This is a genomic window from Nocardiopsis sp. NPDC058789, from assembly GCF_042745575.1.
Taxonomy (GTDB): Bacteria; Actinomycetota; Actinomycetes; order Streptosporangiales; family Streptosporangiaceae; genus Nocardiopsis; species Nocardiopsis eucommiae.
In genome coordinates this window covers 56,556-111,977 of the sequence record NZ_JBHYOW010000003.1, presented here as the reverse complement: position 1 = coordinate 111,977, position 55,422 = coordinate 56,556, and the positions used below count along the sequence as shown (strand labels likewise).

Annotated in this window: 50 protein-coding genes (2 of these 50 running past the window's edge); 21 read left to right on the top strand and 29 right to left on the bottom strand. The window is 71.7% G+C overall.

From position 1 onward, the window contains the following. On the bottom strand, window positions 1–827 hold the 5' portion of the coding sequence (locus ACFW3L_RS04725) for an endo-1,4-beta-xylanase (RefSeq protein ID WP_378736930.1). Its footprint begins 265 nt before the window's first position; only the first 827 of its 1,092 coding nucleotides appear in the window; the start codon lies at window positions 825–827; its stop codon lies beyond the left edge, outside the window. 72 nt (window positions 828–899) lie between these two features. Continuing rightward, window positions 900–2,153 (bottom strand): cytochrome P450, encoded by a 1,254-nt coding sequence (locus ACFW3L_RS04720; protein WP_378736393.1) that lies wholly within the window; start codon window positions 2,151–2,153, stop codon window positions 900–902. 306 nt (window positions 2,154–2,459) lie between these two features. Between ACFW3L_RS04720 and ACFW3L_RS04715 the strand changes: the two genes are divergently transcribed. After that, window positions 2,460–4,262, top strand: a complete 1,803-nt coding sequence (locus ACFW3L_RS04715; RefSeq protein WP_378736391.1) for a serine/threonine protein kinase — start codon at window positions 2,460–2,462, stop codon at window positions 4,260–4,262. Between the two features lie 77 nt (window positions 4,263–4,339). On the opposite strand, the gene ACFW3L_RS04710 is transcribed toward ACFW3L_RS04715, so the two are convergent. The 5 genes from ACFW3L_RS04710 to ACFW3L_RS04690 all read right to left on the bottom strand — a co-directional run bounded on the left by ACFW3L_RS04710 (window position 4,340) and on the right by ACFW3L_RS04690 (window position 11,345). Beyond that, window positions 4,340–5,671: a transporter gene (locus ACFW3L_RS04710; RefSeq protein ID WP_378736389.1), complete on the bottom strand. Its 1,332-nt coding sequence runs from the start codon at window positions 5,669–5,671 to the stop codon at window positions 4,340–4,342. After that, the gene (locus ACFW3L_RS04705) at window positions 5,668–6,351 is read right to left on the bottom strand and encodes a hypothetical protein (protein ID WP_378736387.1); all 684 of its coding nucleotides are present in this window, start codon (window positions 6,349–6,351) and stop codon (window positions 5,668–5,670) included. Before ACFW3L_RS04705 ends, ACFW3L_RS04710 begins: the two co-directional genes overlap by 4 nt. Continuing rightward, window positions 6,348–8,528, bottom strand: coding sequence for a hydantoinase/oxoprolinase family protein (locus ACFW3L_RS04700; RefSeq protein ID WP_378736385.1), 2,181 nt, complete (start codon window positions 8,526–8,528; stop codon window positions 6,348–6,350). Before ACFW3L_RS04700 ends, ACFW3L_RS04705 begins: the two co-directional genes overlap by 4 nt. Before the next feature lie 104 nt (window positions 8,529–8,632). Next, complete coding sequence (locus tag ACFW3L_RS04695; RefSeq protein WP_378736383.1) at window positions 8,633–10,255, bottom strand: FAD-dependent oxidoreductase; 1,623 nt, start codon at window positions 10,253–10,255, stop codon at window positions 8,633–8,635. Between the two features lies 1 nt (window position 10,256). After that, the gene (locus ACFW3L_RS04690) at window positions 10,257–11,345 is read right to left on the bottom strand and encodes a LacI family DNA-binding transcriptional regulator (RefSeq protein WP_378736381.1); all 1,089 of its coding nucleotides are present in this window, start codon (window positions 11,343–11,345) and stop codon (window positions 10,257–10,259) included. Between the two features lie 209 nt (window positions 11,346–11,554). On the opposite strand from ACFW3L_RS04690, the gene ACFW3L_RS04685 reads away from it, so the two are divergent. After that, the gene (locus ACFW3L_RS04685; protein WP_378736379.1) at window positions 11,555–12,601 is read left to right on the top strand and encodes a hypothetical protein; all 1,047 of its coding nucleotides are present in this window, start codon (window positions 11,555–11,557) and stop codon (window positions 12,599–12,601) included. A gap of 76 nt (window positions 12,602–12,677) precedes the next feature. Here the strand turns inward: ACFW3L_RS04685 and ACFW3L_RS04680 are convergent, their stop codons facing one another. Next, on the bottom strand, window positions 12,678–13,619 hold the full coding sequence (locus ACFW3L_RS04680) for a sucrase ferredoxin (RefSeq protein WP_378736377.1): 942 nt from the start codon (window positions 13,617–13,619) through the stop codon (window positions 12,678–12,680). A 695-nt stretch (window positions 13,620–14,314) separates the two neighbouring features. Here ACFW3L_RS04680 and ACFW3L_RS04675 point away from each other — a divergent pair. Beyond that, window positions 14,315–15,775 (top strand): aldehyde dehydrogenase family protein, encoded by a 1,461-nt coding sequence (locus ACFW3L_RS04675; protein WP_378736375.1) that lies wholly within the window; start codon window positions 14,315–14,317, stop codon window positions 15,773–15,775. Here the strand turns inward: ACFW3L_RS04675 and ACFW3L_RS04670 are convergent. Beyond that, the gene (locus ACFW3L_RS04670; RefSeq protein ID WP_378736373.1) at window positions 15,772–16,557 is read right to left on the bottom strand and encodes an SDR family oxidoreductase; all 786 of its coding nucleotides are present in this window, start codon (window positions 16,555–16,557) and stop codon (window positions 15,772–15,774) included. The genes ACFW3L_RS04675 and ACFW3L_RS04670 overlap by 4 nt on opposite strands. 200 nt (window positions 16,558–16,757) lie before the next feature. Here ACFW3L_RS04670 and ACFW3L_RS04665 point away from each other — a divergent pair, with 200 nt between their 5' ends. Continuing rightward, the gene (locus tag ACFW3L_RS04665) at window positions 16,758–17,900 is read left to right on the top strand and encodes a hypothetical protein (protein ID WP_378736371.1); all 1,143 of its coding nucleotides are present in this window, start codon (window positions 16,758–16,760) and stop codon (window positions 17,898–17,900) included. Window positions 17,901–17,915: 15 nt separating this feature from the next. Here ACFW3L_RS04665 and ACFW3L_RS04660 read toward each other — a convergent pair whose 3' ends face one another. Further along, window positions 17,916–18,848, bottom strand: a complete 933-nt coding sequence (locus ACFW3L_RS04660; protein WP_378736369.1) for a LysR family transcriptional regulator — start codon at window positions 18,846–18,848, stop codon at window positions 17,916–17,918. 69 nt (window positions 18,849–18,917) lie between these two features. Between ACFW3L_RS04660 and ACFW3L_RS04655 the strand changes: the two genes are divergently transcribed. Then, the gene (locus ACFW3L_RS04655; RefSeq protein WP_378736367.1) at window positions 18,918–20,150 is read left to right on the top strand and encodes an MFS transporter; all 1,233 of its coding nucleotides are present in this window, start codon (window positions 18,918–18,920) and stop codon (window positions 20,148–20,150) included. A gap of 8 nt (window positions 20,151–20,158) precedes the next feature. Here ACFW3L_RS04655 and ACFW3L_RS04650 read toward each other — a convergent pair whose 3' ends face one another. After that, window positions 20,159–20,935, bottom strand: coding sequence for a thioesterase family protein (locus ACFW3L_RS04650; RefSeq protein ID WP_378736365.1), 777 nt, complete (start codon window positions 20,933–20,935; stop codon window positions 20,159–20,161). 203 nt (window positions 20,936–21,138) lie between these two features. Between ACFW3L_RS04650 and ACFW3L_RS04645 the strand changes: the two genes are divergently transcribed. Further along, on the top strand, window positions 21,139–21,636 hold the full coding sequence (locus ACFW3L_RS04645) for a hypothetical protein (protein WP_378736363.1): 498 nt from the start codon (window positions 21,139–21,141) through the stop codon (window positions 21,634–21,636). 132 nt (window positions 21,637–21,768) lie between these two features. On the opposite strand, the gene ACFW3L_RS04640 is transcribed toward ACFW3L_RS04645, so the two are convergent. Further along, entirely contained in the window at window positions 21,769–21,972 is a 204-nt protein-coding gene (locus ACFW3L_RS04640) for a hypothetical protein (protein WP_378736361.1), read from the bottom strand. Window positions 21,973–22,279: 307 nt separating this feature from the next. Between ACFW3L_RS04640 and ACFW3L_RS04635 the strand changes: the two genes are divergently transcribed. The 3 genes from ACFW3L_RS04635 to ACFW3L_RS04625 all read left to right on the top strand — a co-directional run bounded on the left by ACFW3L_RS04635 (window position 22,280) and on the right by ACFW3L_RS04625 (window position 24,879). Beyond that, window positions 22,280–23,230 (top strand): ring-cleaving dioxygenase, encoded by a 951-nt coding sequence (locus ACFW3L_RS04635; protein ID WP_378736359.1) that lies wholly within the window; start codon window positions 22,280–22,282, stop codon window positions 23,228–23,230. After that, on the top strand, window positions 23,227–23,871 hold the full coding sequence (locus tag ACFW3L_RS04630) for an alpha/beta hydrolase (protein ID WP_378736357.1): 645 nt from the start codon (window positions 23,227–23,229) through the stop codon (window positions 23,869–23,871). The genes ACFW3L_RS04635 and ACFW3L_RS04630 overlap by 4 nt, the downstream gene beginning before the upstream one ends. A gap of 240 nt (window positions 23,872–24,111) precedes the next feature. Continuing rightward, on the top strand, window positions 24,112–24,879 hold the full coding sequence (locus ACFW3L_RS04625; protein WP_378736355.1) for a sulfite exporter TauE/SafE family protein: 768 nt from the start codon (window positions 24,112–24,114) through the stop codon (window positions 24,877–24,879). 30 nt (window positions 24,880–24,909) lie between these two features. Here ACFW3L_RS04625 and ACFW3L_RS04620 read toward each other — a convergent pair whose 3' ends face one another. Next, entirely contained in the window at window positions 24,910–25,911 is a 1,002-nt protein-coding gene (locus ACFW3L_RS04620; protein WP_378736353.1) for an ABC transporter substrate-binding protein, read from the bottom strand. A 160-nt stretch (window positions 25,912–26,071) separates the two neighbouring features. Between ACFW3L_RS04620 and ACFW3L_RS04615 the strand changes: the two genes are divergently transcribed. From ACFW3L_RS04615 to ACFW3L_RS04605, 3 genes are all read left to right on the top strand, one after another. Continuing rightward, window positions 26,072–27,106: a FecCD family ABC transporter permease gene (locus tag ACFW3L_RS04615; protein ID WP_378736351.1), complete on the top strand. Its 1,035-nt coding sequence runs from the start codon at window positions 26,072–26,074 to the stop codon at window positions 27,104–27,106. Then, on the top strand, window positions 27,103–28,197 hold the full coding sequence (locus ACFW3L_RS04610) for a FecCD family ABC transporter permease (RefSeq protein WP_378736349.1): 1,095 nt from the start codon (window positions 27,103–27,105) through the stop codon (window positions 28,195–28,197). Before ACFW3L_RS04615 ends, ACFW3L_RS04610 begins: the two co-directional genes overlap by 4 nt. Window positions 28,198–28,258: 61 nt before the next feature. Further along, complete coding sequence (locus ACFW3L_RS04605) at window positions 28,259–29,077, top strand: ABC transporter ATP-binding protein (protein WP_378736347.1); 819 nt, start codon at window positions 28,259–28,261, stop codon at window positions 29,075–29,077. An 81-nt stretch (window positions 29,078–29,158) separates the two neighbouring features. Here ACFW3L_RS04605 and ACFW3L_RS04600 read toward each other — a convergent pair whose 3' ends face one another. Further along, window positions 29,159–30,037, bottom strand: coding sequence for an alpha/beta fold hydrolase (locus tag ACFW3L_RS04600; RefSeq protein ID WP_378736345.1), 879 nt, complete (start codon window positions 30,035–30,037; stop codon window positions 29,159–29,161). A gap of 231 nt (window positions 30,038–30,268) precedes the next feature. Between ACFW3L_RS04600 and ACFW3L_RS04595 the strand changes: the two genes are divergently transcribed. Beyond that, window positions 30,269–32,275 (top strand): BTAD domain-containing putative transcriptional regulator, encoded by a 2,007-nt coding sequence (locus tag ACFW3L_RS04595; protein ID WP_378736928.1) that lies wholly within the window; start codon window positions 30,269–30,271, stop codon window positions 32,273–32,275. Between the two features lie 153 nt (window positions 32,276–32,428). Here ACFW3L_RS04595 and ACFW3L_RS04590 read toward each other — a convergent pair whose 3' ends face one another. The 4 genes from ACFW3L_RS04590 to ACFW3L_RS04575 are packed head-to-tail and all read right to left on the bottom strand — an operon-like array spanning window position 32,429 to window position 36,246. Next, the gene (locus tag ACFW3L_RS04590) at window positions 32,429–33,010 is read right to left on the bottom strand and encodes an ATP/GTP-binding protein (RefSeq protein ID WP_378736926.1); all 582 of its coding nucleotides are present in this window, start codon (window positions 33,008–33,010) and stop codon (window positions 32,429–32,431) included. Window positions 33,011–33,017: 7 nt separating this feature from the next. Next, on the bottom strand, window positions 33,018–33,383 hold the full coding sequence (locus ACFW3L_RS04585; RefSeq protein ID WP_378736343.1) for a DUF742 domain-containing protein: 366 nt from the start codon (window positions 33,381–33,383) through the stop codon (window positions 33,018–33,020). After that, window positions 33,380–33,832, bottom strand: coding sequence for a roadblock/LC7 domain-containing protein (locus ACFW3L_RS04580; protein ID WP_378736341.1), 453 nt, complete (start codon window positions 33,830–33,832; stop codon window positions 33,380–33,382). Before ACFW3L_RS04580 ends, ACFW3L_RS04585 begins: the two co-directional genes overlap by 4 nt. Continuing rightward, complete coding sequence (locus ACFW3L_RS04575; protein WP_378736339.1) at window positions 33,832–36,246, bottom strand: nitrate- and nitrite sensing domain-containing protein; 2,415 nt, start codon at window positions 36,244–36,246, stop codon at window positions 33,832–33,834. Before ACFW3L_RS04575 ends, ACFW3L_RS04580 begins: the two co-directional genes overlap by 1 nt. Before the next feature lie 611 nt (window positions 36,247–36,857). On the opposite strand from ACFW3L_RS04575, the gene ACFW3L_RS04570 reads away from it, so the two are divergent. Then, a complete protein-coding gene (locus ACFW3L_RS04570) occupies window positions 36,858–37,166 on the top strand; it encodes a 4a-hydroxytetrahydrobiopterin dehydratase (protein WP_378736338.1) in 309 nt (102 codons plus the stop codon). A gap of 229 nt (window positions 37,167–37,395) precedes the next feature. Here ACFW3L_RS04570 and ACFW3L_RS04565 read toward each other — a convergent pair whose 3' ends face one another. After that, on the bottom strand, window positions 37,396–39,012 hold the full coding sequence (locus tag ACFW3L_RS04565) for an AMP-binding protein (protein ID WP_378736336.1): 1,617 nt from the start codon (window positions 39,010–39,012) through the stop codon (window positions 37,396–37,398). 191 nt (window positions 39,013–39,203) lie between these two features. On the opposite strand from ACFW3L_RS04565, the gene ACFW3L_RS04560 reads away from it, so the two are divergent. Together ACFW3L_RS04560 and ACFW3L_RS04555 are read left to right on the top strand one after the other, a co-directional pair. After that, window positions 39,204–40,229: an acyltransferase domain-containing protein gene (locus ACFW3L_RS04560; RefSeq protein ID WP_378736334.1), complete on the top strand. Its 1,026-nt coding sequence runs from the start codon at window positions 39,204–39,206 to the stop codon at window positions 40,227–40,229. A 115-nt stretch (window positions 40,230–40,344) separates the two neighbouring features. Next, window positions 40,345–40,689 (top strand): DUF3626 domain-containing protein, encoded by a 345-nt coding sequence (locus tag ACFW3L_RS04555; protein ID WP_378736332.1) that lies wholly within the window; start codon window positions 40,345–40,347, stop codon window positions 40,687–40,689. Window positions 40,690–40,928: 239 nt separating this feature from the next. Here the strand turns inward: ACFW3L_RS04555 and ACFW3L_RS04550 are convergent, their stop codons facing one another. The 6 genes from ACFW3L_RS04550 to ACFW3L_RS04525 form a co-directional block, all read right to left on the bottom strand. Further along, window positions 40,929–41,639: an ATP-binding cassette domain-containing protein gene (locus ACFW3L_RS04550; protein WP_378736330.1), complete on the bottom strand. Its 711-nt coding sequence runs from the start codon at window positions 41,637–41,639 to the stop codon at window positions 40,929–40,931. Continuing rightward, on the bottom strand, window positions 41,636–42,382 hold the full coding sequence (gene urtD / locus ACFW3L_RS04545) for an urea ABC transporter ATP-binding protein UrtD (protein ID WP_378736328.1): 747 nt from the start codon (window positions 42,380–42,382) through the stop codon (window positions 41,636–41,638). The genes ACFW3L_RS04550 and urtD overlap by 4 nt, the downstream gene beginning before the upstream one ends. Next, on the bottom strand, window positions 42,379–43,548 hold the full coding sequence (gene urtC / locus ACFW3L_RS04540; RefSeq protein WP_378736326.1) for an urea ABC transporter permease subunit UrtC: 1,170 nt from the start codon (window positions 43,546–43,548) through the stop codon (window positions 42,379–42,381). The genes urtD and urtC overlap by 4 nt, the downstream gene beginning before the upstream one ends. Continuing rightward, window positions 43,545–44,435 carry an urea ABC transporter permease subunit UrtB gene (gene urtB, locus ACFW3L_RS04535; protein WP_378736324.1) on the bottom strand — a complete coding sequence of 297 codons (891 nt, stop codon included), beginning with the start codon at window positions 44,433–44,435 and terminating at the stop codon, window positions 43,545–43,547. Before urtB ends, urtC begins: the two co-directional genes overlap by 4 nt. A gap of 59 nt (window positions 44,436–44,494) precedes the next feature. Beyond that, window positions 44,495–45,715 (bottom strand): urea ABC transporter substrate-binding protein, encoded by a 1,221-nt coding sequence (urtA, locus tag ACFW3L_RS04530; RefSeq protein WP_378736322.1) that lies wholly within the window; start codon window positions 45,713–45,715, stop codon window positions 44,495–44,497. Between the two features lie 310 nt (window positions 45,716–46,025). Then, complete coding sequence (locus ACFW3L_RS04525) at window positions 46,026–46,598, bottom strand: hypothetical protein (RefSeq protein ID WP_378736320.1); 573 nt, start codon at window positions 46,596–46,598, stop codon at window positions 46,026–46,028. Window positions 46,599–47,050: 452 nt separating this feature from the next. Here ACFW3L_RS04525 and ACFW3L_RS04520 point away from each other — a divergent pair, with 452 nt between their 5' ends. Further along, on the top strand, window positions 47,051–47,764 hold the full coding sequence (locus tag ACFW3L_RS04520) for a hypothetical protein (RefSeq protein ID WP_378736317.1): 714 nt from the start codon (window positions 47,051–47,053) through the stop codon (window positions 47,762–47,764). A gap of 1,610 nt (window positions 47,765–49,374) precedes the next feature. Further along, window positions 49,375–49,854, top strand: coding sequence for a hypothetical protein (locus ACFW3L_RS04515; RefSeq protein ID WP_378736315.1), 480 nt, complete (start codon window positions 49,375–49,377; stop codon window positions 49,852–49,854). Window positions 49,855–50,007: 153 nt separating this feature from the next. Here the strand turns inward: ACFW3L_RS04515 and ACFW3L_RS04510 are convergent, their stop codons facing one another. Next, window positions 50,008–50,823, bottom strand: a complete 816-nt coding sequence (locus tag ACFW3L_RS04510) for an SDR family oxidoreductase (RefSeq protein WP_378736313.1) — start codon at window positions 50,821–50,823, stop codon at window positions 50,008–50,010. A gap of 104 nt (window positions 50,824–50,927) precedes the next feature. Between ACFW3L_RS04510 and ACFW3L_RS04505 the strand changes: the two genes are divergently transcribed. The 3 genes from ACFW3L_RS04505 to ACFW3L_RS04495 are packed head-to-tail and all read left to right on the top strand — an operon-like array spanning window position 50,928 to window position 53,588. Then, entirely contained in the window at window positions 50,928–51,926 is a 999-nt protein-coding gene (locus ACFW3L_RS04505; RefSeq protein ID WP_378736924.1) for a tyrosine-type recombinase/integrase, read from the top strand. Between the two features lie 40 nt (window positions 51,927–51,966). Next, on the top strand, window positions 51,967–52,788 hold the full coding sequence (locus ACFW3L_RS04500; protein WP_378736311.1) for an exodeoxyribonuclease III: 822 nt from the start codon (window positions 51,967–51,969) through the stop codon (window positions 52,786–52,788). Window positions 52,789–52,796: 8 nt separating this feature from the next. Then, window positions 52,797–53,588 (top strand): alpha/beta fold hydrolase, encoded by a 792-nt coding sequence (locus ACFW3L_RS04495; RefSeq protein ID WP_378736309.1) that lies wholly within the window; start codon window positions 52,797–52,799, stop codon window positions 53,586–53,588. A gap of 75 nt (window positions 53,589–53,663) precedes the next feature. On the opposite strand, the gene ACFW3L_RS04490 is transcribed toward ACFW3L_RS04495, so the two are convergent. The 3 genes from ACFW3L_RS04490 to ACFW3L_RS04480 all read right to left on the bottom strand — a co-directional run. Further along, window positions 53,664–54,458: a class I SAM-dependent methyltransferase gene (locus tag ACFW3L_RS04490; protein WP_378736307.1), complete on the bottom strand. Its 795-nt coding sequence runs from the start codon at window positions 54,456–54,458 to the stop codon at window positions 53,664–53,666. A gap of 75 nt (window positions 54,459–54,533) precedes the next feature. Continuing rightward, the gene (locus tag ACFW3L_RS04485) at window positions 54,534–55,217 is read right to left on the bottom strand and encodes a response regulator (RefSeq protein WP_378736305.1); all 684 of its coding nucleotides are present in this window, start codon (window positions 55,215–55,217) and stop codon (window positions 54,534–54,536) included. Next, window positions 55,214–55,422 carry the 3' portion of a sensor histidine kinase gene (locus ACFW3L_RS04480; protein WP_378736303.1) on the bottom strand. It continues 1,045 nt past the right edge of the window, so 209 of the gene's 1,254 nt are visible here — the last part of the coding sequence; its start codon lies beyond the right edge, outside the window — the gene reads right to left on this strand; it ends in the stop codon at window positions 55,214–55,216. The genes ACFW3L_RS04485 and ACFW3L_RS04480 overlap by 4 nt, the downstream gene beginning before the upstream one ends.

Genomic DNA, 55,422 nt, shown 5'->3' with positions numbered 1-55,422 from the left:
GTGGTGGCTGGTTCGGGGACGCGCACGTCGAGTTCGCTGATCTCGACGTCCAGGCCCAGTTCCGCGAAGCGCCGCATGTTCTCGGCCAGGTCCTCGGGTACGGCGCCGTGCACGAAGTGCCCCTGGAAGCCGATGCCGTGCAGGGGTACCCCTTGGTCGAGCAGGTCCGAGGCGAGTTCGTAGAGGGCGTCGGCCTTCTCTCCGCTTCCCTCCACTCCGAACTCGTTGATGTACAGCCTCGCCTCGGGGTCGGTCTCGTGTGCCGTCCGCAGGGCCTCGGCGACGTAGTCCTCGCCCAGGGTCCGGTGCCAGAGGTTCTCGCGCAGGCGGGGGGAGTCGTCCTCGAAGGGTTCGTTGATCACGTCCCAGGAGGCGACCCGTCCCTGGTAGCGGCCCATCAGCGCGCCGAAGTGCTCCCGCATGACCGCCCGCAGCTCCTCGGCGTCGAAGGACCCCTGTGCGAGCCAGTCCGGCAGCTGGTTGTGCCAGAGCAGTGTGTGGCCCCGGACCGACAGCCCGTGGTCCCCGGCGTGGTTCACCACCGCGTCCGGGCCGCTCCAGTCGAACGTGCCGCGCTCGGGCTGGACGTACTGCCACTTCATGGTGTTCTCCGCCGTCACCGACGTGTAGTGGTCGGTGACCAGGTCGCGGTAACGGGAGTCGTGGGTGAGCGGGTTGACCGCCACGGCCACGCCCAGGTCGATCCCGTGCGAGCGGGCCAGGGCCGGGAGTTCGCTCGCCGGTTCCCGGTCCGGGTCGGGGAGGATGAGGGCCAGCGCCGCCACGACCAGGAACACGATCACGCACACCGCCCCGGCGGTCAGCAGGACGCCCTTCCCGCGCGTGGCCGAGCGCCAACCGTGCCGGACGGTTCCGCGTACCCCGTCGGCTCCCACCTCCTACCGGCTCCGGGTGGAGACGGGGAACGCGGAGAGGGACCGTACCGTGAGTGTGCCCCGTCGTGTGGGGGTCCCGGTGGGTCGCAGCGCGGGTGCCCGTTCGGCGAGCGCGCGCAGGGCGATCTCGCCCTCCAGTCGGGCCAGTGGTGCGCCCAGGCAGTAGTGGGCGCCTCCGGAGAAGGACAGGTGCTCGGCGGCGTCGGGCCGGGTGATGTCGAACCGGTCGGGGTCGGTGAAGTGGGCGGGGTCCCGGTTGGCGGAGCCGATGAGGCACATGAGCTGCTGGCCGGCTCGGATCGGGACTCCCTGGACGCGTGTGTCGGCCTGGGCCCAGCGCCCGGTGAGCTGTACCGGGGAGTCGAAGCGCAGGACCTCCTCGACGGCGCCGGTGGTCAGTGCGGGGTCGGCGGTGAGCCGTTCCCACTGTTCGCGGTGGCGCAGCAGGGCCATCACTCCGTTCCCGATCAGGTTCACCGTGGTCTCGAACCCGGCGACGAGCAGCAGGCGGCACATCGCGGTGAGTTCGTTGGCGGTCAGTTCCCCGTCGTCGGACTGTCTGACCAGGGTGGAGACCACGTCCTCACGTGGTTCGGCGCGGCGTTCGGCCATCAGGCGCCCGAACAACCGGTCCAATTCTGCCGTGGCGTCGCGGATCTCCCGCAGGTGACGCGCCGAGTTGGCGCCGTCGAGGGCGGCGCCGATCACGAAGCCGATCCGCACGAAGTCGGCGTCGTCGCGCTCGGGGACGCCCAGCAGGCGGCTGATCACGGCGATGGGCAGGGGCTGGGCGAAGTCGCGCATGAGGTCGACGTCGTCCCGGGCCAGGGCGGCGTCCAGGAGTTCGCCGGTGATCTTCTCGATCTCGGTGCGGTACTCGGTCATGCGGCGCGGGCTGAACGCGGGTCGGGCGAGTCGGCGGAGCCGGGTGTGGTCGGGTGGGTCGAGTTGGAGGAAGGACAGGTCCACGACGCGGTACTGGTCGGGGACCGTGGTCCCCTCGGGTGGTTCGACGCCGAAGTCGCGTGAGCGCAGGACCTCGTCGACGGCGGCGCGGGTGGTGGCGGCCTGGAAGCCGAGTCTGCTGGAGACCACCGGTCCCTGTTCGCGCATGCGGCGGTAGGTCGGGTAGGGGTTCTGTCGCCAGGGCCAGTGCAGGAGGCGGCTGGGGTGGTCTCCGCGCTGGGCGGTGAGCCACGACACGCCGTGGGCCAGGCGGAGGTGGGCGTCGGTGCGGAGGGTGTCGCGTGTCCGCATGCTGGGTGACTCCTCTCAGTGGGGCTTCGAGCCTAGGCGTCCGGGGCCTCGTGCCTGGGTGGAACGGGGGAGTTGGCCGTCAGTGGCCAGGGGGGAACCGTGTCGGGTGGGTGCGCGTTCGTGTCGGTTGCGCTTCGTCGCGGCGGCTCGCGCGGGGGGTGTGTCGGCCTCCTCCTGCGGGTTCGTGTGAACCCCGGGGCGCGGGTGCGGATCACACGTCGTGAGGGTGGTCCGGGGGGCGCGGCCAACGCCTAGACTGGGGCCCCGTTCGGTAGGAAGACGCCGCAGAGCCGGAGGTTGAGGACGTTGGGGCCGCTAGAGAACTCTGATCCGGAGCGGGTCGGTCGGTACCGGCTGATCGGGCGCCTGGGCGCCGGTGGCATGGGTCAGGTGTTCTTCGGGCGCTCGGCCGGTGGCCGCGCGGTCGCGATCAAGCGCATCCACCCGCATCTGGCCACGGATCCCTCGTTCAGGCAGAGGTTCGCGCGGGAGGTGACCGCGGCGCGTCAGGTGAGTGGGGCGTTCACGGCTCCGGTGATCGACGCCGGGCCGGATGACGAGGTGCCGTGGTTGGTCACCTCCTACGTGCCGTCGTTGCCGTTGGACGAGGCGGTGCAGGCGCATGGTCCGTTGCCGGAGGCGAGTGTGCGGGTCCTGGCGGCGGGTCTGGCCGAGGCGTTGGCCGAGATCCACCGGGTGGGGTTGATCCATCGTGACCTCAAGCCGGGCAACGTGCTCCTGGCGGAGGACGGGCCCCGGGTGATCGACTTCGGAATCGCGCGGGCGACCGACGGTACCGCGGCGACGCAGTCGGTGATCGGCACACCGGGGTTCATGAGTCCGGAGCAGGTGCAGGGTTCGGAGCTGACGCCCGCCAGTGACCTGTTCGCCTATGGCGCGGTGTTGGCCTTCGCTGCGGCGGGGACGGGGCCGTTCGGTGAGGGCAACATGCCCACTATGGTGATGCGCATCATCAGTCGGGAACCGGACCTGTCGGCGGTTCCGGAGTCGTTGCGGCACCTCATCGCGGCGTGTCTGTCCAAGGACGTGCGGGGGCGGCCCGCTCCGGGCGAGATCCTGGACTACCTGGGGGACGTGCACGCGGGGTCCTCGTGGTTGCCTCCGGCCGTGATGATGGGTGTGCAGGAGCAGGTGGCCAAGGTCAACAAGGCGTTGGCGACGTCGGCGGGGGACCCCGGTGCGACCGGTGGTCACCAGCGGACGGAGTTCCTGGGCGCGGGTGGTGCGGCGGCGCTCGGGGGTGCCGCCGGCGCGGTGGCCGGTGCGGCGGCCGCGGGTGCCTTCGGTGATGACCAGTCGACGCGGGTGGCGCCTTCGGGCGGGTACGGGACGCAGGATCCCTCCGCGGGGGCGACTTCGGTGTGGGGTGGCCAGCAGGGGGCGCCGCATCAGCCGACGGCGGCCTTCCCGGGCACGCAGGCTCCGGGCCAGCCCGGTCAGGTTCCGCCCACGGCGCAGTACCAGCCGACGCGGGACCAGTCCGGTCAGGGCGGGCCCGGTGCGGAGGACCCCTACGCGGACCTGTACGGCGGTCGTCGGGACCAGCGCGCCGACCCCCGCCAGGAGCAGGAGGGTCAGTACCGTCGTGCCGAGGAGCAGCGTCAGCGGCAGATGGAGCAGCAGCGTCAGCAGCGTCGGGCCCAGGAGCAGCAGGAGGAGCAGCGGCGTCGTCAGGAGGCCGAGCGGGCGCACCGGGACCGGTTGCGCGCCGAGCAGGACGCGGCCCGTCGGGCGCAGGCGGAGGCGCGCCGCGCGGACCAGCCGGGGCTGTGGGGTTTCGTCAAGCTGCTGCCGCTGATGATCATTCCGCTGATCCAGATCCCGTTGGGATACGGTGCGGCGTTGGGGTGGGCGTGGTTCACGGCTGAGGCGGACATGTGGACCGGGTCGGTCTTCTTCTTCGAGCCGTGGAGTGTGGACGGGTTCCTGCACGCGATGATGCTGGGCTACTTCCTGCTCAACAACATGGTGTCGTTGGAGTACCTGGTGCGTTCGCTGCGGACGTCGTTCGTGGTGGGTGTGGTGTTGGCGTTGGCGGCCATGGCGGCCACCAACTTCCTGTTGTTCAGTTTCGGTTTCTGGGGCTGACGGGAGGCGGACGTCGGCGTCCTGAGCGTGACGAGGGGGTGGGCCCGGCCGGGCCCACCCCCTCGTCGTTCGCGTGGTCACAGCAGGTGGAGGAACACGGTCAGGATGAGGCCTCCGATGGCGATCACCCAGGTGTAGGGCAGGGTGGAGAGCATGGAGCGTTCGGGGCGGATCCCGGCGTACTGGGAGGCCCACACGGTCTGGGTGCTCGTGGGGTCGGAGACGCCCAGTACCTGCCCGTAGGAGGCCATGAGGCCGAGGACCGCGGCGGCGGGGTAGATGTTGCCGGAGATGAGGACGCCCGCCACGCCCGCGCCGAGTCCGAAGATGTTCATCGGTCCGCGGTAGAGGCTGAGCGGCACCATCAGCGCGAAGACCAGGACGAACAGCCAGGGGTTGCTCGGGCTGATCGCGGTGACGACGGGGCTGAGCGCGGTGACGGCGCCGGGCAGGCCGACCGCCGCCAGGAGCATGCCGATCGCGATGAACAGCACGATGGGTGGGGCCGCGACGTCGAAGGCCTGGTAGAGGGTGCGCAGGGCCGTGGTGGTCATCTCCCGCCAGGCGACGGCGGTGATCAGGGCGAAGACCACGCCGGCCAGCAAGGACGGGATGATGGGGATCTCGAATCCCAGTGCGAGCACGATCGGTACGAGCGGGGTGACCAGCGCGTACCAGGGGGCGTCTCCGCGTCGGCGTCGGCGCTCGGCGGCCTTCTCCCGTCGGCTGGGGGGCTGGTTCGTGCCGCCGCCTCCGGCGGTGGCGGGGACGCGTACGGCCCAGGTGTGCCGGGCGCCCTTGCGGCGCGTCTCGATCAGGATGTAGGCGAGGCCTCCGGCCAGGGCGATCGGGAACAGGCGCAGTTGGAAGTACTGGACGGTGGAGACGGGGACGCCGATGGCGTCGGACAGGAACTGCCAGTTGATCAGTTCCAGGGGCACGCCCGCGGTGATGCCCACGAGTACGGTTCCGGCGGCGACGGTGGGGGTGACCCCGACGGCGATCATCGCCGGGATGCCGACCACTCCGGCGAGCATCGCTGCGGGGGCGGAGCCGGTGATGCTGCCGCAGAGGATGGCGATGAGGAACACCCCGACGGCCACGATCGAGGGGCGTTCGCCGCCGAACTCCACGATCTTGCGCACGAGGGTGGAGGCGATGCCGGTCTCGGACATCAGGGTGCCGAGCCAGCTGCCCAGGAGGATGGCGATCATGGTCGCCGACAGTCGTGGGGCGCCTTCCTGGAGGACGGTCCCGACGACGCTGTCCTGCTCGCCGGTGAGTGGGGCTCCGGCGATGAGTGCGATGGCCACGGACAGCAGGACGAGGGCGAAGGCGGTGGGCAGGCGGCGGGTCAGCATCAGGCCGACGCCCACCGCCATGGCGAGCAGGATTCCGAAGGCGGTCACGGGCGGTCTCCGGGGGTGGTGCGGGGGCCCGGCCCTGGTGGGTGCGGGTTCCGGTGGGTGAGGGCGGCGGCGATGGCGGCGGTGAGCGCCAGCGGGCTGCGGCGTAGTGAGCAGCGGTGGTGGGCGTAGGCGTGCGCGGCGATCTCGTCGGCGCCGACCACGTGGCCGCGCAGGCGTAGTGGGCCGAGGCGCAGGGCGGTGTGGTCGATTCGGCGGCGCAGTTCCCGGCCGGGTTCGCCGTGCAGGATGCGGTGGGCCTCCTCGTGGGCGAGTGCGGCCTGTCGTAGGGCGTCGGGGGTGTAGTCCTGGCTCCATCCGGCGGCGCGGGCGACGCGTTGGGCGAAGGTGAGGGCGTCGCCGTAGACGACCACCTGGGAGCGGGCTCCGCGGTGGAGGTACTCGGCGAGGAGGATCTCGTGGGGGCTGACCCCGCCCCGTTCCCTCTCGGTGATCGGTGGTTCCGGCGGGGTGGGGGTGTCCGTGCGGGAGTCGGCCATCGCGCGGCCGAATTCCAGGGCGGTGGCGGCCCAGTGGCGGAGCTGTGCGCGGTCTCGTCCGCCGTGGGTGGGGGTGAGGGCGAGCAGGTCGGCGGCCAGCTCCTCCTCGCTCTGGTCGGCGATGCGGGCGTAGCGTTCGCGCAGACTGACCGTGGGCGCTGGTGTGGGCGGTGTCGGGTTCATCGGCGGCGCTCCATGAGGACGACGACCTTCTCCTGGGGGCCGCGTCGGGCGATCTCCGTCCCGGCCAGGGCCAGCAGGTGTCCGGAGTCCATGACTCCGGACAGGTCGGCCAGCTTGGGGCCGAGCAGCAGCCACACCGCGGGTGGTACGGCGCCGCCGTCGCCGTAGACGGTGCGTTCGGCCACCAGGTCCTTGAGTGCGCCCTCGGCCTCACCGGCGACGAGGGTGTCCACTTCGGCGTCGGAGCTGTGCAAGCGCACCACCCCTTCGGAGTCGACGACGCGCACGTGGGTGCGTTCCCGGGTGAAGCGGCCGAGGGGGCCGCCGGGGCGGCGGACCAGGCCCAGGACCCGGTACTGGTCGGTGGCGGCGTATTCGGTGAGTTCCTCGGGGCGCGCGTCCAGGCTGGTGGCGACGGCGGCGCGGGTGGCGGCCTCGTCCGCCACCGAGGAGCGGTCCTTGGTGCGTAGTTCGGTGGCTCCGGTGGCCACGGCGGTGACCAGGTTGCGTTGGGGGTCGACGGTGACGTCCACCTCGACGGCGCTCGGGTCGGCGCCCTGGTCGAGGACGGCCTGCTCCGCCTCGGCCCGTACGGCCAGGACGTCGGCGTGGGTGGCGGCGGGGATGATGCGTTCCACCGATTCGCGGACCAGTGCCAGGGCGACCCCCAGCGGGCTGATGACCTCGCTGTGTGCGGCGATGCGTGCGTCCAGTCCCATGCGTTGGCCCAGGTAGGGGGTGACGGTGGCGGCGCCTCCGCCGCCGCCGACCAGGGAGCACACGTCGCGGTCCAGGCCGTAGTCGTCCACGAGGGCGTCCACGACCTGGGAGACACGGTCGGTCGCCCGGTGCAGGACCTGGCGGGCCGCGTCCTCGACGTCGGTGCCCAGGGCCTCGGCGAGCGGTTCCAGGGCGGTGCGGGCGGTGGCGGGGTCGGCGCGCGCGTAGTCGCCCTCGGGGACCAGACCGGCGGCGTTGGCGGCGCAGGTGACGGTGAGCGCGAACCGGCCGGCGTCGCTCTCCAGGACCGCGTAGTCGGCGGGGTCGCCCTCCAGGGGCCTGAGCGTGACGAGGCGGGCGCCCTCCAGTCTGGCGGGGTCGGTGAAGCACGCGTAGGGCAGGCCGGCGATGTGGGCGCTGCGCGGGCCGACGTCGGTCAGGGAGGAGCGGCGGGGCGCGGTGCCGGTGACCCGGATCAGGGAGCCGCCGCCGATGCCGATGGTGCGCACGTCCAGGGCGGAGAGGTAGGTCTCCTTGCCGCCCAGTTCGGTGTGGCGGATCTGGACGCGGCCGCGCCGGATGACGCTGACGTCGGTGGAGGTGCCGCCGGTCTCCAGGAAGACGCCCTCGCTGACCTTCTCGCCCATGAGTGCTCCGGCGACCCCGGCGGCGGGGCCGGACAGGACCGTGAGGAGGGGGCGGTGGCGCATCTCCGGGAGCGACATCACGCCGCCGTCGCACCGCATCACCATGAGGGGGGCGCGCACCCCTGCTTTGAGGATGCTGCTCTCGACGAGGTCGGCGGTCTGGAGCATGCGGGGCATCACTCCGGCGTTGAGCGCCGCGGTGCGGGCGCGTTTGCCGAGGCCGTAGAGCTGGGTGATCTCGTGGGTGGCGGTGGCGGGGACGTCTCGTGTGGCGGCGGCGTCCAGGACGGTGCGTTCGCCCCGGGGGTCGTCGACGCTGAAGGGTTCGACCGCGACGACCACCTCGGCGCCCTCGGCGATGACCGCGTCGACGCTGGCCAGGGCGGCCTCGGGGCTCTCCGGTTCGCGCAGGGCGGCGTAGCGGACCGGGAGGGCGTGGCCGGAGTCGAGTCGTAGTTTGCCGAGGGAGCGCAGACGCCTTGTGGCCAGGGCGTCGAAGCCGGTGCCCACTCCCACGATCCCGATGGTGGCGACGTCGCCCTCCAGCAGGGCGTTGGTGGCCTGGGTGGTGCCGTGCGCGAGGAAGCCGACGTCGTCGGCGCCCACGCCGATGCTGTCGAGCAGTCGTCGCAGGGCGGTCATGATGCCGTGGGCGACGCCGTCGGCGTGGTCGTGGCTGGTGGGGACCTTGACCTGGCCCAGGAGGGCGTAGGTGGTGGTGCTGACGGCGACGGCGTCGGTGAAGGTTCCGCCGACGTCGATGCCGACGCGTACGGGGTCGCGGGCCGGGGGTGGGGTCGGGTCGCTCATGGGGGGCCTGTCTGTGCGGTGGTGCCGGGGGGTGTGCCGGGGCGGGGCCGGTGCCCGGTGGGCTCCGCCCCGGCGGTGGTCGCGCTGGTCGGTGGTCCTCGGGGTCAGTAGCCGCGGACGTCGGGCCAGTGGCGCTCGACGCCGGTGCGCTCCAGGAGCGCGGTGAAGTCCTGGAGGAGCTCGTCCTTCTCGTGTACGGCGTGCGGGGTGGTGTCGCGGTCCAGGGCGAAGGCGGCCAGTCGTCCGGCGGCCTCGCCGATGTTCCACTCCACGGGGTGCAGTCGGAAGCAGCCGTTGGTGATGTGGGTGGTGCCGATGTTCTTGGCGGCGGGCAGGAGGTTGGTCGCGCGTGCGGGGAGGAGCGATCCCAGGGGGATCTCGAAGGGCACGCTGGCGATGTCGACGTAGTTGTCGCCGCCGGTGGAGGGGTGCAGGTCGATGCGGTAGTTGCCGACACCGACCGAGTCGTGGCGGCGCACGATGCCGTAGGGGCCGACGATGTCCATGGACACGTCGTGCTCGGTGACGGTGGTGACCGCCCTGATCCGGCGGGACTCGCGCACGTAGGCGGCCTTGGCCAGGCCGTGGGCGCCTCCGGTGACGTCGGGGCGCGGTTTGAGGCCCGGGAAGCCCCGGCCGCCGTCGGCACGGGGGGCTTCGGTCTGTAGCCAGTACATGACCGAGAGGGACAGTTGGCGCGCCTCCTCGTGTGCCCGCTCGACCGTTTCGGCGTCCACGTGGCCCTCGATCTCCAGGGCCGGGGTGAGCCAGTAGTCGTTCAGTGGCCAGTTGGCGAGGGTGATGTCGGAGTCGAAGGCGCCTTCGGTGTGCAGTTTGCGGGCCAGGATGCGGCGGAACCCCCACAGTTCCTTGTCGCCGGCGTCGGCGCTCTGGTCGGCGTCGACGTCCAGCGGGTCCACGTCCGGGTTGGGCACGAAGGTGCGGGGGACCGGCTCCAGTGAGCGGGGGTCGGGCGCGGAGAAGCCGAGCAGGGGGCCGGGCCAGAAGTCGGGCTGGTAGGAGCGCCAGAAGTCGTACATGTACGGGCGCTCGATGGTGTGGTCCTCACCCTCGTGGTGGGACATCGCGAAACAGTAGGTGATTCCTTGGAGGTTGGTGGGGTCGGCGGTCTCGGGGGCGTGGGGTTCGTCGTGTTCGGAGCGGGCCTCGGCGCCGGTGACGTGCGCGATCCCGGCCATGGGCAGCAGGTCGCCGTCCTCGGTGGCGTCCAGGACGTAGGTAGCGGTGACCGTGTGGCGGTCGCCCTCGTGGTCCTCGAAGACCACCGCGGTGACCTGGTCGCCGTCGGTGTGGGCCTGGACGGGCCGGTGGCGCGGCAGGAGGGTGACGCGCTGCGCCGATCGGTGCGGGGCGAGCATCTCCTCCAGCACGGCCAGGGCCACCCGGGGCTCGTGGCAGAGTTTGCTGACCCGGCCCGCGCCGGGGTTGAGCTCGCGTACGCGGGCGGCTTCGGCGCGCAGCGGGTAGACGCGCCGGTAGTGGTCGCGGATGCCCTCGCGCAGCCTGCGGTAGGAGGCGGTGGCGCCGAACTGCTCGATCCACGGGTTCTCGTCGGGTGGGACGGCCTGGGAGGTGAGCTGGCCCCCGATCCAGTCGGTCGGCTCGGTGAGGACGACGCGGCGGCCGGAGTCGGCGGCGGCCAGGGCGGCGGCGACCCCGCCCAGTCCGGCGCCGACGACGAGGATCTCGGTACTGATCTGGGTCATGTCAGTCCTTTCGGGGGTGGTGTGTCGGGGACGGCGCGGGGGCGAGGGTGCCGCCCTCGACCGGTTCGCAGGGCAGGAGCCTGCGGGTGGGTTCGGATCGGTCGCCGCCGATCAGGCGCAGGAGCAGGCGGACCGCGTCGCGGCCCATCGCGCGCATCGGTACGACGAATCCGCCGAAGTCCGCCCCGCCGCCCGGGGCGGTTCCGCGGGTGCCGGTGGGGGCGCCGAGCAGGGCCAGGGAGAGGTCCTCGGGGCAGCGCAGGCCCGCTGCGTCGACGGCGGCGCCCAGCCCGTCCAGGGCGGCGCCGGTGTCGGTCTGTTCGACCACGACCGCGGTGACGCCCGCCGCGCGCCAGTCCCTCAACCGGGTGTCCAGGTCGCGGCCGTCGGTGCGCACCACCAGGTCGGCGGTGTCGAGTCCGGCCTCCCGGGCGCCCCGCAGGACTCCTTCCTCGCGGTCCGACGACGCCGGGGCCTGGTCGTGTTCGCGCAGGTAGCGCAGGGTGCGGTGGCCCAGGGCGGCGAGGCGGGCCACCACCTCGGCCGAGGCGGAGACGTAGTCGGCGCCCACGTAGGGCACACCGGGTTCGTCCCGGCGGCCGATGTAGACGAAGGGGAAGCCGTCCTCGGCCAGCCGCCGGACGGGTTCCTCGGGCACGTGCCGTCCGAAGAACAGGCATCCGTCGGCCACGCGGACGCGGCGGACGGCGGCCGGGTCGTCGGCGCGCCCGGCGGTGCGGGCCGAGCCGGTGAACAGGATCAGGTCCTGTCCCTGGGCGGCGGCCTCCTCCTCCACTCCGACCAGGATCGGGTAGTAGGAGTGCGCCACGTCCGTGGGGAAGGTGGCGCTGAAGGTGTACAGGCCGAGCATGGCGTTGGTGGCCGAGGCCAGTCGGGTGGCGACCGGGTCGGGGACGTACCCGAGCTCCTCGGCGGCGTCCAGGACGCTCTGCCGGGTCCGTTTGGCCAGCGCCATCCCGGCCGGTGTGCCGCGCAGAACCAGGGAGACGGTGGCCTGGGAGACCCCCGCGAGCCGGGCGATGTCGGACTGGCGGGGTCTGCGCCGTCCGGTCGGCCTGGGTTGGTTCACCTGTCACTCCTCCGAGGGGGCGTGCTAATGCGCATTAGTCCAGACTGTGAGCTGGCTCATGCGCGGTGTCAAGGGGAGGAACGGGGATTTCCCCGTGGAGAACGGAGTGTTTCGCTAATACGTATTAGACCCTTGACCAGCGCATCGGCGCCGGTGAGACTCGGTGCCCTGGAGTGCGTCCCCCGACCCCGCTCCGGAAGGGATCCGCCATGCCCGACCACCGCGCGAACCCGGAGAACCAGCCCCCACCGTCCCCGTCACCCGTCGGCGGTGTCGATCGCCGTACCGCGCTGCTCGGCACCGGCGCCGCCGCCCTGCTCGCCACGGGCGCGGTCCCGGCCGCCGCCCATGCCGGGACTGCCACCACCACGGCCGACGTGCTTCCCGCGTTCACCTACCTGCGCGAGGCGCTGGACACCTCGTCGCTGGCCTACAACCCGACCGGGGAGCTGATCTTCCCCTGCATCCGGGGGACCGGTGGACGTCTGCCCGACGCCCCCGGCCGCTTCCTGCTCTACTACGCCCCGCACGAGGACCCCGGGGGTCTCTGCCTGGCCTACGGCGACAGCCTGGAGGGCCCCTTCACCGAGCACCCCGGCAACCCCGTCGTCGCCAACGTGTGGGAGCCCCACTACCGGGTCAGCCACGTGTCCTCACCGCACGCGCTGTGGAACGCCGAGCACCGGGAGATGTGGCTGTACTTCCACGGGGAGAACCACACGACGCGGCTGGCGCGTTCGCGCGACGGCGTGAACTTCACCTACGCGGGCGAGGTGCTGACCACGGCCATGGTGCCGGGCACCACCGAGACCTCCTACGCGCGCGTCTTCGAGCACCCCCTGCCCGACCGGGGAGCGCGGTACGTCATGGTGTTCATGCGCAACGGCCCGGGGAACAACCGCTCCATCGGGTGGGGGTGGTCCGCCGACGGCATCACCTTCGACTTCGACCCGGACCCGCTGGTCGGCCACGCCGACGTGGGGGTGTCCGACCTGTCCGGGCCGCACCTGGTGATCCGGGGCGGCAGCACCTACGTCGTCTACCACACCGACCGGGGCGACATCCGGATGACCGAGGTGGGTCGGGACTTCGGGACGCGCCGCCACATGGGGGTGGTGCACACCCCGATGGGCGGGCCGCCGGACGGGGGCCGTTCGGCCGCGCCGTCCTACGCGGTGGACGGTGGCCGGGAGTACATGTTCTACGAGGCGGGGCACCGGCTCGGGGCGACCATCGCCATCGCGCGCTCCGGGTGAGTCGGCGCATGTGAGGGGGACCGGCCCCGCGCCACGGGGCCGGTCCCCTGTTCGTGGCCCGGCTCGTGTCCCGGGCTCAGGCGGAGGCGCCGCTGCGCTCCGTGCTGATGGTGCGTACCCGGTGGAAGACCGGGCGTGTGGGGGAGAGCGCCGAGCACGTGCTGGGGCACTCCGTGCCCTCCTCGGTCTCGACCTCCACCGAGTAGAGTCCGCCGTCGTGGCCGAGCGTGACACGGGCGCCCTTCGCGGTCTCCTCCTCGGCCAGGTGGGTGAGGGCGTCGACGCCCACCGGTACGCCGAGCCGGGCGCGCAGTGCGGCCTCGGCGGCCTGCGCGGGGGAGGAGTCGGTGCAGCGGCCCCGGTAGTTCTCGGGCAGGACGAGGCCGCGCTCGAAGGCGGCGACGGTGTCCTGGGCCGACTCCGGGGTCAGCCGACCGAAGTACACGCCCTGGGGCAGGGCCACGAGGTTGGCGGCGAAGCGGTCTCCGCCCACGTGGGTGGTCTCCCAGACCTCGGCTTCCCCGCCGGACAGGGCCGCGGCGACCGGGCGGCCCAGCATCGCGCAGCAGGGGTCCTTCTTGGCGTGGGTGCAGACCAGGTAGAGGGTGTGGTCCACGGGGTGGCCGAACTCGGGCGGTTCGGGGTGTTCGGCGGCGGTGACGTCGATGTCCAGGAGTTCCGCGAGGTCGTGGAAGTCCACGCGGCGGGCCCAGGGGCGGGTGCGGCTGGTGTGGACGAGGTAGGCGCGCGATGGGCGGGCGGTGCGGGTGCGGTCCCTGGCGCCGGGGCGTTTGATGAGCTGGGGGCGGACGTCGTGACCGGCGATGCGTCGGGTCAGCTCGGAGACGACGGCCCGGTCCAGGCCCTCGCTGGCGAGGGCCGGGTGGCGCCAGGGGCCGTCGTGCTCGATCAGCAGCCATCCGCCGGTGCGGCCGGCGGTTCCCGCGATCTGCTCGTCGGTGTAGCGGGCCAGGGCCGAACAGCCTCGTCGGCCGTCCGGGGCGGTGGGTAGCCGCACGGGTCCACGTCCAATCGGATGGTGCTCACTGCTGTCGCGCACACGGGGGCGTCGGCGGGGGAGGACGCCCCACCCGTGTGTCTGTTTGGTTAGGCTACCCTATCCTGCCCTGTCCTCGCGGGTGGGAGCGGGTGTCGGGGCTCGTGGGGGGCGCTTTCCTTCGGGTTCCCGGTCTCTCCGCTTCGTCCGTGGCCGCCGAGTCCCTCGGTGTGGGCCCCTGGGTCCGTGCGGCCGCGGGGTCGAGACCCCGAGGCGGCCCCGACCAGGCCCGGTCGTCCGGGCACGTGGGGTTCGCGTGCCCCGCGCGCCCCGGTGCGCCTTGACCCCGGTGTCGTGGATCACCTAGGTTCACTCGCAGAACACGTGTTCGGCAGGCGTACGATCCTGGTCGGTCCGCGCCCCACCCCTCACCGCCGGAGCCGCGATTGCCCCACCCCGTCCTCGCCGGACACGGGCCGGGACGCTACCGCTCGGCGTCCGCCGACTCCCCGCCCCGGTCCCCGAGCGCACCCGGCGCCCGCCCGCGTCGCCGCCCGGCTCCGTCGTCGCCCTCCGGCCGCGAGGCCGCGGCCCGTGAGAGAGCGTGCCCGCCGACCTCACCCCCCTGGAGAGGGCGCCACTCGGGGCCGGATCCGGCGTCACCGAGCATCCACCCCACCACCGCCCGCACCCCCTCATCCGCAAGGAGTTCCACCGTGAGCCTGCTCGCCGCCGAGGAGTACACGTCCGCCCTCTTCACCGGAGCGTGGACCCCGGCCCGGGGCGGGGACGCCGAGGTCGTCTCCCCCTCCTCCGGCACGGTCCTGGGCCGCGTCGGCCTCGCCGGGGCCCAGGACGTCCACGACGCCGCCGCCCGCGCGGCCAGGGCTCAGACCGCCTGGGCCGCCGCCTTCTACGAACGGCGCGCCGCCGTGCTGCGCAGCGCCGGGGACCTCCTGGAGGAGCACGAGGAGGAGATCATCGGCTGGCTGCGCAGGGAGGGCGGGGCCGCCGCCGGGATGGCCGGGTTCCAGGTGCACGTCGCCTCCGGAGAGTGCTTCGAGGCCGCCGCCCTGGCCTCCCAGCCGCACGGCGAGGTCCTGCGCACCGCCCAACCCCGCCTCAGCCTCTCCCGCCAGGTCCCGGCGGGCGTGGTCGGCGTCATCGCGCCCTTCAACGTCCCGCTCATCCTGGGCATCCGCTCGGTCGCGCCCGCGCTCGCCCTGGGCAACGCCGTCATCCTCAAGCCCGACCCGCGCACCGCCGTGTGCGGGGGCGCGGTCCTCGCGGAGGTGTTCCGCCGCGCGGGCGTCCCCGAGGGCGTCCTCCAGGTCCTGCCCGGCGGGGTCGAGGCCGGGGAGGCGCTGGTCGCCGCGCCCCAGGTGCGGGTCATCTCCTTCACCGGCTCCACCCCGGCCGGACGCAGGGTGGGCGAGGCCGCCGCCCGCCATCTCAAGCGCGCCCACCTGGAGTTGGGCGGCAACTCGCCGCTGGTCGTCCTGGAGGACGCGGCCGTGGAGCAGGCCGCGTCCATCGGCGCGTGGGGGTCCTTCCTGCACCAGGGGCAGATCTGTATGACCACCGGCCGCCACCTGGTGCACGAGTCGATCGCGGACGCCTACGTGGAACGCCTCGCCGCCAAGGCCGACGCCCTGGTGGTGGGCAGTACCGAGGAGGACGGCGCGGAGCTCGGCCCGATCATCGACGCCGCCCAGCGCGACCGGATCCACCACCTGGTCACCAGCAGCGTCGAGGCCGGGGCCCGGCTGCGCGCGGGCGGCACCTACCAGGACCTGTTCTACCGGCCCACCGTCCTTGACCGGGTGCGTCCGGACACCCCCGCCCTCGCGGAGGAGGTGTTCGGCCCGGTCGCGCCGGTGGTGCGCTTCTCCACGGTGGACGAACTGGTGGAGCTGGCCAACTCCACCGAGTACGGCCTCTCGTTGGGGGTGGTCACCACCAACCCGATGCGCGGGATGGAGATCGCGGACCGGGTCCCCAGCGGGATCGTGCACATCAACGACCAGACCGTCGACGACGAGGCCGTGGCCCCCTTCGGCGGGGTCGGGTTCTCCGGCACGGGCGCGCGCTTCGGCGGAACCCGCGCCAACCTGGAGGCCTTCACCGAGACCCAGTGGATCACCATGCGGACCGAGCCCGCCCGCCACCCGTTCTAGGCGGAGATCCCGCCGTCGCTGTTCAGGAGTTGGCCGTTGATCCAGCCGCCCTGCGGTGAGCACAGGAAGTCGACCAGGTGCGCGGTGTCGCGCGGGGTGCCCAGACGGCCCAGCGGGGTGTGCGCGGTGCACGCGTCGCGCACCTGGTCGGGCATCCACCCGGTGTCCACCGGGCCCGGGTTGACCACGTTCGCGGTCACGCCCAGGTGCGCGAGTTCGCGCGCCGAGGCCAGCACGATCCGGTCCAGGGCGCCCTTGCTCGCCCCGTAGGGGAGGTTGTGTACCACGTGGTCGCTGGTCAGGGCGATGATCCGGCCGCTGCCGTGCTCGCCGTGGAAACGCCGTGCGAACTCACGCACCAGCAGCCAGGAGGCGCGGGCGTTCACCGCGAAGTGGCGGTCGAAGCTCGCCACCGTGGTGTCCAGCAGCCCCGAGTCCACCGACTCGCAGTGGCACATCACCAGGGCACGGACCGGCCCCAGGCGCTGTTCGACCTCGTCGAGGACGCGCGTCGGTGTCCCGGGGTCGGCCAGGTCGGCCTCGACCGCGACCGTGGCCGCGCCGAGCCCGGTGAGTTCGGCGCCCACGGTGTCGGTGGCGCCGTGTTCCACGCCCCAGGGCATGCGGTCGTCGTAGGGGGTCCACTGGGTGCGGGCCACGTCCCAGCCGGAGGCGGCCAACCGGCGGGCGATCGCCGCGCCGATGCCGACGGTGCGGCCCACCCCGGTGACCAGGGCGACGGGGCGGGCGGAGGTCTCGGAGGGGCGTGGGTGAGCGTTCATGGTGCCCATCCTGCTCACCGGAGGCGGCCCCCACAAAGGGTTTTGGTCTCCGAGGTGTCCTCCGCGCAGGCCATGGTGCGGACCTTCCGCCGTCCGTCACCTCCGGAGTCCGGTACCGGCCAACGACCGCCGCGTCCCCGACTCCGGAACTACCTTGGCCTCACGTGTTCGCCGGAACGCGACGGCGTGAGGAGACCCCCGTGAGTCAGCGTGAGGAAGGGCAGCACCCCGAGGACGACCGGGCCGTGCCCGGCCCCTCCGCCCGGCCGTCCCCCAGACGGCTGTTACCCGGGGTCCTCCGGTGGGCGCGGACCCTGCGGACACGACTGGGGAGGCGGGCCCGCGCTCGGTCGCGGACCGACGGGCCCTCGGTCTCCGGAGTCCTCCGGGAGCGCTACTTCCCTGAGGGGCGGGGCGCTCCGTGGCACGTGCGCGCGCGGGCCTGGGCGGTCTACGTCGTGCTGACCCTGCTCGCGGGCCTGGCCGGGTTCGCGGGGACCTACGTCTACGACCTGTGGTCCACGGAGGCGCGGCTCCGTGAGCAGAGGGAGGCGGAGCGGGCCCTGGACGGGGAGGGCGAGCCCTTCACCAGCGACGTCACCTACGACACCACGTCCTTCGACTCCTTCAGCGTCGTCCTGGACCGCCCGCTGACGGCGGAGGAAGGCCGCACGCTCCAGGCCACCCCCGCCTCGGAAGTGTGGGAGTTCCTCCGTCCCCTGGGCGGGCGGATGATCCCCCTCCCCGCCGGGCCCGGGTCCGCCCCGACCCGGGAGGGGTGGACGGGTGGAACGGGAGGGCACGGCACGGCCGTGTTCACCCTGAACCTCATGTCCGCGCGCACCTCCCAGCTCAGCATCGTGGACATGAACCCGGTGAACGTGTCCTGCGCGGACCCCACCGCCGTCACCGTCGTCCACCAGCCACCGTCCGGCGCCGCCTCCTACCCGGGCGTGGTCGTGGACCTGAACCACCACGACCCGATGCTGTACATCTCCGACGAGGGCCCCGACCAGGGGGAGCCCTTCTTCAACCGCAGGCGGATCGACCTCGGGGGCGGACTGGAACCCGGTGGTCTCCGGGTGGAGGCACAGGTGACGGGCCGGTCCTGCGAGTGGGAGATCGAGGCGCGCTACCTCGACGCCCGGCAGAACACGGGGGAGGTCATCCTGCGCGACGACGACCGGCCCTTCGTCGTCGACGTCCCGCCGCGCCGGCCGGCGCAGTACTGGCTGGCGGGCTACGCCTTCCCCGACGCGGGGGGCCGGACCTTCGTCCCGTGCCACGAGACACCGGAAGAGTTCAGCTGCGCGCCCGGGCTGGGGATCGGGGAGGCGGACTGACCCGCAGGGGAGCGTTCACCCCGTGAGGTCGGGGATGACCCTGGGCCCCACCCGGCGCACGTAGTCGCGGAACGACGCCACCGCGGGGGGTTCGTAACCGCCGCCCGACCCCTGCTCGGGCCAGACCACCCCCACGGGCCGCTCCGCCCGCCCGTCCCGGATCGTCAGTTCCACCGTCCCCGCCAGCGCTCCCTTCGGGCGCGCGGGCAGCACCGACACCCCCAGGCCCGCCGCCACCAGCCCCCTGGCCGTCGCGATGTCGTCGGCCTCGAACGCCACCCTGGGCGTGAACCCCGCCTGGTCGCTGAGCCGGTCCGTCAGGTGCCGGACCCCTCGACCGGGCTTGAGCAGGATGAACTCGTCGTGGACGGCGGCCAGTGACACGGCGCCCCCACCCGCCAACGGATGGTGTTCGGGCACCACCAGCCGCAGGTACTGCGTGTGCAGGACCGCCGAGACCAGCCCCGACCCGGACGGCAGCGGGGAGGTCAGCGCCAGGTCCGCGCCGCCCGAGGCCACCCGGCGCAACGACTCCGCCCACGCCTCCTGGGTCAGGGTGAACCGCACCTTCGGATGTTCGGCGCGGAACCCCCGCAGCAGCACCGGCACCACCTCCACCCCCAGCGTGGGCAGGAACGTCAGTGCCACCCGCCCCTCCTCCGCGCCCGTGAGTTCGGCCACTCCCTGCCGCAGGTCGTCCAGGGCGCGCTCCACGTGCGGCAGGAGCAGCCGCCCGGCGCGCGTCAGCCGCACACCCCGCCCCGTGCGCTCCACCAGCGCCATCCCCAGTTCCTCCTGCAAGCGGGCCAAGGCCCTGCTCAGCGTGGGCTGGGGCATGTCCAGCGCCTCGGCCGCGTGGGTGACGTGCTCGGTGCGGGCGACCGCCGAGATCATCCGCAACCGGGGTGCCAGCGTGCGGGTCAACGCCTCCACATCAGGATCATTCATACGGATCAGTATGCAACAACGTGAATCCATGCATTGGACGTATGAAAGCGGTCTTCCTAGCGTTGGGGCATGACCGTGACCAGCAGTTCCCCCACGCACCTCGACCCGCGCCCCCGCGCGGGCACGGCCGATTACCGGCGCACGGTCATCGCCCTGGTGGCGGCCGCCGTGGCCACCTTCGCCCAGCTGTGGTCCGTCCAGCCGATCCTGCCCGCCATCGCGGACGGCTTCGACGCCTCCGCCGGGCAGGCCGCCCTCGCCGTCTCCCTGGCCACCGGGGGGCTGGCCGGGTTCACCCTGATCTGGAGCGGCGCCGCCGACCGTGTCGGCCGCGCCCGCGTCATCGCGCTCTCCCTGCTGCTGGCCACCCTCCTGGGCGCCGCCGTGCCCTTCTCCACCGACCTGTGGACGCTCCTGCTCCTGCGCACCCTCCAGGGCGCCGCCCTCGGCGGTGTCTCCGCCGCGGCCGTGGCCTACCTGGCGGAGGAGATCCATCCCCGCGACGCACCCAAGGCCACCGGCCTGTACATCGCCGGGAACCCGCTCGGCGGTATGGGCGGGCGCCTCCTCGCCGGGTTCGCCGCCGACCTCGGGGGATGGCAGTGGGGGGTCGCAGCCAACACCCTCCTCGGCCTGGTCGCCCTCCTGGTGTTCGTCCTGGTGCTGCCGCGGCGGAAGTCCGGGGCGCCCACCCGGGCCAGCGCGACCGGCGACCGGTTGGGGGCCCGGCTCAGGGCGGCCCTGACCACGCGGGGGCTCCTCCCCATGTACGCCCAGGCCCTGCTGCTCATGGGCGCGTTCATGGCCGTGTACAACGTGCTCGGCTTCCGCCTCACCGACCAGCCCTTCGGCCTGTCGCAGGCGGTCGCGTCCCTGCTCTTCCTGTCCTACACGGCGGGGATGCTCGGCTCGGGCCTGGCGGGCTCGGCCACCCAGCGCTGGGGCAGGTACGGGGTCCTCACCACCGCCACCCTGCTCCTGCTCCTGGGCCTGGGCGGGCTGTTCACCACCTCGGTGCTCCTGCTCCTGCTGGCCCTGCTCCTGCTGACCTTCGCCTTCTTCTGCGCCCACGCCACCGCCTCGGCCTGGGTGGGTTCCCACGCGCACCGGGGTCGCGCGCAGGCGACGGCCGTCTACACGCTCGCCTACTACCTGGGCGCCAGCCTCTTCGGCTGGCTCGGCGGTGTGGTCTACGACGCGGTGGGCTGGAACGGCACCGTGGTCCTCGCGCTGTCCCTCACCGCGCTGGCGGGCCTCATCGCGCTGCGCCTGCGCCGCCTCCCGGCCCCCGACCTCGTCTGAGGCCCGCCTCAGGTCAGGGGGCGCACCGTGAGGCACTGTTCGGCGGTCCCGACCTCACCGAGCCGGTCGTGCAGGACCGTGCTGGTCAGACCCAGACCGGTGGGCCCGAACACCACCCGGGTGTCCAGCCCCACCCAGGGGCCCTCGGGCTTGCGGTGCAGGTGCACGGTGAGGTCCACGTTGGGGAACATCCACTCCGTGGGCGCCTGCCGTACGGCGACGCCGTTCGCGGTGTCCACCAGGGTCACGTAGGAGGCGACCGGACCGGCCTTCTCACCCTCGACCAGCTCCACGTCGGTGGTGAGCCAGGCGGTCCCGCGGCCACGCTCGGGTTCCCCGACCGGCCGGACGTCCAACGAGGCGATGTAGCCGCCCGGCCAGAGCGAGCTCATCCGCCTCTGCTGGAGGCCCTCCGGGGCGGGCAGCGGCGCGGCGGCCCCGCCCGCGACCTCCCGGGTGTCCCCGGGGGCGAGGAGCCAGGCCCGGGCCCGCACCAGCACGCGGTCCTCGGCGTACACGCGGGCCTCCACCAGTTCGATGGTGCGCCCCGGCCGGAGCGTCTCGACCTCCGTACGGCACTCGACCATCGGGAGTCTGCCCAGGATGTCGAAGGAGATCCGGGAGAGCAGCAGCCCCCTCCCGGCCGAGTGGGACTCGATCACGTGGGTGACCAGCCCTCCCAGGGGGCTGAAGTGTTGTTCGGAGGTGTTCCAGGCGCCACTGACGTGCGCGGTGGGCAGGTAGCGGTCCGTGCCCACCCGGACGAAGTACGCGTTCCGGCCCAAGGTGCTCTCCTGTACGACGGGTTCGTGCCTCCAGCATCATCCACCACCGCCCCCACCCGCCCCGTCACGGGAGGCGCCTTGCGGGCGTCCCCGGGGTGCGGGCCGACGGTCTCCGCGAAGGTGAGAACTTGGGCAAGCGCCTGCGAGCGGGGATCTGAGTGGTTACTGTGGCCCCACTCGTCCCTGCGATCGTGAGGTAGCCGATGGTTCACGAGTCGTTGTTCGGTCTCCCCGAGCTCTCCCCGGTGCCGGTGGTGATGAGCCTCGACGCCCAGTGGTACGAGCGGATGTGGAGCGGTGGGAAGACCCACGAGTTCCGGCGCCGGTTCCCCACCGGCGCGCCGGCCCAGTGGTTCGTCTACCTCACCGGGCCCGAGTCCCGGCTGTGCGCGGTGATCGACCTGGGGACGCCGATCGAGGGATCGCCCCGGGAACTCGCGCGGATCGCCGAGCGTGCGAGTCCGGGCGAGGGAACCCTGGTGGAGGAGTACCTGGCCAGGGGCGGGCGCGAGGTGGGGTACGCGATGCCCATCCTGCGGGTGCGGGAGTTCGCGGGCTTCACCGACACGGACCTGGATCGGATGCTCGACGGCTTCCGGCCACCCGAGGGGCACGTGCTGGTCAAGGGCCACGTCGGCTGGCGGGCCGTCTGCGACAGGCTGCTGTCCGGCGCGGTGGTGCGGGAGACCACCGCGTACTGACGCCCCCCCGGTCGGGGTAGGTCCTCCCGGGAGACGAGGAGGATCCATGCCGAGGTGCGATCACGACTGGACTTCGGGGCCCAACGGTGGGACCGAGCAGTGCTCGAACTGCGGAGCCATCCGGACCCGGAACTACTGAGCTCCCACCGCCGGGACCGCGACGCGCTCGCAGTCCGTGCAGTCGGCCCGGCACGGGGCACCGAAGTTGTTCATGCTCATGGACTTGCAGCGGGCGCACACCAGACGCCTGCCCCCCGGTGGGTCGTGACGCCACTCGTGATGTCCGCGGCGGCAGATCCCCGAGGGGAGGATGCGGGTGGGGTCGCTCGTGCTCATGAGGACACCGTAACCGTGGAGCACACGGACGGGAAGGGCCGCTCCGGAACGTCACGGAATGCGCCGCATTCGAGGGTTGGGGAGGTCTGCCCGACCGTCGGACCCGTTCCCGGGGGGAATTCCCGAACCCGTTCCGCCTGGTCGCGGCCCCGGGCCCGAGGGGACCGCTCCCCGGCCCCGAACGTTCCTTTGCCCGGCGATGGAGGGGCGGGCCGCCCTTCCGGGGAACGGATAGGGGAGACAGCCGCGCGGAGATAGTTTAAGATTCAACTTGTTGTGGCCAGCCGGACGAGAAAGGGTGAGGGACATGGACGTGCGCCCCTCGGGGATCCACCACGTGACCGCCATCGCGAGCGACCCCCAGGCCAACGCCGACTTCTACCTGAACGCGCTGGGCATGCGCATGGTCAAGAGGACGGTCAACTTCGACGCTCCCGAGACCTACCACTTCTACTACGGTGACCGCGCGGGCAACCCGGGCACCATCATGACCTTCTTCCCCTGGCCCGACGCGCCCAAGGGAAGGATCGGGGCCGGTCAGGCCACCACCACGACCTTCTCCGTGCCCGAGGGCTCACTGGGCTGGTGGGCCGACCACCTGGCCGCGCTGAACGTCCCCACCTCCCGCCCGAGTGAACGCGACGAGGAGGACGTCCTCACCCTGCGTGACCCGGACGGCCTCCTCATCGAACTGGCGGCCAGTGCCGACCACCACGACACCGACCCCTGGGACGGGGGAGCGGTCCCCGTCGACCACGCCATCCGGGGCATCCGCGCCGTCACCCTGACCGAACACGACGCGGACGCCACCGCCCTGATGCTCGGTGACCAGCTCGGTTTCCACCTGCACAGCGAGAACGGCGACCGGATGCGGTTCCGGACCAACGACACCGGCGAGGGCGTCGGCACCATCGTGGACGTCCTGGCCGACCCCAGGGCCGAACGCGGCATGGTCGCCGCCGGAACCGTCCACCATGTGGCCTACCGCGCCCCGGACACCCCCGTCCAGGAGTCCTGGCGCCAACGTCTGGAGGACGACGGCGTCGGGGTCACCGAGATCCGCGACCGCACGTACTTCACCTCGATCTACTTCCGTGAGCCCGGCGGCGTGCTCCTGGAGATCGCCACCGACGGACCCGGATTCGACTACGACGAACCGCTCCTGGAACTGGGCCGCTCGCTGAAGCTGCCGCCGTGGCTGGAACCCAACCACGAGCAGATCGCCGCCCGCCTGCCGCGCGTGGAGGTCGACCAGTGACCACCCCCGCGACCTCGGTCGAGGACTTCGTCCACGTCTTCGAGCCCGCGACCGCGCCGGACCGGCCGACCCTGCTGCTCCTGCACGGGACCGGCGCCGACGAACACGACCTGCTGCCCCTGGGCCGCGCCCTGGCGCCCGGCGCCGCGCTGCTCTCCCCGCGCGGCAAGGTCGACGAGAACGGCATGAACCGCTGGTTCCGGCGGTTGCGGGAGGGCGTCTTCGACGTCGAGGACCTCATCGAGCGCACCGCCGAGCTGGCCGGCTTCGTCAGGGCCGCCACCGCCGCCTACGACCTGGATCCCGGGCGGATCGTGGTGAGCGGTTTCTCGAACGGGGCCAACACAGGTGCGGGTCTGCTGCTGCTCCACCCCGGGCTGTTCGCGGGCGCGGCGCTGTTCGCGGGCGGCGCCCCCCTTCAGGGACGTGAGCCCGGTCCGGTGGACCTGTCGGGCACGCGCGTGTTCCTCGGCAACGGAGTGGCCGACCCCATCACCACCGTCGACCAGTCCCGGCTGCTCGCCTCCCAGCTGGAGGAGCGGGGCGCGCGGGTCCTGGTCCGGGAGCACCCCGGGGGACACCAGCTCCCCGCCCAGGTGCTGGCCGACGCCGGGGACTGGTTCGCCCGCGCGGGGTTCTGAACCCGGGGACCCGCCCCCCGGGTCCCCGCCGCGCGGCGGTGGCGCTCCCTGAACCCGGGCGTCACCGCTTCCCTCCACACCACGGTGGATCCACGCCCAGCAGTCGTTTCTCCATGTAAGGGGATCAACGCTCCGGGTACGTGACAAAGCGGTACACATCGGTGGCTAGATTGGCTCGCGCCCCGTTCCTCGTCACGGAAGACCACCGATGATCCTCTCTCACACCGCGCAGATCCGGTGATGGACCCCGAGATCCTCGGGCTGCTGTTGCTCGCCGCCGTCGCCGCGGGGTGGATCGACGCCGTCGTCGGGGGCGGCGGCCTGCTCCTGCTCCCCGCCCTCATGGTCGCCGCCCCCAACACGCCCCTGGCCACGCTGCTGGGCACCAACAAGCTCGGCGCGGTCTTCGGCACGACCTCCGCCGCCATCGCCTACGCCCGCAAGGTGCGCATCGACCGCCGGGTCGTGGTCCCCACCGCGGGGCTCGCCCTGCTGGGTTCGGGGCTGGGCGCCGCCCTGGCCACCGCGCTCACCGCCGACGTGCTCAAACCGATCATCATGGTCGTGCTGGCCGGGGTGGCCCTGATGGTGGTCTTCCGACCCGCCATGGGCACCTCACCCGACCCGGCGCTGCGCACCCGCAACCGGATCCTGGCCGTCCTGGCGCTGGCCGGGCTCGGCGTGAGCTTCTACGACGGCATCATCGGTCCCGGTACGGGCGTGTTCCTGATCATCGCCTTCACCGCGGTACTCGGCCTGGACTTCCTCCAGGCCTCCGCCTCGGCCAAGATCGTCAACGTGTGCACGAACCTCGGCGCCCTGGTGGTCTTCGGGCTCGGCGGCCACGTGGACTGGCTGCTCGGCCTGGGGCTGGCGGTCTGCACGATCCTGGGCGCCCAGGTCGGCGCCCGCATGGCCCTCCAGCGGGGGTCGGGGTTCGTCCGCGCGGTGCTGCTCGTCGTGGTGCTCGCCCTGCTCGCCCGGATGGCCTGGGACGTCTTCGCCTGACCCCCGCCCGCTCTCGCCCGACCTCCGTTGTCAGAGGGCGGGGGAGGCCTCTCCGGTCAGGGCGGCGGTGACGTCCTCGATGATCCGGTGGGCGCCGTGGTAGTTGGCCGAGCCCCAGAAGTCGTGGTCCACCCGGTACACCCGCTCCTCCTGGACCGCGCCCAGGTTGGCCCACAGTCCGTCGGAGAAGGTACTGGGGGCGTCCGGGTAGCCGGAACCGGCCAGGACGAACACCGCGTCGCCGTCGGCCCGGTCCAGATTCTCGTAGCTGTGCGGGACGAAGTCGGTGTCACCCTCGCCCTCCAGCTGGGAGTCGGGGCGGGCGAAGCCCAGATCCGCCACGACCTGCCCCGGGAACGACTCCGGGGTCTCCAGGCGGATCTCGGTGTCGCTCTGCAACCGCACCAGGGAAAGCTCGGTCCCGGCCGGGTCCACCCCGGCCCCGGCCAGGTCGGCGCGGGCCCGCTCGACCGCGGTGTCGTAGGCGCCCACCACCTCCTCGGCCTCCTCCTCGGAGTCCAGGATCCGGGCGACCTCCTCCAGGTGGCCGCGCCAGGAACCGGTGCCCTCCCACTCCAGCAGCACCGTGGGCGCGATCGCCTCCAGGGTGTCCAGCATCCCGGCCTGGGTGCCGTTGGGCGTGCTCACCCCGATGATGAGGTCGGGCGCCGCCGTGGCCAGCTCCTCGACGTTGACGTCGTCCTCGACCGGCGAACTGGTGACCAGGGTCAGTTCGGCGCCGTCCACGTCATCGGGTAGGAAGGGAGCGAGCCCCTGGTCGGGCTCGCCGGGGGTGCCCATGGTGCCGACCGCGTCGTGGCCCAGCAGGGTGAGGGCCGCGAGGGTGGGGCGCCACAGCACGGCGATCCGCTCGGGGGAGTCGGGGATCTCCACGGTGCCGTTGGCCCCCTGGACCGTCCGGGTGTCTCCTTCGGCGGGGCTCCCGCCCTCGGTGCCGCAGGCGGTCAACGCCAGGGTTCCGGCCAGGGCGAACACGCTCAGGGGGCGGAGCGGGCGGGTGGGTTCGGGCATCTGAGGGGACCCTTCCGTGCGAACGTGATGTAGGTAAGGCTAACCTGTCTGGGTGGGTTCTGGTCGATTCCGACCAGGACCTCCGCGACGCTCCGCCGGTTCCACCACGGGCGAGCCTCACCACGAACCACCAGCACCCAGTAAGACGAACGGGGAACCCGTGGCCCTGCGCGCGACCGCGCCAACGCGCCCCACCCTCACCAGACGCGTCATCCGCCCCATCGGCCTCCTGGTCGCCCTGGGCGTCCTCGCCCTGTGCGCGCTCCTGAGTATCACCGTCGGGGCCAAACCCATCCCCGCCGCTGACGTGTGGGCCGCCCTGACCGCCTACGACGGATCCTACGACCACGACGTGATCCGCACCCTGCGCGTCCCCCGCACCATCATCGGGATCTTCGTCGGCGCCGCCCTCGGCCTCGCCGGGGCCCTCATGCAGGCCCTGACCCGCAACCCCCTGGCCGAACCCGGCATCCTCGGCGTCAACTCCGGCGCCGCCGCGGCCGTGGTCGTGGCCGTCTTCGTGTTCGGCGCCAGCGGTTCCGCCCTGGTCTGGCCCGCCTTCCTCGGCGCGGCCCTGGCGGCGATCGCCGTCTACGCCCTGGGCTCACGCGGTCGCGCCAGCGCCACCCCCGTGCGCCTGGCCCTGGCCGGGACGGCGCTGGCCGCCGTCCTCCAGGGGATCATCTACGGCGTCATCGTGCTCAACGACTTCGTGTTCGACCGCATCCGGTTCTGGCAGGTCGGGTCCCTGACCGGGCGCGACCTCGACCTCTTCCTCCAGGTCGCTCCCTTCCTGGTCGTCGGCATCCTGGTCACCCTGGCCCTGGGCCCCTCGCTGAACGCGATGGCCCTGGGCGACGACCTGGCCGCCACCCTGGGCGCCAGGATCCCCCTGATCCGCGCCGGAACGGCCGTGGGCGTCATCCTGCTGTGCGGCGCCGCCACCGCCGCCGCCGGTCCCATCTGGTTCGTGGGCCTGATCATCCCCCACGCCGCCCGCGTGATCACCGGCCCCGACCAGCGCTGGCTGCTGCCCTACGCGGCGGTCCTGGGCGCGGTCCTGCTCACCGCCGCCGACACCGTCGGTCGCGTCATCCTGCCCAGCTCCGAACTGGAGGTCGGCATCATCACCGCACTCGTCGGCGCCCCCCTGTTCATCGCCCTGGTCCGTAGCAGAAGGCTGGCCCAGCTGTGAGTGACACCCTGACATCGCGCCCGCGCACCGACGCGTCCGCGCGCCTCACCCCGCGCGGAACCCACGCCTGGCGCTCGCGTGGCGGCCGGATCTCCTTCCTGGTGCGCCCGCGCACCCTCGTGATCAGCCTGGCGCTGATCGCCGTCACCCTGGCGACCCTGGTGGTGTCGGTTGCGGTCGGCGACTACGAGATCCCGCTCTCGGCGGTGCCCTCCGCCCTGCTGGGGTACGGCGAACGCCTGGACGTGTTCTTCGTGCAGGGCGTGCGCCTGCCCCGGGCCCTGACCGCGATCGGTGTGGGCGCCGCCCTGGGTATCGCCGGAGCCGTCTTCCAGAGCCTGTCCCGCAACGCCCTGGGCAGTCCCGACATCATCGGGTTCACCTCCGGCGCGGCCACCGGCGCCGTGGCCGCCATCCTCGTCCTGGGCGCCGGTCGGCTCGTGGTCTCCCTGGGGGCGATCGCTGGCGGACTGATCACCGCCGGGGTGGTCTACCTGCTGGCGATGAAGAACGGGGTCCAGGGGTACCGGCTGGTCCTGGTCGGCATCGGCATCAGCGCCATGCTCGCCTCGGTACGCGACTACCTCATGACCCGCGCCGACCTCACCGACGCGCTGGGCGCGCAGATCTGGATGATCGGCAGCCTCAACGGCCGTGGGTGGAGCGAGACGGCGGCGGTGTGGATCGGCCTGGCCGTGCTGGCCCCGATCATTTTCGCCGTCGGACAGCGCCTGCGCTTCCTGGAACTGGGCGAGGACACCGCCCGGGGCCTGGGCGTGAACGCGCAGTCCACCCAGATCATCGCCCTGGCCGCCGCCAGCGCCCTGACCGGCGCGGCCATCGCCGTGGCGGGCCCGATCGGGTTCGTGGCCCTGGCCGCGCCCCAGCTGGCCCGGCGCCTGACCCGCACCGGAGGCACCACCCTGGTCGGGGCCGCGCTCATGGGCGCCACGCTGCTCGTCCTGGCCGACCTCGTCGCCCTGCGCCTGATGGCCCCCACCCAGCTGCCCGTGGGAGTCGTCACCGCCGTCATCGGCGGCAGCTACCTCATCTGGCTGCTCTACACCGAATGGCGCGGAGGCCGGGCCTGACCGCCCGCGCGCCCCGCCCGTTCCGAGCAGCCCACCGCACAGCCCCACCCGAAAGAGAACGATGACCGACGACGCCAGCAACCGCCTCTCGGGCCAGGACCTCACCCTGTCCTACGACCAGCGCGTCATCTCCCGCGACCTGGCCGTGCGTATCCCCGACAACTCCTTCACGGTCATCGTGGGACCCAACGCGTGCGGCAAGTCCACCCTGCTGCGGGCCCTGTCGCGCACGCTCCGGCCGGCGCGGGGCAACGTGCTCCTGGACGGCCAGGTGATCAGCTCCTACCCGGCCAAGGAGGTCGCGCGCCGTCTGGGCCTGCTGCCGCAGTCGTCGATCGCCCCGGACGGCATCGGTGTGGCCGACCTCGTGGCCCGGGGACGCTTCCCGCACCAGAGCTTCCTGCGCCAGTGGTCGGCGCAGGACGAGGCCGTGGTCACCGAGGCGATGACCGCCACCGGCGTCGCAGCGCTGGCCGACCGGTCCGTGGACGAACTCTCCGGCGGCCAGCGCCAGCGGGTGTGGCTGGCCATGGTCCTGGCCCAGCAGACCCCCCTGCTGCTGCTGGACGAGCCCACCACGTACCTGGACATCGCCCACCAGATGGACATGCTCGACCTGTGCGCCGACCTGCACGCCGAGCAGGGGCACACGCTGGTCGCGGTCCTGCACGACCTCAACCACGCCTGCCGCTACGCCACCCACCTGATCGTGATGAAGGACGGTGAGATCGTGGCCGAGGGCGACCCCGCGACGGTGGTCACCGCCGACCTGGTGGAGAAGGTCTTCGGGCTGCCGGTGCGCATCATCCCCGACCCCGAGACCCACACCCCGATGATCGTCCCGGTCGACCGCCGGGGCAGGGGCCGCGACCACCGCTGAGCGGCCTGCGGCCCGCCCCGCCGGGCGAGGGGCCGCAGATCCCCCTCACCCGGGACGTACCGGGGGCCGGGCCGACTCCGCTCAGCGTCCCAGCAGGCTCCTCAGCTCGGCCACCACCCCGGCCGGATCCTGTTCGGCCATGAAGTGCCCGCTGTCCACCGTGGCGTGCCGCAGGTCGCCGGCCCACGCGCCCCACAGGGCGGCGGCGTCGTAGCCCAGGGCCGCGCCCCAGTCCTGCTGGAGCACCGTCACCGGCATCTCCAGGCGCCGCCCTGCGGCACGGTCGGCCTCGTCGTGTTCGACGTCGATCCCGGCCGAGGCGCGGTAGTCGGCCACGATCGAGTCCACCGCCCCGGCGCTGGCGTCCAGGTAGGCCCGGCGCACCTCCTCGGGGAGGGCCCCCGGCTCGGTGGCCCACGCGTCCAGGAAGTACCCGAAGAACTCCTCCGCGCTGGCGGAGATCATCCGCTCGGGCAGCCCCGGAGGCTGGGCCATCAGGTAGAGGTGGAAGCCGACCGCGCCCCGCACCCCGTGCAACGCCTCCCACATGTCCAGGGTCGGCAGCACGTCCAGGCTGGCCAGGTGCGTGACCGCCCCGGGGTGGTCGAGGCCGGTGCGCACCGCCACCAGCGCTCCGCGGTCGTGCCCGGCCAGTGCGAACCGCTCGTGTCCCAGGGCCCGGGCCAGCTCGACCACGTCCGCGCCCATGGTCCGCTTGGAGTAGACCTCGGGCCCGGTCGCCAGGGGCTTGTCGCTGTCGCCGTAGCCGCGCAGGTCGGGGCAGATCACGGTGTGGTCGGCCGCCAGGTCGGCGGCCACGTGCCGCCACATCAGGTGGGTCTGCGGGAACCCGTGGAGCAGCACCAGGGGCGGCCCCGACCCCCCGACCGCCACGTGCAGCGACACCTCGGGGGCCACCCGCACCCGCTCGTACTCGAATCCCTCGATGACCGGAGCCATGCGTCCGCCTCTCACTCGTTCCTTCGTACACCACCAGCCTGTCGCCCCCCGATGAGCAACGGATGAGTGAACGCCCGGCCCGGGGCCTCGCCCGGACCGCTCACGCGCGACGTCGGCCGACCACGGCGCCACCGTCACGACCGCCACCCCGGCCACGGTCCCCGTGCGCCCGACCACAGCGCCGGACCACCGCACCGCTGACCAGCCGGTACGTTGACCACGACGCACACGATGAACGAGGGGGTGCCGGTGCGGGTCAGCTTCGGGGTGCTCGGCCCCGTCACCGCCTGGGACGGGGCCGGAGACGAGCTCGCCCTGCGCGGGCCACGTCACCGCGCCGTCCTGGCCCGGCTGGTCATCGCCCGACGCCGCGTCGTGCCCGTGGAGCTCCTCGTCGACGACCTGTGGGAGGGCGCCCCGCCCGCCGGGGCCACCAGCGCCGTGCGCACCTTCGTCGCCGCGCTGCGCCGCGCCCTGGAACCCGACCGCCCGCCGCGCACCGCCGCCGCCCTGCTGACCACGCGCGGCCCCGGCTACGCCCTCGACGCCGCCCCGGACTCCGTCGACGCCTGGGTGTTCGAGGACCGCCTCCAACGCGCCGCCACCCTCCCTCCCGAGGGGGCCCTGCCCCTCCTCCAGCGGGCCCTGGACCCCTGGCGCGGATCCGCCTACGCCGACTTCCCCGAAGCCCCCTGGGCCCGAGCCGAACGCGCCCGTCTGACCGAACTACGGCTGGGCGCCCTCGAACACCTCGCCCGGGTCCGGCTGGACCTGGGGCAGGCCGCCCGGGCCGTTCCCGACCTGGACGCCCACGTGGCCGAACACCCCTGGCGGGAGGACGCCTGGCGCCTGCTCGCCCTGGCCCTGTACCGCACCGGTCGCCAGGGGGACGCGCTGGCCGTCCTGCGTCGGGCCCGGTCCCTGCTCGTGGAGCGGCTGGGTGTGGATCCGGGCCCCGCTCTGCGCCGTCTGGAACGGGACATCCTGCGCCAGGACTCCCTCCTCGACCTCGGCCCCGCCGGGCCGCGCCCCGGTGAGGGCACCACCCCCGGGGACCAGCTGTGGAACCAGGCGGCCGACGCCTACCAGCGCGTCACCCCCGGGGCGCGGGTCCGGCTCGAGTCCACCGTCAACCTGCTGCGGGACCTCGCCGTCACCGGCCCCGAAGGGCTCCGGACCGCCCGGGCGCAACGCCTGGCCGCCGTCACCGCCGCCGAGGAGCTCGGAGACCCCCTCCTCACGGCACGGGTGATCGGCGCCTACGACGTTCCCGCGAACTGGACGCGGGTGGACGACCCCGAACGGTCCGCCCGGGTGGTCGCGGCGGCCGAGCGCACCCTGGCGGCGCTCCCCGACACCGGTCACGAGGGCGCCCGCGCACGGCTGTCGGCCACCGTCGCGCTGGAGTCGCGCGGCACCCGTGGCGCACGAGGTCCGCAGGCCGCGGCCGAGGCCGAACGGATCGCCCGTGACCTGGGCGACCCCACCCTGCTGGCTTTCGCCCTGAACGCCCGCTACATGCAGACCTTCCACCGGACCGGTCTGGCACCCGAGCGGGACGCCCTGGGTGCCGAGCTCGTCACCCTGGCCACACGGCACGACCTGGTCACCTTCCGGATCCTGGGCCACCTGATCCGGCTCCAGTCCCTCGCCGCGCTGTCCGACTGGGCGGGAGCCGACCAGCACGCGCGGGCCGCGCGGGAACTGGGGGAGCGGCACGAACGCCCGCTGACCGGGGTCTTCGTGGGGTGGTACCGGGCGCTGCGCGCCGCCGCCGACCCCGAGACCCTTTTCGAGGACGCGTACACCGCCCTGCGCGAGGCCGCGTCCTCGCTGCGGGGAGCGGGCATGCCCGGACTCGAACACGGGTGGGAACCCCTGGCCCTGCTGTGCCTGCGTCTACGACACGGCATGCCCGCCCCCGCGGACGACGGTGTCGACTACGGCCCCCACGAGCCCTGGACGCGCCCCCACGTGCTGCTCGCCCGGCACCGGTACGACGAGGCCGCCGCCGCGCTGGCGCGCCTGCCGGAGCCGCCGCGCGACCTCCTGCTGGAGGCCCGGTGGGCGCTGGTGGCCCGTGCCGCCGTGGCGCTGGGGGACCGGACCGCGATGCGCCGGGCGCTGACGGCGCTCACCCCGGCCGTCGCGGAGGGGGCTGGAGCCCAGACCGGCATGCTCACCCTGGGCCCGGTCGCCGATCACCTGGACTCCCTCCAGCGCGCCCTGGACACCTGATCCCGACAGAAAAGGCATTTGGGTCTTCTTGGCGGCATCCCCGGGGCTGGACACCACAACCCTCAACCCCTGACTTGAAGGTCGAAGTCGAAGCACACGGCGCGGGAGCCCCCGAACCCCCGACCGGGACGGAGCCAGATCCCCGCCACCCGGCTAGGTCCCCGACAACTCCAGACGCAACACCAACGACACCAGCTCCACCACGACCTCCTTGACCGACTCCCGCTCACGCGCGTCACACAACAACACCGGAACACCGTCCGCCACGTCCAACGCCACCCGCACGTCCTCCGCCCGGTGCGTGCGCTGACCGTCGAAACAGTTCACCGCCACCACGAACGGCACCCCCCGCGACTCGAAGAAGTCGATCGCGTCGAAGGAATCGGCCAACCGGCGCGTGTCCGCCAGCACCACCGCCCCCAACGCCCCCTGCGCCAACTCCTCCCACATGAACGAGAACCGCCGCTGACCCGGCGTCCCGAACAGGTACACCACCGTCGACCCGTCCAACGTGATCCGACCGAAGTCCAACGCCACCGTCGTCGTGGTCTTGCCCTCCACGCCGTCCAGATCGTCCACACCCACGCTCTCGGAGGTCATCACCTCCTCGGTGTGCAACGACTCCACCTCACTCAACGCCGAGACCAGCGTCGTCTTGCCCGCCCCGAAACCACCCGCGACCACGATCTTCAACGTGTCCGGAACGGGACCACCCTGGGCCACCGAGCCCTCCATCAACACCTCACAACTCCCGGATGCGTTCCAGGACGGAACGCAACGTCCGCGCGTCCGGCCGCTGCCTCTCCCAGTCCGAGGTGTGCACCACCACCAGACCCTGATCCAACAGATCCGCTAACAGGACCCGCAACACCCCCAACGCGAACCCCGAGCGCGAAGCCACCTCCGCCACCGACACCGGCCGCACACACAGCGACAGGATCAGCTCCAACTCCGGGTCCACCTCCCGCCGCTCCACCGACGAGACCACCACCTGCGAAGTCATCGAGAAGTCCGACCGCGAGGGACGCGTGCGACCCCCCGTCAACGAGTACGGGCGAATCAGACTCGACTCAGCCGACCACCCCTCCTCCGCAGGAGCCGGACTCATCCCTCACCTCCCCGCCTCCGGGGCAGCGCCGACAGGTACGGACCCACCTGCCGCACCAGACGGTTCACCTCGAACGCCGCCTGCCCCATGTCGCACGAGACGTCGGCCACCAACGCCAGCTGAGCCCCCTGCCCGGCGGGCAGCACGAAGAAGAACACGTTGTCCATCTCCACCACGCACTGGCGCACCTCGGCCGCGCCCACCTGGGCACGCGCACCCCGAGCCAGGCTCGCGAACCCCGACGCGATCGCCGCCAGCCGCTCACCCTCCTCCCGCCCCACCCCCGCCGAACACGACAACGGCAACCCGTCCGCCGACAACAACAGCGCCTGACGCGCCCCCGCCACCCGCTCCACCAGGTCACCCATCAACCAGTCCAGCCTCTGCCCCGCGGACGCCCCGTCCACGCCGTTCCGACCCTCAGCCGTGGTCCCAGCCGACACCGACATCACCCTTCCGCACTCTCACCGTGGCGCGACCCCTGCTTGGGCGCACCCTCCGCCAAACCGGCACCGGAGGACTCCGCGCGTCCGCGTTCCGTGCCGGCCTGGAAGGAGCTCATCATGGACCTGATCTCCGACAGCGAACGCTGCCCCCCGGTGGCCCCGGCACCGCGGGAGACGGCCCCACCGTCGTCCCCGACCTCCGCCACTCCCGGCGCCGGGGGAGGGGACTCCCTACGGCGCCGACGCACGGGCAGCCCCATGTAGGTCCCACCCGTCGCGGGGGAGGGGACCGGCGGCACGTCCCCGCCTGCCTGGTCGCCGCCGTCCCGGGCGCCGGGGCGCACCCGCCGGTCCAGCGCCGGAGCACCGGCGTTCGGCGTCACGGAGACGGGGGAGACCGGCTCCGCGCCCGCCAGCGCGTCACCGCTCCCGGGACCCGCCACGGCGTCCCCCCCGCTCCCGCGGCCCACCACCCCCACACCGCGCATCGGTCCGGTAGAACCGTCGCGCGCCACCAGCACCCGCTCCGGAAGGCGTACCAGCGCCCGCGTGCCCTGGTACGGCGAGGCCCGCAGCTCGACCACGAACCCGTGCCGCGACGCGATGGTGGCGACCACGAACAACCCCAGCTGCGAGTCCTCCCGCATCCGCGCCAGGTCGAACCGGGGCGGCTCGGCCAGCAACGCGTTGGCCGACTCCAGCTGACCCACGGTCATGCCCAACCCCTCGTCCTCGACCTCCACCAGGCAGTCGCCGTCCTCCAACGTCCGACCGCTCACGGACACCTCCGTCCCCGGGGGCGAGAACGACGCCGCGTTCTCCAGCAGCTCCGCGACCAAGCGCACCAGATCCGATCCCGCCTCGCCGGACAGCGACACCCGGGGCAGCGCCAGGACCCGGACCCGGGCGTAGTCCTCGATCTCGCTGGCGGCGGCACGCACCGCCTCGTGCAACCCCACCGACCCGCCCCCACGACGGGAGGGGCGATCACCGCTGAGCAGCATCAGGTTCTCCGCGTTGCGGCGCATCTGCGTACTGAAGTGGTCGATCCGAAACAGCGACTCCAGGACCTGGGGGTCGGTCTCGGTCCGCTCCAACCGGTCCAACAGCGAGAGCTGACGGTGCACCAACGACTGCGTGCGCCGCGTGATGTTGCGGAACACGTTGCGCACCCCCGCACGCACCTGGGCCTCCTCCACCGCCGCCACCACCGCGGCCCGCTGCGCGTCGTCGAACGCCTCGGCCACCTGCCCGAGCTCGTCACGGGGCCCGCCCCTCAGTCGGGGCGCCTCCGCGTCCACGTCCACACTCTCGCCCGCGCGCAGCCGCGCGCTCACCTGAGGCAGCCGGAACCGGGCGTGGTGCAGGGTGTGCGTGCGCAGGTCCTGGAGGCGACGCCCCAGACGCTGCGAACCGGTCACCGCCACCACGACCGAGGCCAGGGCCACGGCCAGGGCGAGGACGCTCACGAGCAGCACGCCCAGGAGCAGCTCCCGCGCGTGGGCGTGCCCCGTCTCGACGATCTGCGCCATGCGTGCGCGCTCGACCGCGCGCAGGCGCTCGTCCAGGTCCCCGGTGGCCTCGCTCCAGCTGCGGGGCTCGACCGGGACGCGGGTGTCGGGGCCTCCGGGGTTGCCGATGACGATGTCCTGGAGGCTGTACACGGCACGTTTCTGCGAGGAGCCGTTGAGCTCGGTGTAGTCCTGGCTGCGCTGGCTTCCGGTGGCGGACTCCACCTGGGTCCAGGTGTGGCGCTGGGCGCCCGCGGCGGACGCGAACCGGGTGTGGGCCTCGGAGGTGAAGGAGCCGGTGGCGACGGAGTGGGTGAGGACGGCGTCCTGCTGGCTGAGGTACTCGCGTGAGCGCAGCAGGGACGCGAGCGAACGCAGGTGGGGGGAGAGCGCGACGTCGGTCCGGTCGACCTGGGCGTCCCAGATCTCCAGCCCCGACTCGATCATGCGGTGGTAGGGCTGGGCGGCCACCTCCAGGGGGTCGACCTCGGGACCCAGGTCGTCGACCACCTCGGTGCGGTGGCGATCGAGGAGGTTGAGCTGTCCCTGGAGAGCGAGGACCTCCCGGGGCAGGTCACCGCGGCCGTACCGGCTCAGGGCCTGGTCGAGGTCGTGGGCGCTCTGGTCGGTGGCGTCACGGGCGGCGTCGAGCTGGTCCAGGGTGCCGCGTGCGGCCCCGGGGGTGGCGGCCGCCATGGTGGCGCGCCGCTCCCACTGGAGATGGGTGATCACGTCCACGACGGGCTGGCCGACCTCGTCGATGAAGGCGGTGGTGGCGTTCAGGTCGCGGATGTCGGTTGCCAGGACGGTGCTGAGCACCGCCCACAGGGCCAGCAGGGCGGTGCTGGGGATGAGCACCAGGCTGACCATGCGGGCGCGGAGCGAGGAGCGCTTCTCGACGGGCATGGGCTCGCTTCCGGGGGGAGGGGCGCGCGCGGCCGGTGGGGTCAACCGGGTGGGGGAGAGGGGCTGTGGTGTCCCAGAGCTAACCGCTCCGAGGGGGGATTTGCAAGGTTTCCGGGGTGGCCGGATCCGGTTGTGACGCTGAGGACGCGGGTCATCTCGTGGGGCTACCAGAGGGGCGGCGAACCGCTTCTTGTAAATCTACGACGTAAAGGTGCGGCGCCCTTGCAGGGAAAGACAAAGCCAAGAACACAATGGAGCGGCTCACGCCGCACCGAGAAACCCGGGCTTGCGCCGTGTCCCGCGTCCCGGCGCGTATCCCGCTCGACATGGCGGAGTTCTCCGGCCCTCGGACAGGGCCGGTTCCGGCCAAACACGGATTGGCCCCGAAACCGGCACCTTCCGTCAGGGGTCGCCTACGGAGGGGGAGTGGCCGTCGCCCTCGACGTCCCCGTGCTCACGCCCTCAACGGAGACGGGGGCAGCCGGATCCGTGAGTTCGGGGCGGGCGCTCACCGGTCCCTCCTCCGCTCCCGGCGGGGCCGCCGTGTTGTGGGTGCGGCAGGTGTGGGTAGGGGGCGAGGAGAGTTGTGTGCTGAGCGCGGTGGGGGAGCGATGGCTGTTCTGAGCGAGGAAGAGATCCGTGACGGGCTGGGCCGGTTGACGGACTGGGAGTGGGACTCCGAGGCCGCGACCATCCGGCGTTCGGTCCGGTTGGTGGGATTCCTGGAGGCCGTGGCACTGGTGAACGAGGTGGCGCAGGCGGCGGAGCAGGCCGGGCACCACCCGGACATCGACGTCCGATACGACACGGTGCTGTTGGTACTGAGCACGCATGACGAGGGCGGCGTCACCGAGAAGGACATGGCGTTGGCGGCCCGGGTGGACGAGTTGGTGGAGGGCACCGCGCGGCTGAAGGAGTGAGCGGGCGGGTGCGCGACGACGGGCGGGTGCGCCCTCGGGTCGGGCGGACTTCCCCTCGGCCGATGTCTTGCCCGCACGGCACGGCGGAACCGCGCGGCCCTGCCTGCCCTTGGCCGCGGGGACGCGTGTGAGCCCGCGTGGCCGCTGCCCTGGCCCACGGGGCTCCTGTGGTGCCTCACCCGTCGCGCTGGCCCCGCCGTGCGGCGAGGGGCCCGGAGCGCCGGGCCGTTCAGCGTAGGCGGGCTCTGCGCATCTTGCCGGAGGCGGTGCGGGGCAGCTCGTCGATGAAGTCCACGCTGTGGGGCGCGGCGTGGGGAGCGAAACGGGCGCGGACCCAGGCGCGGAGTTCCTCGGCGAGTTCGGGGGTGCCGGTGTGTCCCGGGGCGAGGACGATGCGGGCGCCGACGAGGTGTCCGGCGAGGTCGTCGGGGATGGCGTAGACGCCGCTCTCCTCGACGGCCGGGTGGGTGTTGAGGACGGCTTCGACCTCGGTGGGGCCGATGCGGTAGCTGCGGGTGATGATGGCGCCGTCGTCGCGGGTGGAGAAGTGCAGGTTGCCCTGGCGGTCCATGATGCCGGTGTCGCCGGTGAGGTGATAGGTGCGTCCGGGCGTGAAGCGGATGTCGGCGGTGTTCTCGTAGCCGAGGTAGCCGTCGAACCAGTCGAGGGGGCTGTGGTCGCGGTCGATGGCGATGCGGCCGTAGGCGCCCAGGGGCGCGGGTTCGTCGGTGATGGCCTCGAGGACCTGGATGTCCCAGCCGGGGAGGGCGGGGCCGATGGCTCCGGGGGGCGCGGTGGTGGCGGGGTCGGGGAGGTCGCCGTTGGGGAGTCCGGCGCACCAGCCGAGTTCGGTCTGGCCGTAGTGGTCGCGGACGGGGACGCCGAAGAGGTCGGTGGCCCAGTCGATGACCTCGGGTGCGAGGGGTTCTCCGGCGCTGGCGAGGCGTTGGACGACGATCTCGGGCGGGAGGGTCTTGGTGGCGGCCCTCAGGGTGCGGAAGGTGGTGGGGTCGGAGGCGAAGTTGGTGACCTGGTGGAGGCCGAGGACGTCGAGGGTGAGTTCGGGGTCGAAGAATCCGGCGCGCAGGGCGAGGGAGTTGTGTCCGGCCAGGAGGGGAGAGATGAGGCCGTGGTAGAGGCCGTAGGCGGAGCCGGGGTCGGCGGTGTTCCAGTAGACGTCGTCGTCGTGTACGCCGAGGCCGAAGTGGTGGTAGGCGTGCATGGCGGAGAGGGCGCGGGCGGGGACGCGGACGCCTCGGGGTGGGCCGATGAGGTTGGAGACGTAGACGGTGGCGATGTCGCCGTCGCCGGTGGTGGTGTGGGGGGTGGTGTGTGGGGGGTGTTGGCTGAGGGTGGTGAGGGTGTGGTCGCCGTCGCGGAGTGGTTGTGGTCCGGTGGTGGCGATGTTCCAGGTGGGGTCGGTGGGTGTGTGGGGGGTGGGGTCGAGTTTGGTGCGGTATTCGTCGGCGCAGATGACGAGGCGGGTGTGGGAGTCGGTGAGGCGTTGGGTGATGGCTGAGGGGGCGAAGGAGGAGAGGAGGGGGACGAGGACCGCTCCGAGGCGCCAGGTGGCGAGGGCGGTGATGGTGAGGTCGATGCCTTTGGGGATGAGGGTGGCGATGCGGTCGCCGGGCTGGATGCCGTGGTGGGCGAGTCCGGTGGCGAGGGTCTGTGAGCGTTCGCGGAGTTGGCCGTAGGTGAGGGTGGTGGGTTCGAGGGTGGGGCCGATCTCGGTGGTGGCGATGGTGTGGGGGTCGTGGCGGTCGCAGAGGAGGTGGGCCACCGACGTGGTGGGGGTGTCGTAGGTGGCGATCCAGTCGCGCAGGAGTTGCGCTGGGTCGGACATCGGTGGTGTTCCTCGTTTTCGGTGGGTGTGGTGTTGCTTGGTGGGTTACCACAACACTATGCCCACGTGGTGATGTGTTGTGGGTCTGGTCTCATCGGGGGTGGGTGGGGCGGGGGCGGTTTGGTGGTTCTGGGGTGTTTTGGGGTGGGGTCTTCTTCCCTCGGGGTGGGTGGGGGCGACAGGATGTGCGCATGGACAGTGCGCGTGTGGTGGAACGGTTCGGGCTCGACGCTGGTGTGCGGGAGTGGTTGGAGGCCTGTGAGGCGTTGCCGGAGCCGGAGGTGGGGTTGAGGGTTCCTTCGGTGGCTGAGGCCGCTGAGGTGTTGGACGCGTTCGTCCTGGCCGATGACGACCGTGCGGAGGTGGAGGCGTTGTGGCCGGGGGCTCCGGGCGCGGACGGGCGGTGGCCGGAGGAGTTGTGGCACCTGGTCGGGTGTATGTACCGGCGGCTGTGGGCGGACGCGGACGTGCCGGTGGGGGTGTGGCGGCCGTGGCCGACGCTGGTGGAGGCCGAGGACGCGCGGGTGCGGGTGGCGTCGTTGTGGGCGTTCGTGGCGATGGTTCCGGAGCAGCTGCGGCGGCATGGTTCGCGGGGGGTGGACCGGTCGGTGACGGTGGCGTCTCTGGCTGATGTGGGTGTGCAGGTGCGGCGGTCGCGGTGGTTGTTCGGCCGGTTGAGTCTGGAGACGGCGGCGTGGGTGGCGGCGCAGTTCCGTGGGCGGTTGTTCTGGGTGGGGGGTCTGCAGCTGGAGCCGGCGTTGTTGGGGGACCAGGGGCCGGTGCGTTGGTACTCGGAGGAGGAGGCCGCGGCGTTGGGTGCGGGGTTGGCTCCGGGTGATCCGGTGCTGCGGTTGCACATTCCCTCGGGTGGGTTGGGTCCGGAGGCGGTGAGTGAGGCGTTGGCGTTGGCGGGGCCGTTCGCGCGGGAGCAGTTGGGGTTGGATCCGTTGGTGGCCACGTGCACGTCGTGGTTGTTGGATCCGTGGTGGGGGCGGGTGTTGGGGGAGGAGTCCAACATCGTGCGGTTCCAGCGCAGGTTCACGTTGGTGGATGAGGGGTCGCCCGGGGAGGGTGACGTGTTCCGGTTCGTGTTCGGGATGCCTCGGGTGGATGTGGAGCGGGCGCCGCGTCGGACGCGGTTGGAGCGGGCGGCGTTGGAGCGGTTGGAGTCGGGTGCGGGGTTGAGGGTGTGTACGGGGTGGTTGCGGTTGCCGTGATGGCGTGAGTGGTGGGGGCCCGCCTGGGGGTGGGCCCCTTTTCCTGTGTGGTCGTTGGCGTGGGTGGGGAGCTCGCCGGTGCCCTCCGGCCGTTTCGGTGTTGGTCTGGTGGTGGATGGTTCGCGGGTGTGCGCGGTGGGGCGCGGACGTGGTGGCGTTGGTGTTGGATCCGAGTTTTCGCGGGACTCGGGTGGAGGAGGCGGCGGGTCGGTTGGGGTGTGCGGTGTCCTGGCACGGCGGGTTCCGGTTGGGGGTGGAGGAGTTGTCACGGCATCCCGGTTACCGGGGGCGGGAGGTCGTGGAGGCGGGGACGCGGATCGCGGTGGAGGGGTGGTTGACGCCTCGTGTGATTGGTGAGGCGGCGCGGTCGGGTCGGTTCGAGCCGAGGGTGGTGAAGCGGGTGTGGCACTGCCTGGCCCGGTTCGGTGCCCCAGGCGTGGGTGGGCGTGCGGGGGTGTGAGTTCGGTGTGGATCTCCTGTGCGCCTCCGGACCGTGCGATGGCGAGGAGGGGTTCGTGGTGTGACGACGGCGGAGTTGCTCACGGGGCTTCGCGGACTGTCCGCTGCCGAGGCCCCCGGACGTGGCCGGGAGGGTGGGGTTGGTCGGCCAGGTGCGTGTTGGTTGTGGTGGGGGTTGTGACCCGGGTGCGGTGGGTGCGGGGGCGGTCCTGGGGTGGTGCCCTCCGTGTCCCCCTGCGCTCAGATGGCCATCAGGGCGTGGGCGCTCTCGTGGGTGAGTTCGGTGCGCGGGCCGGTGTGGATGATGCGTCCGGCGTCGATGACGGTGACGGTGTCGGCCAGGCGCAGGGCCACGTCCAGGTACTGCTCCACGAGCAGGATGGTGATGCCCTGGGCGGCGGTGTCGGTGATGGCGGCTTCGATCTCGGCGACGATGTTGGGTTGGATGCCTTCGGTGGGCTCGTCCAGGACGAGCAGGGTGGGGTTGGTGACCAGGGCGCGGGCGATGGCGAGTTGTTGGGCTTGGCCTCCGGAGAGGAGCGCGGCCTTGCGGTGGAGGAGGGGTTGTAGTCGGGGGAAGCGTGCCAGGGCGGCGTCGATGAGTTCGGGGCCGCCGCGGCGGGTGGCCTGGTGGGTGACGTGGAGGTTCTCGGCGACGGTCAGGGGTGCGAAGGTGTCGTGGCCCTGGGGTGCGTAGGCGATGCCGCGGCGGGTGCGGTGGTGGGGGGCGAGGTGGGTGATGTCGGTGCCGTTGTGGGTGATGGTGCCGGTGGTGGGGGTGATGAGTCCGGTGATGGTGTTGAGCAGGGTGGTTTTGCCGACGCCGTTGCGGCCCATGACGCAGGCGATGGTGCCGGGTTCGATGGTGAGGTCGATGTCGAAGAGGACGCGGGCGCGGCCGTAGCCGGCGGACAGGCCCCGCACGCTCAGGTGGGGTGTGGGGGTGTTCATGGGGTGGCCTCCTGGGGGGTACGGCCCAGGTAGACCTCTTGGACGCGGGGGTCGTTCTGCACGGTGTGGAGGTCGCCGTGGGTCAGGACCCGTCCTTCGTGCAGGACGGTGACTTCGCGGGCGTAGCGGCGTAGGAAGTCCATGTCGTGTTCGATGACGAGGATGGTGTGGTCGGTGGCGATCTCGGTGAGCAGGTCGCCGGTGCGGGTGCGTTCTTCGGCGTTCATTCCGGCCACGGGTTCGTCGAGCAGGAGCAGGCGGGGTTCCTGGGCCAGGAGCATGGCGATCTCCAGCCATTGGCGTTGGCCGTGGGAGAGGGTGGCGGCCTTGGTGTGGGTGTGTTCGTGCAGGCCGACGCGGTTCAGGATGTGGGTGAGGGGTTCGGTCAGGGTGGGGCGTCTGCGGAGGAGTTGCCAGGGCCGCAGGCGGTGGGAGGCGGCGAGGTCGATGTTGTCGGCGACGGTGAGTTCGCCGAAGACGACGCTGGTCTGGAAGGTGCGTCCGATGCCGGCGCGTACGATGCGGTGTTCGGGTGCGCCGTTGAGGCGTTGGCCGTTGAAGGTGAGGGTGCCTGAGGTGGGGCGGGTGCGGCCGGTGATGGAGTCGACCAGGGTGGTTTTTCCGGCTCCGTTGGGGCCGATGAGGAAGCGCAGTTCCCCTTCGGCCAGGGTGAGGTTGATGTGGTCCAGGGCGGTGAAGTCGCCGAAGGTGACGGTGAGGTCGTTGATCTGTAGCAGGCTCATGGGGTGCTCCCGGTGGTGTGCTCCTGGGTCGGGGTGGGGGCTGCGTGGTCGCGGGTGTGTTCGGGCGGGTGTTTGCGGCGGGTGTGCAGGGCGTCGCTGATCTGTTGGGTGAGTCCTGCCAGGCCTTGGGGGGCCAGGGCGATGACGATGACGAACAGGGCGCCTTGGAGGTAGGTCCAGCCTCCGGCGAAGTTCTCGGAGAAGGTGGTCTGGGCGGCGTTGATGAGGACGGCGCCCAGGGCGGCTCCGGCCAGGGAGTAGCGGCCGCCGATGGCTACGGCCAGGACCATCATGATCGAGGGGATGACGCCGATGAGGGAGGGGGAGATGATGCCCATGACGGGGACGAAGAGCGCCCCGCCGATGCCTGCGGCCATGGCGGAGAGGGCGTAGGCGAAGGTCTTGGCCCAGGTGGGGTCGTAGCCCAGGTAGCGGACGCGGTCCTCGCCGTCGCGGATGGCGATGAGGAGTTGTCCGTAGCGGCTGTGGGTGATGTGGCGGAAGAGCAGGTAGATGCCGGCCAGGGTCAGGACGACCACGGTGTAGAGGGTGGTCTGCGCGGTGGGGGTGTAGAGGCTGTGTCCGGCGAAGACGGGGAAGTCGGTGAGTCCGTTGGAGCCGCCGGTCAGGTGTTGTTGGCCGATGAGGAGGATGACGAAGGCGGCGGCCAGGGCCTGGTTGAGGATGGCGAAGTAGGCGCCGCGCACGCGTTGGCGGAAGACGGACCAGCCCAGGAGGGCGGCCAGGGCTCCGGGGACGGTGATGGCGGCGATGACGGCCACGGCGGGGTTGGTGAGGGGTTGCCAGAACCAGGGGAGTTCGGTGAGTCCGGACCAGACCATGAACTGGGGGAGGGCGCCGGGGTTGAGGGGGTCGGCTTCGGTGCGGGCCAGGGTCAGGTGCATGGCCATGGCGTAGGCGCCCAGCCCGAAGTAGACGCCGTGTCCCAGGGTGAGCATGCCGCCGCGGCCCCAGGCCAGGGCGATGCCCAGGGCGACGATGGCGTAGCACAGGTACTGGGCGAGCAGATTGAGGCGGAAGGGTTCCAGGATTTGGGGGAGGAGGAGCAGGGCGGCGGCGAGCAGGCCCAGGAAGAGGGCGAATCCGCGGATCCGGGTGAGTGCACCGGGTGTGGTCTTGGCCGCTGTGGTGGGGGTGTGGGTCATGTGAGTGCCCGGGTCTTGACGGTGAACAGTCCCTGGGGGCGGGCCTGGAGGAAGGCGATGATGGCGGCGAAGACGATGAGTTTGGCCAGGGAGGCGTCGGCCCAGGCTTCGACGGTGGCGTTGAGGATGCCCAGGGTGAAGGCGGCCAGGACGGTGCCGCGTAGTTGGCCCAGTCCGCCCACGACGACGACCAGGAAGGCGTCGACGATGTAGTTGGTGCCCAGGGTGGGTCCGGTGGGGCCGATCAGGGTCAGGGCCACCCCGGCGATACCGGCCAGGCCGGAGCCGATGAAGAAGGTGGTGGCGTCGACTTTTCGGGTGTTGATGCCGCTGATGGCGGCGAGGTCGCGGTTGTGGATGACGGCGCGCATCTGTCGTCCGTGGCGGGAGCGGTTGAGGTGGTAGGCGATGGCGATGACGCAGGCGATGGCCAGGGCGAGGATGAACAGGCGGGAGTAGTGGATGCGGATGCCGCCGGTCAGGGTGATGCCTCCGGTGAGCCAGGCTGGTGCGGGCACGTCGACGTTGGGTGCGCCGAAGGTGTCGCGGGCGCCTTGTTGGAGGATCATGCCGATGCCGAAGGTCAGGAGCAGGGTGTCCAGGGGGCGGCCGTAGAAGTGGCGGATGACGCTGAGTTCGAGGAGCCAGCCCAGGGTGCCGGTGATGGTGAAGGCGACGGGCAGGGCGATCAGGAGTGAGTAGGCGGGGTTGAGACCGATCCAGGCGTGCAGTACGTAGGCGGTGTAGGCGCCGATCATGATGAGTTCGCCGTGGGCCATGTTGATGACGCCCATCTGGCCGAAGGTGAAGTTGAGGCCGAGTGCGGCCAGGAGGAGGACGGCGCCGATGGCCAGGCCGGTGGGGAGTTGGTTGATGAGGGCGTCCATCGCTGCTCCTTTCTGTGCGGAAGGGGACCCGGTGGGTGGGGGCCGTGTCGCGGGGAGGGTCAGCCGGTGAGGTTCTCGGCCCAGTCGTAGCCCTCGAGGTAGGGGTCGGGGGTGATGGGCTCGGGTGAGGTCCAGATCTCGTCGATCAGGCCCTCGTCGTTGACCTGGCCGATCCGGGCGGTCTTGACCACGTGTTGGGTCTGGCCGTCCACGGTGATGGGGCCTTCGGGGGCGTCGATGCTGATCCCGTCCAGGGCGGCGCGCACCTGGTCGACCTCGAAGCTGTCGGCGGCCTCGACCGCGGCCTTCCACAGGTAGACGCCGTTGTAGGCCGACTGCATGGGGTCGGAGGTGACTCGGTCGGCGCCGTAGGTGTCGGTGAAGGCCTCGACGAAACCGGTGTTGGCGTCGTTGTCGACGGTCTGGTAGTAGTTCCAGGCTGTCAGGTGGCCGGCGATGTTGTCGGTGCCGACGCCCTCGACCTCTTCCTCGGCCACGCTGACGCTGAGTACGGGGACGTCCTGGGCTGTCACTCCGGCTGAGCGCAGTTGTTGGAAGAAGCTGACGTTGGAGTCGCCGTTGAGGGTGTTGAAGACGGCGTCGGGTGTGGTGCGGGCGATGTCGTTGGTGATGGTGGAGTACTCGGTGTGGCCCAGGGGTGTGTACTCCTCGGCGGTGATCTGCATGTCGTGGGCTTGGGCGTAGGCGGTGATGATCTGGTTGGCGGTGCGTGGGAAGACGTAGTCGGAGCCGACCAGGTAGAGGCTGGTGTGGCCCTGTTCGCGTAGGTAGTCCAGGGCGGGGATGATCTGTTGGTTGGTGGTGGCGCCGGTGTAGACGATGTTGTCGCTGGCCTCCAGCCCCTCGTACTGCACGGGGTAGAACAGCAGGCCGTTGTTGCGTTCGAAGACCGGCAGCATGGCCTTGCGTGAGGCCGAGGTCCAGCCGCCGAAGACCGCTACGGCGTCGTCGGACTGGAGGAGTTTCTGGGCGCGTTCGGTGAAGGTGGCCTCGTCGGAGGCGCCGTCTTCGAGGACGGGCTCGATCTGGCGTCCCAGGACGCCGCCCTCGGCGTTGATCTCGTCGATGGCGAGCTGGACGGAGTCGCGGACGGTCACTTCGCTGATGGCCATGGTGCCGGACAGGGAGTGGAGCATGCCGACGGTGACGGTGTCCTCGTCGACCCCGGCGGGTTGGTTGCCGCAGGCGGTGGCGGCCAGTGTCAGGGCCAGTGCGGCGGTGAGGGTCTTGGGCCAGTTGCTCGGGCGGGAGCGGGCCATGCCCACCTCCTAGGTTCGGGGGCTGTTCGAGGGGTGCACCTAGGAGGCTGGTGTCGGGGGGTTTCGCTGGGCTTGCCCGACCGTTACGTGTACAAGTCGGCGGCAGGGGGTGGGTTAAATCCCCTTCTGTTCGGTACGCGTCGGTGGGTGGGCGACGGGTGGTGGCGGCTGGAGGCCGGGCGCGGACGCGCTGTGCTCATCGGGGTGGCCGTGCGTCCGGACGTCGTGTTGTCTCCGGGTGGGTTCGGGGAGGCCACCTGGGAGGCTCGCGGTGCCTGGGGGCGGGGTGGCGGGTGATGTGTGGGGGAGTTCAGTCCTGGGTGTCCCAGTCGGCGCGGGCGCGTTCGAGGTCGATGTCGCGGCCCAGGGCCGGGAGGGCCTGGTAGGTGCTCACGAGCGCGGCGGTGGTGAGCAGGGCCCACAGGGTGAGGGTGTTGCTCCACGGCGGCAGGGGCGACAGGAGTGGGATGACGCAGGCCAGGAAGGTGAGGGCGGTGGGGGGAGCCCAGTCGTGGCCGGTGGGGGTTCCCCGGGCCGCTCGGGTGGTGGAGATCAGGAAGGGGGTCATGGCGATGGTGCCGGCGAGGAAGGCCGGGGCGGCGGCCAGGGGCGCGGTGAGTATCAGGGCCCACCAGGGCAGCCAGGGGGCCAGGGGCCACAGGGTGGTGGTCGTGGCGGCCAGGGCGATGGCGATGCCCAGCACGAGCAGGGGGAGCGGCAGGCCTCGGGGGGCGTTGGTGGGGTCGTGGGTGAGGGAGCGCGCGGCCGTGAGGGTGCGGCGCAGCGACAGTGCGGCGAGGTACCGGTGACCGGGTGAGGGGTGGTGGCTGTCGTCCATGGCCTGCCGTAGTTCGTGGTGGTGCCCCGGGGGCTGGTGGGGCACGGGGGTTCTCGGTGCGTCTTCGAGTGTAGGGCGGGTGCTCGGGGGCGGGGGAGTGGTCCGTGAACCTGGGGGCGGGGCGGGGCATCGGACCCAGTGACGTCCCCCAGCCGTGAGGAGAACCGCTGTTGAGTACCGACCCCGGGAACCAGGGCACCGCACCGGATCCGTCGCCCGTTGACCCCGGTGCGGTGGGTGGGGAGGCGGTGCCCGGTGGGGGCGCGCCTCGGTTGGTGGGTTTGGGGTGGGTGCTGTGGTTGACCCCGATGTTGTCGGTGGTGGTGCCGTTCACGGTGCTGCTGGGTGCGTTCGGTGACAGCGACGACGGTTTGACGGCGTTGGTGTTCCTGGTCGGTCTCGTGTTGCCGATGGGGTCGGTGTACGGGTTCGGGGTGTGGATGTCACGTCAGGGGTCAGTGCGGCCGTGGGAGCTTCCGCTGGTGGTGTGTGCGGCGGTGCTCGGCGTGCTGTGGGTGGGGTACCTGCGGATCGAGTGGTTCTCCCTGGTGGGGTTGGTGTCGGGGTGTCTGGTGTTGGCGTTGGCGGGCGCGGCCGTGGTGTGGTCGTCGCGGCCCGGGCCTGCGCGGGCGGTGATCGCCGTGGGTGTGGTGCTGGGGTTGTGTTCCATGGTGGTGGGGGTGTCCTGGGGGCAGGAGCGTGTCGAGGACGTACGGGAGAACCGGGAGCTCGGGCGGGAGGTGGCCGCGTTGAGCCATCCGATCGCGGCGTTGGAGGCGTCGGGGTGGAAGCCGGGTTCGGTGTCGGTGAGGTCCGCGGAGGATGACATTCGGGCGGAGGTCGTCTATGAGCCCTCACGGAGTGTGGTGTGGGAGCGGGGGTTCCGGTTGACGGTGTTCACGGTCGTGGTGGAGCAGGGGGAGCCAGGGGTTCCGGAATGGGTGGGCTGTGCGGACGGTGCGGAGTCGGATCGGTGTGAGCGGCGGGGCGCGGTGATGGTCGATGACGGTTCGGAGGCGCCGCTGCCTTCGATGAGCGCGTGGGTGGAGGTTGAGGAGGGGATTATGGCGGTCTTGTCGACGGATGTGCCGACGGAGAAGGACGGGACTCCGACGATGGAGTTTCCGGAGTTGGACATGGTGGATCTGGCGGAGCGGGTGCGGGGCGTGGAGGGCGAGGACGCGCAGGCGTTGGTGAGGGAGGCGCTGTGAGGTGTCTCGTCGATGGGCGCGGTCGGTGTGTTGGCGCGGGGGAGTGCGGGTCCGGTGGTGCCGAGGGCTCAGGTGACGGTCGGCTGGGTGCGAACGCGGCGTGAGGTGCTGGGTGTGCTCGGTGATGGGCTCTGCGGGGTGGCTGTGCGTGGTCGAGGTGCGGTGTGGGTGGGGTCCTCGTGTACAGCTGGGGTGACGGTGCGTGAGCGTGGTGTTCGGATGGGAAGCGGGTGGCGTCGGGCCCGTGGAGGGGCATGGTGGCGTGGGCGGCAAGGGGGTGTTGGACGGGGTGGGGCCGCCCGATGGGGTTTTTCCCGTTTCTTGGGCCTCACCGGGGGTGTTGGTGGTCGCGTGGAGGCCTCTCCACGCTCTACTTGACATAATGTGCATTATCGGCGGTGTGGGAATGCCTGTGGGGAAGGGGTTCTCGTGCTCTGGGCGGGTTGTGGGGCCCCGGATGTGCCGCCCGGGGCCTGGCCGGTCGCTGAGAATCCTCGCCGAGGGCGGCCCGACCCGGGCCGCGAGACGTTGTGGGCCCGGGCGCGGAGGCCGTGAGGGGCGTACGGCGCTGGGGCCGCCGTGCGCGACCCGGGCGGGACGTGTTGTCCACAGGGAGCTGGGTGCGCACTGGTGGGCGTGGGCGTTCCCGGGTTAGCGTCGATTCGGGGGCGCTGTGGGCGTTCGCTGGCGGAGCCTGGAACCCCCGAAATCGAGCGTGCCCCCCAGAGGTCCTCTCTGGCAACCCCCGACCTGTGCCTGTGGACGACGTCGCTCTCCTCGGCGTCCTCGATGCTTCCTCCGGAGAGTTCGCTCCTGGCCTGGGATGACTGGCGAACTCCCCAGGTCAGCGGTCTTTTCGTGCTCCGTCGAATCCGTCCGGATCCGCCCTCGTGACCCTGGGGCCCGCATGTGTCGACCCGGGATCTCTCCTGTCCATGTCCGGCCAGGGTTCCTCCGCGTGGCCAGAGGTGCTCACGGTTAACCCGTTGGCCTGCGGTTATCCATGGCGGGTGGGATCCGGCCCCGGGGCCCCTTCCGGGGGGCGACCTCTCCATGTTTCATGCATAAACGGTGTTATGCATCCTTTTGTGGTTTTTTGACGACACATGACCGAGATGGCTTGCGGAGCGCTCAGTGTCGTCTTCTCCGCTCGTCCCCTGGTGGGCATCGCCCTCCTCTGCGGGGCCGAGCCTGTCCATCGAACACCTGTTCCCCGGGCTGTGATGTCACTCTTTGAACACCCGTACACATTCGCCGCCACTCCCCTGGTTCGCGCCCCGGGCCTCCCGCCTTCCGGAGCCAGGAGTGCCAGTCGGAGTTTTCGCAGGTCAGATGTGGCTCATGGGGCCCCGCTCCCCCGGCGTCGCCGCTCGTACCCCGGCACGGACCGCGCATCGGGTTGTACGTACGTACACACCAGCTGGCGTGGTGGTTCTCCCCCACCCCCAGGAGTCGGCCGTGTACAGGCAAATAGTCCGTAGGTGGTGCAACAACGCCGCCATCTCGTGAACACCAGTACCCCCGATAGCCTGCCGTGCATGACCTCCCGTCACCCGCACGCCCGCACTCGAACGAGCGAGAGGCGGATACCGGGCGGGCCAGGCTGGTACATGGATGCCCTCACCCTGCTGCCGGTGATCGAGGATCCGCGAGAGTTCCGCAGTGCCCACGAGCACGACCGGGCGCTGGCGGTCCTGGAGAAGCTCTGGGGCGGCCAACCCGAGGAGGCCGAACCCCTAGCGGTGGAGCTGACCGCGTGCGAGCCGACCATCCGACACCGTGCCCTGCTCGCCGACGTCCGTCGTGACCTGGGCCGGATCGCCTGGGCCTCCTCCGAGTACCGCGAGCTGATCGACCTGGCCCGAGGCACCGCGCGCGAAGCCGTCCTGTGGCAGCACCTGGGAAAGGTCCACTTCGTCGGTCGGGACTACCCCCGGGCCGTCGAGGCCTTCGTGGTCGCGCTCGACCTCCGAGTTCGCGACGACTCGTCAGAGGACCTGGTCACCTCCTCCCGACTGGCCCTGGAACGCGCGGAGCTTCTGCTCCCAGCTGCCCGCGACGCAGCGACTTCTCAGGGCCACGTTCAGTGACCGGCGATGCGACGTCCGTCCGCCGGTCCTCCCCCGCTCTCCCCCCACCCACCGGCCCCGCACGGCGCCGTCGGTCGGACACGCGTGCGGCTCGTACGTGGCGCCGGTGCCCGTACGTGGCGCCGGTGCTGGTCCTGGAGGTTCCGGCGCCGGTCAGGTGAGGAAGTCGCGGGCGCCACGCAGTGTGGTGGTGAGTCGTCGTTGGGTGCGGGTGGAGTCCAGACGGATCTCGAGCGGCCCGGGCGGTCCCACCTCGGCGCGGCGTGCGCGCGGCAGGGTGGTGGGCAGTCCCCGGTGGCGGGCGATGAGGACTCCCAGTTCGTGGCGGCTCAGGGCGTGGGGTCCGGCCAGGTGGTGGATGCCGGTGTGGGCGGGGTCGGTCAGTTCCAGCAGGGCGGCGGCGAGGTCGTGGACGTGGACGGGGCAGCGGAGGTCGTCGGTGAACAGGGCGCCCGTGGTGGTGCCGTTGGCGAGGTCGCGGACGCGGTGTTCGTGGGGTGAGTCGTCGCCGAGGATCAGGGAGGTGCGGGCGATGGCGGTGGTCGGGTGCAGGGCGGTGACGACGGTTTCGGCCGCGGCCTTGGCCGCTCCGTAGGGGGTGAGGGGGTCGGGGTGGGCGGTCTCGTCGTAGCTGGGGGCGTGGCCGGAGAAGACGGCGTCGCTGGAGACGTGGACGAGGTGGGCGCCGGTGGTGGCGGCGGCTCGTGCGAGGTGGCCGGGGCCCTGGGCGGTGGTGGGCCAGTCGTGGGGTCGGGAGGCGGCGTTGATGATGGCGGTGGGTCGGAGGGCGGTGATGAGGGTGTGGACCTGGTGTGGGGAGCGCAGGTCCAGGGGTGTCCAGTGGATGTGGGGGTGGTGGGTGGGTGTGCGTCGGTGGTGGGTGGCGGTGGCGGTGCGGCCGGTGCGGGTGGCCTGGGTGAGGAGTTGGGAGCCCAGGTGGCCGGTGGCGCCGACGATGAGGAGGGTCATGGGCGTACGGTACTGCGGCCTCCGCTCCCCCGGTGGGTGGTGGGCTTCGGTTCTGGGGCGGGTCTGGGGGCGCGGTGGGGGTCGGGATCGGGAATGCTGGGGGCATGAGTGGTGACGCGGTGTCGGTGGAGCGGGCGATCGAGCGGTATCTGGTGGCGCGGCGGGCCGCGAAGCCCTCGCCGCACACGGTGGCGGCCTACCGGCGTGACCTGGTGGGGGTGCTGGGGTGTGTGGGGCGGGCGTTGGGGCGTGATCCGGGTGGGGTCGGGTTGGGTGAGTTGGAGGCGGGGGTGCTGCGGGAGGCGTTCGCGGACTTCGCTGAGGAGCGGGCGGCCTCCAGTGTGTTGCGGGCGTGGTCGACGTGGAACGGGTTCTTCGCGTTCTGGGTGTCGGAGCGGGTGGTGGCGGGGAATCCGATGTCGGCGGTCCCCCGGCCTCGGGTGCGGCCTTCGGGGCCCAAGCCGTTGATGGGTGAGGACACCCCGGAGCGGTTGTTGGAGGCGTTGGCGCGGGGGGCGCGGCGTGCGCGTGATCCGTGGCCGGAGCGGGATCTGGCGGTGTTGGCGTTGGCGTTGCTGACGGGGATGCGGTCGGCGGAGATGTTGTCGTTGCGGGTGGAGTCGTTGGGTGGGCGGCCGGGTGAGCGGCGGATCCGGGTGGTGGGCAAGGGTGGTGGTGAGCGTGTGTTGCCCATCGAGGTTCCGTTGGAGGCGTTGTTGGAGGCGTATCTGGAGTCGCGTCGGGTGCGGTTCGGTGCCGCGGTGCGGGGGGCTGATCCGTTGTTGGTGGACAACCGGGGTGAGGGGTTGCGTCGGGGCGGGTTGCAGTATCTGGTGCGGCAGTGTTATCGGCACGCGGGGGTGAATGATCGGGTGGCGCGGGGGACGTTGGTGCACGCGTTGCGGCACACGTTCGCGACGCGGTTGGCGGAGGATGGCGCGTCGGTCACGGAGATCATGCATTTGTTGGGGCATTCGTCGGTGACGTCGTCGCAGGCCTACATCGAGGTGACGGCGCGGGCGCAGCGGGAGGCGGCGGGGTCGAACCGGACGTATGGGGTGTTGCGGCGGTTGGCGCGGGAGGAGGTGGGTGACGCGGGTTGAGGGGCCGGTGTGGGGGTGGGGGGTGGCTACGCTGTGGGGCGTGAACCAGTCGAGTTTTGTTGTGTCCAGCGTCAACGTCAACGGGTTGCGGGCGGCCGCGAAGAAGGATCCGGGGTTCGGGTCGTGGTTGTCGGCCACGGAGGCGGACGTGGTGTGTTTGCAGGAGACCCGGGCGGAGGCTGATCAGCTTCCGGAGGGGGTGGTGGCGCCGCAGGGGTGGCATGTGGTGTTGTGTCCGGCCCTGGCGAAGGGGCGTGCGGGGGTGGCGATCTACTCGCGTGCGGAGCCGGACGCGGTGCGGGTCGGTTTCGGGGTGGAGGAGTTCGCGGAGTCGGGTCGTTATGTGGAGGCGGACTTCGGTGCGGTGAGTGTGGCCAGCCTGTATCTGCCCTCGGGTGAGGTGGGCACGCCGCGTCAGGAGGAGAAGGAGCGTTTCATGGCGGCGTTCCTGCCGTTTCTGGTGGAGCGGCGTGCGCGGGTGGAGGAGCAGGGGCGTGGGTTGGTGGTGTGTGGTGACTGGAACATCGCGCACACTGAGGCGGACCTGAAGAACTGGCGGGGGAACCGGAGGAACTCGGGTTTCCTGCCGGAGGAGCGCGCGTGGATGTCGCGGGTGTTCGATGAGGCGGGGTACGTGGACGTGGTGCGTGGGCTGTATCCGGATCAGGAGGGCCCGTACTCGTGGTGGTCCTACCGTGGTCGTGCCTTCGACAACGACACGGGGTGGCGGATCGACTATCAGGTGGCGACGCCGGGGTTGGCCGCTCGGGCACTGTCGGGGCGGGTGGAGCGTTATCCCAGCCGTGAGGAGCGGTGGTCGGACCATGCTCCGGTGACGGTGTCCTACGGGGCCGGGAAGTAGGTGCGGTGATGGGTGTTCCGATCGTGTTGGCGCACGGTTTGCGTTCGTCGTCGAGTATGTGGCGGCCGCAGGTGGAGTTCCTGCAGGCGCAGGGGCGCACGGTGGTGGCGCCGGATCTTCCGGCTCACGGGTCTCGTCGGGGTGAGGACTTCTCGGTGGGGCGTGCGGTGGACACGTTGTTGGAGGCCATCGACTCGGTGGGTGGTCGGGCCCTGTTGGTGGGGTTGAGCATGGGTGGGATGGTGTCGATCGCGGCGGCGGGGGCGGCGCCGGGGCGGATCGCGGGGTTGGTGGCGGCGAGTTGTACGGCGCAGCCGGATCAGTCGTTGGCTCAGGTGTACCGGATTCCGGCGGTGTTGATGGAGCGGTTGCCGGACAAGGGTGCGGCGGTCAACGAGCGGTTCCATCGGTTGACGTTGCGTGATGGTGCGGCTGACGCGGTGGTGGACGGTGGTCTGGCGGTGGAGTCGGCTACGGCGGTGATCGACGAGTTGGCGAAGATCGACGCGTTGTCGGCGTTGTCGGCGTATCAGGGTCCGGTGTGGTTGGTGAACGGGGCGCGGGACCATTTCCGGATTCATGAGAAGGCGTTCTTCGACGCGTGCGCGGAGGGGCGGTTGGTGAACGTTCCGCGTGCGGGGCACATGGTGAGTCTGGATCAGCCGGTGATCTTCTCGCGGATGGTGTCGGATGCCGCTGACGTGGTGGGGGTGCGTGAGGCGCGGGCCGGGGTGGACTCGGGTGCGCGTGAGGGTGTGGTGGACGCGCCGCCGTCGGAGTTGGAGGCGGACGGGGCCTGAGGGCTGGTGGTGTGTGAGGGGGCGGTGGGCCGTGGTGGCCCGCCGCCCCCTCGCGTGTGGTGGGTGGGGTGGTGTTCAGCTGTGGGTGGGGTCATGGGTGGGGTCGTCGTTGTGGGCGCGGGGGCGGGGTGGGCTGGGGATGGCCTGGCCGGGGCGGGGGCGTTCGGGCAGGCGGAAGAAGATCATGGGGTTGTGGGGTGAGTCGCGGACGGGGGTGTCGAGGCCGAGTTCGGTCTTGAGGTCGTTGAGGGCCTGGTGGTGGTGGGGTGCGCGGGCGGCGGAGGCGGTGAAGTAGTCGGTGGTGTTGTTGGCGAGCCATTTGAGGACGACGGCGCCTTCGGTGAAGGGCAGTGCGTAGCGCTGGTGGAAGACGTCGTGGACGCTGACGGGGATGTGTGGGGGCAGGGTGGGCAGGAGGTGGTGGATGTACCAGCGGGCGAACCATCCGTTGTGGGCGGCGTCGATGAAGAGGTAGTCGGTGCTGGAGGGGATGTGGGTGATCTTGGCGCGGACGTCGCCTTTGGTGAAGGTCCAGCGGTCGTCGGCGAGTGTGGTGGGGACGTGGGCGGTGGCGTGGTCGACGATGTCGAAGGAGTGGAGGTGGCCGGTGCCGTTGTCGCGGAGGGCGGAGAGGATCCAGGAGGTGGACCAGCCGTAGTAGGTGCCGATCTCGACGACGTTGGCGGGGCGGTGGTGGCGCAGGAGGAGGTAGGTGATCTCGGCTTCGAGGTCGTCGAGTTGGGGGGTCATGGCGGGTTCGGCTGAGGCGTAGTGCTGGCGTTGTTGGTCGCGGACGCGGGCGAGGTCGTCGCGGTGGGTGGTGTAGAGGGTGGTGATGAGGTCGAGGTCGATGGCTGGCGCGGTGGACATGGGTGTGCTCCCCCGGGGTGTGGGTCGTGTTGGGCCGCCTTTGATTGCCGAAAGTAACAGTGTTGTTGCTGAGTGTTAGTGGTTTCGTGGGTGTGTCGTGGGTTTCGGGGGGCGGGTGCCGGGTCGGATGAGGCCGGAGTCGTAGGCGGCGATGACGGCCTGGGTGCGGTCGCGGACGCCGAGTTTGGTCAGGGTGTTGGATACGTGGGTTTTCACGGTCTGGATTCCCAGGTGGAGGTGGGTGGCGATCTCCGCGTTGGTGAGTCCCTGGGCGATGAGGGTGAGGGTCTGGGCTTCGCGTTGGGTGAGGGTGGACACGGCGCGGGCGGCGGGTGTGGGGTGGGCGGGTTGGGTGGCGGCCAGGGCGCGTAGGGCGGTGGGGAAGAGCAGGGTGTCGCCTCGGTGGGCGAGGCGGACGGCGGCGAGGATCTCCTCGGGTGGGGTGCGTTTGAGGAGGAAGCCGTGGGCTCCGGCGCGCAGGGCTCCCCACACGTGGTCGTCGTTGTCGAAGGTGGTGACGACGATGACGCGGGGCGGGTGGGGGGTGCGTTGGAGGGTGTGGGTGGCCTGGATGCCGTCGAGGCCGGGCATGCGCACGTCCATGAGGACGAGGTCGGGGCGGGTGCGGCGGACGAGGTCGGGGACGTCGGCGCCGTCTGCGGCCTGGCCGGTGACCTCCATGTCGGGTTCGGCGTTGATGAGGGCGGCCAGGCCGGCGCGGATGAGGGGTTCGTCGTCGACGAGGTTGATGGTGATCACGGGTGCTGTTTCCAGTTCAGGTGGAGGGTGAGGTGGAAGTGGGTGGTGGTGGGTGCGGCGGTGAGGGTGCCGCCGATGAGGTGGGCGCGTTCGCGCATGCCCTGGAGGCCGTGGCCGGAGTTGCGGCGGCGGGGCAGGCGTGGGGTGGTGGGTGGCAGGGGGTTGGTGATGGTGAGGGTGAGTGCGCCGGGGGTGGTGTCCAGGG

Coding starts and splice junctions, on each gene's coding strand:
- ACFW3L_RS04510 (WP_378736313.1), bottom strand. CDS start 50,823: ATGACCCTCCTCATCGTCGGCGCCACCGGCCACCTGGGCTCCCAACTC.
- ACFW3L_RS04515 (WP_378736315.1), top strand. CDS start 49,375: ATGGATGCCCTCACCCTGCTGCCGGTGATCGAGGATCCGCGAGAGTTC.
- ACFW3L_RS04660 (WP_378736369.1), bottom strand. CDS start 18,848: ATGAATGATCCTGATGTGGAGGCGTTGACCCGCACGCTGGCACCCCGG.
- ACFW3L_RS04695 (WP_378736383.1), bottom strand. CDS start 10,255: ATGACCCAGATCAGTACCGAGATCCTCGTCGTCGGCGCCGGACTGGGC.
- ACFW3L_RS04705 (WP_378736387.1), bottom strand. CDS start 6,351: ATGAACCCGACACCGCCCACACCAGCGCCCACGGTCAGTCTGCGCGAA.
- ACFW3L_RS04640 (WP_378736361.1), bottom strand. CDS start 21,972: ATGAGCACGAGCGACCCCACCCGCATCCTCCCCTCGGGGATCTGCCGC.
- ACFW3L_RS04605 (WP_378736347.1), top strand. CDS start 28,259: ATGACCGACGACGCCAGCAACCGCCTCTCGGGCCAGGACCTCACCCTG.
- ACFW3L_RS04580 (WP_378736341.1), bottom strand. CDS start 33,832: ATGTCGGTGTCGGCTGGGACCACGGCTGAGGGTCGGAACGGCGTGGAC.
- ACFW3L_RS04720 (WP_378736393.1), bottom strand. CDS start 2,153: ATGCGGACACGCGACACCCTCCGCACCGACGCCCACCTCCGCCTGGCC.
- urtC (WP_378736326.1), bottom strand. CDS start 43,548: ATGACCCACACCCCCACCACAGCGGCCAAGACCACACCCGGTGCACTC.
- ACFW3L_RS04670 (WP_378736373.1), bottom strand. CDS start 16,557: ATGAACGCTCACCCACGCCCCTCCGAGACCTCCGCCCGCCCCGTCGCC.
- ACFW3L_RS04590 (WP_378736926.1), bottom strand. CDS start 33,010: ATGGAGGGCTCGGTGGCCCAGGGTGGTCCCGTTCCGGACACGTTGAAG.
- ACFW3L_RS04625 (WP_378736355.1), top strand. CDS start 24,112: ATGGACCCCGAGATCCTCGGGCTGCTGTTGCTCGCCGCCGTCGCCGCG.
- ACFW3L_RS04655 (WP_378736367.1), top strand. CDS start 18,918: ATGACCGTGACCAGCAGTTCCCCCACGCACCTCGACCCGCGCCCCCGC.
- ACFW3L_RS04635 (WP_378736359.1), top strand. CDS start 22,280: ATGGACGTGCGCCCCTCGGGGATCCACCACGTGACCGCCATCGCGAGC.
- ACFW3L_RS04505 (WP_378736924.1), top strand. CDS start 50,928: ATGAGTGGTGACGCGGTGTCGGTGGAGCGGGCGATCGAGCGGTATCTG.
- ACFW3L_RS04645 (WP_378736363.1), top strand. CDS start 21,139: ATGGTTCACGAGTCGTTGTTCGGTCTCCCCGAGCTCTCCCCGGTGCCG.
- ACFW3L_RS04490 (WP_378736307.1), bottom strand. CDS start 54,458: ATGTCCACCGCGCCAGCCATCGACCTCGACCTCATCACCACCCTCTAC.
- ACFW3L_RS04685 (WP_378736379.1), top strand. CDS start 11,555: ATGCCCGACCACCGCGCGAACCCGGAGAACCAGCCCCCACCGTCCCCG.
- ACFW3L_RS04585 (WP_378736343.1), bottom strand. CDS start 33,383: ATGAGTCCGGCTCCTGCGGAGGAGGGGTGGTCGGCTGAGTCGAGTCTG.
- ACFW3L_RS04620 (WP_378736353.1), bottom strand. CDS start 25,911: ATGCCCGAACCCACCCGCCCGCTCCGCCCCCTGAGCGTGTTCGCCCTG.
- ACFW3L_RS04565 (WP_378736336.1), bottom strand. CDS start 39,012: ATGTCCGACCCAGCGCAACTCCTGCGCGACTGGATCGCCACCTACGAC.
- ACFW3L_RS04560 (WP_378736334.1), top strand. CDS start 39,204: ATGGACAGTGCGCGTGTGGTGGAACGGTTCGGGCTCGACGCTGGTGTG.
- ACFW3L_RS04700 (WP_378736385.1), bottom strand. CDS start 8,528: ATGAGCGACCCGACCCCACCCCCGGCCCGCGACCCCGTACGCGTCGGC.
- ACFW3L_RS04595 (WP_378736928.1), top strand. CDS start 30,269: ATGAACGAGGGGGTGCCGGTGCGGGTCAGCTTCGGGGTGCTCGGCCCC.
- ACFW3L_RS04495 (WP_378736309.1), top strand. CDS start 52,797: ATGGGTGTTCCGATCGTGTTGGCGCACGGTTTGCGTTCGTCGTCGAGT.
- ACFW3L_RS04570 (WP_378736338.1), top strand. CDS start 36,858: ATGGCTGTTCTGAGCGAGGAAGAGATCCGTGACGGGCTGGGCCGGTTG.
- urtB (WP_378736324.1), bottom strand. CDS start 44,435: ATGGACGCCCTCATCAACCAACTCCCCACCGGCCTGGCCATCGGCGCC.
- urtD (WP_378736328.1), bottom strand. CDS start 42,382: ATGAGCCTGCTACAGATCAACGACCTCACCGTCACCTTCGGCGACTTC.
- ACFW3L_RS04550 (WP_378736330.1), bottom strand. CDS start 41,639: ATGAACACCCCCACACCCCACCTGAGCGTGCGGGGCCTGTCCGCCGGC.
- urtA (WP_378736322.1), bottom strand. CDS start 45,715: ATGGCCCGCTCCCGCCCGAGCAACTGGCCCAAGACCCTCACCGCCGCA.
- ACFW3L_RS04600 (WP_378736345.1), bottom strand. CDS start 30,037: ATGGCTCCGGTCATCGAGGGATTCGAGTACGAGCGGGTGCGGGTGGCC.
- ACFW3L_RS04575 (WP_378736339.1), bottom strand. CDS start 36,246: ATGCCCGTCGAGAAGCGCTCCTCGCTCCGCGCCCGCATGGTCAGCCTG.
- ACFW3L_RS04555 (WP_378736332.1), top strand. CDS start 40,345: ATGGTTCGCGGGTGTGCGCGGTGGGGCGCGGACGTGGTGGCGTTGGTG.